Here is a 57,671-nt window from a genome sequence, read left to right on the forward strand (position 1 = left end):
AGAAAATCTAATATTTCATGAAAGGAGAAAATATGCGCTTAAATTATAAATTGTGGCTGGAAGAAGATGAACGGATTTTTGGTGATGGCCCCTGTCAAATTTTAGAACTGATTGATCAGCTTGGTTCATTAAGACAGGCGGCAGCTAAAATAAATATGTCCTACAGTCAGGCCTGGAAACTGATTAGAAAATTGGAAAAAAGGCTAGGCTTTAAGTTATTGGATAAAAAAGTGGGGGGCAGCAGTGGTGGAGGCTCAGAATTGACTGTAAAGGGAAGAATTCTAACTAAAAAGTTTTCTGCATTTCGAAAAGAGGCTAGCCAGAGCCTTTCAGAATTAGAAGAGAAATATTTTAACCAGGAATTTAAGCAGCGATTGAAATAATATCTAAATTAATTGAATTTTTATGATATAATATAATCGTTATATGAGGTTAAACATAACGGATAGGAGTGATTTAATGTTAAACAGGAAAAAGAAAAAAAGAACTTTAAAAATAGGTCTATTAATTTTGAGTCTGAGTATCTTTTTGCTTTTAGTTCCAACTGTAAAAATAGATGCAGCCCGTAATTTTACTGATATGATAGGTCGGGAAATAACTGTTCCGGAAGAAGTAAATAGAGTTGTCACGACATATAAGTCGGCAACACAGTTTGTGCTTGCCTTAAATGCAGGAGATAAACTTGTTGGTGTCTCTATCAAAACCGATAAACAGCCGTTATTTGTCAATCTGCAGCCAGAACTGGCAGACCTGCCACAGGTAGGTTCGAAACGAAATGGAATTAATTTAGAGACTACCATGAGTGTTGATCCAGATTTAGTTATTTTATATCCACATCGGGATGCAGTGGAAACGGCAGAAAAATTAGAAGAACAGGGTGTGACCGCTTTGGTTATCAATCCTGAGAGTCTGGAGCAAATTAGGGAAACAACTGAACTTTTAGGAGAAGTTTTAAATAAAGAAGAGAAGGCGGCAAAAGTACTGGCAGCCTATGATAAAATTGATAGTTTGACAGAAAGAACAGCCGCCCTGCCTGAAGCGGAAAAGAAAAAAATATATTTTGCCAATTCAGAGTTTACTGATTCTGTGGGAGCAGGAATGATGCAGACTGCCCTAATTGAAAATGCAGGTGGAATTAATCCAGCAGCTAAATTGAAATCAGGTTTTATCACAGTTTCTGCAGAAAATATTTTAGAATGGAATCCGGAGCTGATAATTGTTTCCCAGTTTTTTAATGGTGATTTAGAAAATCTGACTCAGGAAGATAAATATCAGAATGTAAAAGCTTTTAAAAATAATGTAATCTATCGAGTTCCTTCAAGATTAGAGCCCTGGGATTTTCCCTCACCCTCAACTTTTATTGCTCAGTTATGGCTGGCACAAAAAACCTATTCATCTGAATACCAGGATCTTAATTATCAAAAAGAAGTTAATGATTTTTATCAGACTCTATACGGAAAGAGTTTTGAAGAACTGGGAGGAGAATTTTAGTAAATGAGCGGAATAACTGCTGTTAAGAAAATAATAATAAGCGGGATACTTTTAATAACTCTAATTGTAATCTCAATGCTGATTGGTAATTATGAACTCGGCCTGAATGATCTGGGTTTAATTCTGTCTGATATATTTCAGGGAGATCTACAGGCAGTTGAAAATAATCCGGATTGGTCTGTTCTTTATTATATTCGCCTTCCCAGAATTTTAATCGTTGTACTGGTGGGGGCTGCTCTTTCAATCAGCGGAGCGGCCTACCAGAATATTTTTCGCAATCCGCTGGTTTCACCGGATATTCTCGGGGTTTCGGCAGGAGCAGGACTGGGAGTAGCACTTGGCCTCTTATACAGCAGTGGTTCAATGTTTTATGTTTATTTAATTGCTTTTATTACCGGTACAGCTGCAGTAGCATTAACTTACTGGCTCAGCCAGCTGGCAGATGGTAAAAATACAATGTTCATGGTTCTGGCTGGAATTGTTGTTTCCTCGCTTGCTAATGCTCTGATTTCACTTCTTAAATATCTGGCAGATCCAATGCAGAATCTACCGGGGATAGTTTTTTATCTGATGGGAGGTTTTTCCCGCAGCGGCTGGCAGGAGTTTTACTTACTCTTACCGGTGGTAATTGTTTCGCTGGCAATTATATTATTTTTGCGATGGCAGCTCAATATTTTTTCTCTGGGGGAAAAAGAAGCAGCAGCTCTTGGGGTTGATACTGAAAAAATAAAGTTAATAGTGATTATTTTCTCGACTATTATGGTTGCTGCAGCAACTGCAGCTGCCGGTCAGGTGAGCTGGATTGGTCTGGTAATTCCACATATAACAAGGTTTATAGTTGGCAGTAACTATAAGTATTATCTGCCAGCATCGGCTCTTTTAGGTGGATTTTCTCTGTTGTTGATGGATAATCTGGCAAGAACTATAAGTGGCGCAGAAATACCAATCAGTATTATTACTGCTTTAATTGGGGCTCCATTTTTTGCCTATTTATTAATTACTAAAAAAGAAAGTGGGTGGAGTTAATGTTACAAAGTAATAATTTGTCCTTTTCTTATGCAGATCAAAAAGTATTAAAAAACATTAATTTCCGGGCAGAAAAAGGAGAATTCATCTCAATTCTGGGAGCAAATGGTTCGGGGAAAACAACTTTTTTTCAGTGTATGCAGGGATTGTTAACTCCTGATGCAGGAAAAATACTACTCGACGGAGAAAATATAAAAAAGATGACTAAAAAAGAAATTTCCCAAAAAATAGCTGTTGTGCCTCAGGAAAGCAAAAATATATTTGACTACCAGGTTCTGGATATGGTTTTAATGGGAATTAATCCCTGGCTCTCTTTTGCTGAGCAGCCGGGAGCCGATGCCTATCAAAGAGCAGAAGATATTCTGGCTGAATTAGAAATACTTGAATTGAAAAATAAAAGCTTTAATAAAATTTCGGGGGGAGAAAGACAGCTTGTTTTAATAGCGAGAGCAATAATGCAGAAAAGTAGTATTTTCTTTTTAGATGAACCAAATTCTCATCTTGATTTTAAAAATACTCATCTAATTTTACAAATTATGAGAGAACTCAGTTCAAAGCATAAAACAGTGATTACAGCACTGCATGATCCAAATCTGGCCTACCAATATTCAGATCGGGTAATTATTATTAAAACAGGTAAAATAATTGCTGCTGGCCCGGTGGAAGAGGTTATGACAGCTGAAAATTTAAGCAGAGCTTATGAAATTGCAATTAATAAAGATAGTGCTGTTTTTTCACTAACCTTTCAGAAAAGCAGGGTTTTAAAACAGTAATCATAATTTTATTTAGAATATCCTTTAAATATTTATGAAATATCAGCGAGCAATTTAAACTCTTAATAGGAAGGGACGTGGCAGAAGTGGAAGATTTCTTCAAAAAAGTTTTTGACGAATTAGAGGGGAATAAAAAAATACTGACAGCAGTTTTAACAAATATTGATAGTGAGGAAATATCGCAAAATTTGCTGGGGGAAATGTTTTTGTTTGACGAGGATGGAATAATTGATTTTTCCTCTGAACAGCTGGAAAATGAGCTGGAGCAGTTTTTATTAAATCAAGATTTTAAAAAAGAAATTTTAGAATTAAGAGAAAATAAAAATTTAGATTCTCAGCTTAAATCAATCCATCTGGATCAGGATAACAGGCTGGAGATTTTTCTGGAGCCAGTAGTTGATCAGCCGCATCTGACAGTATTTGGGGCTGGACATATAGCTGAGCCACTGGTTAAAATTTGCAGCCTTCTGGATTTTACAATTACAGTTGTAGATGACCGGGAGGAATTTTTAAATTATGACAAATTTCCGACAGCTGACCAGCTGCTGCTTTTAGATTATGAAGATTATTTTGCCGATGCTAAAATTAAAGAAAATGATTATTTAGTAATTGTAACCAGGGGTCATCAGCATGATTATCAGGTTCTGAAAAATGTAATTAATTCTGAGGCAGCTTATCTGGGTATGATCGGCAGCTCCCGTAAAATAGAAACTGTTTATAATCAGCTGCGTGATGATGGAATAAAGGAATCAAAATTGGAAGCAGTTCATGCTCCAATAGGACTGGACATTGGCAGTGAAACACCGGCAGAGATAGCTGTGGCGATTGCGGCAGAGATCATTGCCGTCAGGAGGGATAAGTAGTGAAGAAAGATATCTTAAAAAAAATCATTAAACTAAAAAAAGAAAATCTTAAGTTGGCCAGAGCCTTTATTATCCAGGCTAAGAGTTCGTCCCCCCGTAATACAGGAACCGAAATGTTAATCACCGAGGAAGGTGAGACTTTCGGCAGTATTGGCGGCGGTCAGGACGAAAAAACAGTGATCGAAAAGGCCCTGGATTTAATTGAAAATGGGAAATCTGAAAAATTGAAACTTACTTTAACCCGGAAAGAAGCTGCTGAAATCGGATGGGTCTGTGGTGGACAGATAGATATTTTTATTCAGATAATTTCCTGATTAGTCTTTACAGGTGGTAAAATTCAAAGTTGACAATTTTACTAAAGATTGATATAATTTCTCATATAAAATGTCCATCTAAAATTTGATTAAGATATGGATATTCAATAAATACCGATTTGGATGGAGGCAAATTATGTACCCGAAAATTCTAATTATATCTTTTAAAATACCTACAGAAAAAATGGGAGAACAGTATGAACTGGAGGGAGTAGACTTTTCTCTGGTAACTCAGGACTATTCTGAAGCTTTGAGCATGGCAGGTGCTATACCTTTGATTATGCCCTATATTGAAGCAAGACGAGATGATGATCAATATATTAAGGAATTCCTGAATGAGGTTGATGGTGTTGTTTTACCTGGAGGAAGTGATATTGATCCGGCTTTATATAATTCTTATCCGCAAAAATATCTGGGCAATATCTCACCTGAACGTGACCGCTGGGAGCTCAAAATTCTGCAGATGGCAATGGAAATGAAAAAGCCAATTTTAGGAATCTGCCGTGGATTTCAGCTGATAAATATTCACTATGGTGGTTCTTTAAAGGTTGATGTCTGTGGAAACAATGCTGACAGTAAAATACCGCATATGGCGCTGATGGTTCCCAAATATTATAAAACTCACCAGGTTGATATTCAGGAAAATACCCGCCTGGCTGAAATTTTTGCTGGAGATGAAGTTGCTGTAAATTCCTATCACCATCAGGCGGTTGATAAAGTTGGTGATGGTTTAAAAGTATCTGCGGTGGCCCCGGATGGATTTGTAGAGGGAGTTGAAGATCCTGACTATCCTTATCTTGTTGGTGTCCAGTGGCATCCGGAGATGATGGCAGCCAGAGATCCAATTCAGTTAAAATTATTTAAAGACTTTGTTGATTATGTTGATCAGGCTAGAAAATAAGCAAATAATGAGATGAGTATTTTGAGGAGGAAGGATAATGAAAAATAAGATTTTAGTTTTATTATTAATTTCTTTATTTATGGTTTCAGTGTTTTCTGGTGTTCAGGCTCAGGAGACTGAGCAATTTGTAATGGCGATTGAGGATGAGGTAAGCAACCTTGACCCCGGAGAAACAACAATTTCTGTTAATGAGAGAGTAGCTTCCTTAATTTTTGATGGTCTGGTAGAATATGGAGAGTCAAATAGGATTGTACCTGGAATTGCAAGTGACTGGACAATTTCGGAAGATGAGATGGAATATACATTTGAATTAAGAGAAGGTGTAATGTTCCACAATGGTCAGGAATTAACTGCTGAAGATGTAGAGTATACCTATCAGCGTATTTTAGATCCCGAATATGGTTCTGGTTTAAGAGCTAAAATCGAATCTATTGAATCAATAGAAGTAATTGATGATTATACAATTAAGTTTACTTTAAGTGAACCTTATTCACCCTTTATTCTGGGAATGACCTTTGGTATTCTTCCTAAAGAATACGCTGAAGAAGTTGGAGACGAAGAATTAGGTAGAAATCCTATTGGTGCTGGTCCCTTTAAGTTAGAAGAATGGGATGCCGGTAATCAGATAGTTCTATCTGCTTTTGAGGATCACTGGAATAAGGTGCCTAATATTAAAGAATTAGTTATCAGATCAATTCCTGAATCTGCAACTCAGGCAATGGAACTGCGCAGTGGAGGTATTGATTTTGGTGTAAACCTTGATGTAGGTCAGCTGGATTCATTTACCGACAATCCTGATTATCAGGTTAAATCAGCTGCTGGTGCAGGTATTAACTTCTTAGGTTTCAATTTTGAGATGGAGCCAACTCAGGAGCGTAAATTTAGAGAAGCTGTAGTGCAGGCAGTACCATTTGATCAAATTATTCCTCAAGTTTTTGGTATCTTAGGGGAAAGAGCATATTCAATGCTGCCGCCAACAATCTGGCCGGAAGATCGAGAATATTTAAGAGAAAATGCAGTTGGTTTTGCTCCCGAAGCAGCAGCTCAAAAGTTTGAAGAATTGAAAACAGATGGGGTAATTCCAGAAGATTATACAGCTCAAATTTATGTCTCCAACAGCCGACCTAATCAGGTTAAGACTGCAGAAGCAATGGTTACCGCTTTAAATCAATCAGGTCTTAATGCAGAAGTTCAGGCAATGGAGTTTGGAACAATGTGGGATATGCTGGGTCGTGGAGAAATCGGTATGTTCTTCTTGCGCTTTGTCTCAGATCCCGATCCTGATTACTGGTTATATAGATTCTTTAAATCTCCTGAGGAAGGTGGAGCTTTAAATAGAGCTTTTTATTCTGATCAAGAGGTAGATCAGTGGTTAGAAGAAGCAAGATCGATCTCAAACCAGGAGAGACGAGAGGAACTATATAATAATGTTTTAAGAAAGGTTTTAATTGAAGATCTTGTATTCCATCCTCTTGCTCATTCAACTCAGATCTATGTAATGCAGGATAATGTAAGAGAACTTGAACCTGGTAATTCACTTTTAATTCCCCTGGTTACTCCAACAGCTAATGTTTATAAGGAATAGTTGAGGCGGATTAATTGAGAAAGTGTTTTACAGATATTAAAAGATAAATTATCTTAAACTACTATGCAGATAGTTCAAACTATCTGCATAGTCTTTTTAGAAAGAGGTGAACAAGTTGTTTGCTTATATAATTAAAAGATTGCTCTGGTTAATCCCGGTTGTGATCGGTGTTTCATTAATTTTATTTGGAATTATGCAGCTGGTACCTGGTAATCCAGCAGCTATCATGCTGGGAACAAATGCAACTCCGGCAGCCATAGAAGCTTTAAATGAAAAATTTGGTTTTAATGAACCTTTTCATGTCAGATATTTTTTAATGCTTAAAAATTTTATAACAGGGGAACTTGATTCAATTTATTATGGGGATCAAGTAATAAATATCATTGGCAGGAGAATGACTGCTACAATTGAACTAGGATTACTTTCACTGGTCATTGCAGTGTTAGTGGCAATCCCGACAGGGGTAATTGCTGCGGTGAAAAAGAATTCTTTATTTGATCTTTTAAGTATGTTTATTGCTACTATTGGTATTTCAGTTCCGGCCTTTTTTACAGGTATTATTTTTATTTACTTATTTTCAGTTTATTTTCCGTTTTTCCCTTCTTCGGGCTATGGAGGACGGATCTGGACTTTAAGTGGTCTGAGGCATTTGATTCTACCAGCTTTCGCTTTAAGTACAGTAATGATTGCCTCTACCAGCCGGATAACCAGATCTTCGATGCTTGATATAATGAAAGAAGACTATCTGGTCACAGCACGTTCCAAGGGAGTTGCTGAAAATGTTATTATCTTAAAACATGCCTTTCGCAATGCTCTGATTCCGATCATTACCAATATTGGTAATCAGCTGGCTATGATGTTTGGAGGAGCAATTTTAATCGAATCAGTTTTTGCCTGGCCGGGTGTAGGAAGGCTGGCAGTTAGTGCTGTTGAAGCCAGGGATCAGCCGTTAGTTTTTGGCTCAATTTTAATCCTGTCGATTCTATTTGTTCTGGTCAATCTGCTGGTTGATATTATTTATGTTTTTATTAATCCAAGGATCAGCTATAAATAGCAGTGAAATGAGGTGTTGAAATTTGAAAAAGAAAATTATTTTAATTATACTATTATTAATCCAAATATATATCAGTTTTCAAAACTGGGTGCTAGAGGAAAAAGTCTGGAGCAGTCTGGAATACAAATTTGCTACAGTTTTTTCTGCAATGTTAATTGTTTTCCTTTTGTTATTGTTATTTAAAGACAATATTTTTCTTAAATTTAAGGAAAATGCTCTTTATGCAAAAATGTTTAAAGAATTTAATAAGGGTTATGGAGGTAAAATTGCAGTTTTTATGCTGGCCTTGATTTTTTATGCGGCTTTTATGGCACCATTTATTGCCCCATATTCTCCGACTGAAATAGATTATGCTAATATGACCTATTCAGCACCTTCATTAGAGCACTGGTTTGGCACAGATGATTTTGGCAGAGATATGTTTTCGCGAGTTCTTTATGGGGCCAGAATTGCTCTGGGAGTTGGTTTTTCTGCTGTTTTAGTAAATGCCAGTCTTGGTGTCAGCCTGGGTTTAATTGCCGGTTATTATGGAGGCAAAGCAGATATGTTAATTATGCGGCTGGTAGAAATATGGAACTCAATTCCCTTTATTTTGCTGGCTTTAGCTATTATTTCAGCTCTGGGAACAGGAATTTTTAACATCATAATTGCTGTTGGGGTGACCGGTTTAATTAATTTTTCCCGCTTAACTCGTTCCATAGTTTTTCAAATTAAGGAAAAAGAATATGTAGCTTCAGCTAAGGCTCTGGGAGCAAGTGACCTCAGGATTTTATATAATCATATCTTACCAAATTCAATTTCATCATTAATAGTACTGGGAACTTTAAGAATTGGGATTTCCATTCTGGTTGTTGCTGGGTTGAGTTTTTTAGGACTCGGGATTCAGCCGCCAACTGCCGCCTGGGGAACCATGCTAAATCGAGGTCAGGAATATTTAATCCAGGCACCCTGGATGTCAATTTTTCCGGGGCTGGCAATTATTATTACAGTCTTGAGTTTTAACCTCCTCGGTGATGCCTTAAGAGATGCCCTTGATCCCAGACAGCTGGACTAACGTGCCCCTACCGTTTACGGAACCAATTTTTTCCAGAAAATGATTTGACTTTTAAAGGAGTAGATCGAATTTATGCAGCAGAGAGAAGAAAAGATAGTTAATAAGAAAAAGTTGACTGCAAGGTTAAATGATCCAAGTTTAAAAAGTGGAGTCAAAGATGCCCTGCCAATCATTTTGGGATATCTGCCGATTGGTATTGCTTATGGAATGCTGGCGGTAAATAAAGGGTTAACTCCCCTGCAGACTACAGCTATGTCAATTTTTGTATTTGCAGGTTCTGCCCAGCTGGTTTCAATTGAAATGATAGCTGCCGGGGCCGCGGTGGCCGCCATAGTTGTCATGACATTTCTGGTAAATTTACGCCATCTTTTGTTATCAGCTTCTTTAAGCCTTCATTTAAGAAATCTGCCACTTTATTATTATCCATTTTTAGGTTTTTTAATAACTGATGAGTCTTTTGCGGTTGCCATGAGTAAAATAGAGAGCCAGAAGAATAAGCAGCGATATTTTCTCGGCCTGGGTTTTACAGCTTATCTGGGCTGGGTGTTTAGCTCTGCTGTAGGGGCTTTTTTAACTGAATTTATTGATTTGGGTAGTGGAGGAGCACTTGATTTTGTTTTGCCGGCAATGTTTGTAGTTCTGCTGGTTATGCAGATCAGTTCCCGAAGTGAAATAATTGTTGCCGTTTTTTCCGCCTTTGCATCACTTTTCTTTGCTCTGACGATTAATGGCAGCTGGAATATCATTCTGGCTACAGTCCTGGCTGCTTTTTTAGGGGTGTATATCGATGGAAATAGTTAAGTTTATGCTGATGATTGTCGGGATGGTGATAGTAACCTTCATTCCCAGAGTACTGCCTCTGGCTCTGCTGGGTAAAAAAGAGCTGCCCGAAAAGGTTGTGCTCTGGCTGAGCTTTATTCCTGCGGCTGTACTGGCAGCCTTACTGGCGCCATCAATACTGCTTAAAAATGGAAGTCTTTATTTAAGTCTGGAAAATACTTCTCTAATTGCTTTTTTCCCGACGCTGCTGGTTGCATATAAGACAAAGAGCATATTTTATACTGTGAGTGGAGGCTTAATTTTCTATTTGTTAATATCATTTTTATTTTAAATTATCTTATATTACCAATCAAGATTGGATAATATCAGGCAGCTATAGCTAATGATTTATTGTGGATTTCATTTTAGTTCATTTACTTAGTCTCTGTTTTTTTTAAAAAAGAACATAAAACAATAGAATTCAAATTGGGGGAATTTAAAAATGGAAATTAAAGTTGATTTATTTAGTGATACGGGGACAAAGCCTTCTCAGGATATGAGAAGATTTATGGCTGAGGCAGAGGTCGGGGATGAGCAGCTGGGGGAAGATCCAAGTGTTAATCGTCTCTGCCGGATGACTGCAGAGATGCTGGGCAAAGATGATGCAATTTATTTACCTTCTGGCTTAATGGCAAATCAAATATCTTTTGCTGTCCATACGGATCAGGGAGATGAAATAATAATGGATCAGACAGCACATCCCATCCACTATGAGAGTGCTGCTCTGGCTGTTATTTCTGGAGCTTCAATTAGGCCGCTGGCTGGTGAGGGTGGAATTTTTACTGCCGAACAGGTTGAAAGCGCAATTAGAGAGAAGGATTATCACAGTCCCCAGACAAAAGTTATTTCTATTGAACAGACAACCAATTTAGGTGGAGGTCGAATCTGGCCCCTGCAGAGAATTAAAGAAATAGCAGAAGTTGCGGTAGAAAATGAGCTAAAAATGCATATGGACGGTGCCCGGATGTTAAATGCTGCCGTTGAGGCAGAAGTTGATCCGGCAGAATACGGACAGTATTTTGATTCGATCTGGATTGACTTAAGTAAGGGCCTGGGAGCTCCGGTTGGTTCAGTTCTGGCTGGTTCAGCAGAATTTATAGAAAAAGCTCGTTTCTGGAAACAGAGATTGGGTGGAGCCATGAGGCAGGCAGGAATTATTGCAGCTGGTGGTATTTTTGCCTTAGAGCACAATGTTGCCCGTCTAAAAGAAGATCACAAACATGCTAAAATGCTGGCAGAAACTATTGCTGATCAGGAAGGTTTAGAAATTAATCCCGATACTGTAGAAACTAATATAGTTCTCTTTTCTGTAGCAGAGGGAAAGACAGACTTATTTGCAGATGAACTGCTGAAAAAAGGAATTAGAGTTAGCAGACTGGAAGGTAAACTGCGTGCTGTTACTCACTTAGATTTAAGTTTAGAAGATATTCGCTATGCTGTAAAACATATAGAAAAGACAGCTCAAGAAATTTTTGCTTAAATTAAATTATAAAATAGGAAGGATTTTAGTACTCTGTCAAGAATATTTTAATATAAGCTAATTAATTAATTTATCAATAAACTTAACTTTATTAAATTTAAAAGAGGAGAGTGAGTCCAATGGAACAGGTGTATGAAAAAAAGCGTGAACAGCTTCTTAGTGATCTCAGTGATATGAGTGAAGTTGCAGAGGAAATGCTGCAGAATGTAATTAAAGCAATGGATGATTTGAATGTTGAGAAAGCTCACGAGATTATTGAAAGAGATGATGTGCTGGATAACTATTTAATTACTATAGAAGAGGAAGTTTCGCGCTTGTTAACCCTGGATCAACCCCTGGCAGCTGATACCTGGTTTAGTATTGCAATGATTAAAATTGCAAATGACTTAGAAAGAATAGGAGATCAGGCAACTAACATAGCTGAGATTTTACTTGAATTAAAACATGATGGAATTATGAAACCCTTAGTTATGATTCCAGAACTCGCTGATATTGTCACTGATATGCTGGATGTAGTATTAGAGTCATTTTCTACCAAAAATTCGGATCTTGCAGAAGCAGCCTGCCGAATGGACGAGAAAGCAGATAATCTTTATGAAGATATTTATTCCAAAGCTATTAAAATCATTAGCCAGAAAGAAGATAAGGAAAAAGTAAAGCAGATAGTTCAACACATCAATTTAGCTAAAGCATTAGAGCGGGTAGGAGATCACGCAACTAATATTGGTGAAGAAACTATCTTTATTGTAACCGGTAAAAGAGTTAAGTATTAAAAATATAATTTGATTTTAAGTATCGAGCCTCAAAATAATTGAAAATATTTTTGAAATCCAGTATAAATTAAGAAAACGGCCTATTTGAATAGGCCGTTTTTTTATGCATAAATCTATTTATTAAATTTAAAGTCAGCATTAGTAAAATAAAACTCCACCCGGTCCAATAGGTAAATTGAAGATAAACCAGATAACTAGTAAAATAGTCCAGCCGATCATAAAGGCAATTGAATAGGGAACCATCGTAGATATTAAAGTGCCGATTCCTATATCTTCATCATATTTTTTGGCAAAAGCGATAATGATTGCAAAATAGGGCATTAAAGGTGTAATGATATTTGTTGTAGAATCACCTATCCTGTAAGCCATCTGAGCAAATTCGGGTGAATAACCAAGCTGCATTAACATTGGTACAAATACCGGGGCCATGATTGCCCATTTAGCAGAGGCACTACCAATAAAGAGATTAATAAATCCAGCCACTACAATAAATAGGATAATTAATGGTAAACCGGTAAAATTAATTGACTGCAGAAATTCTGCCCCACCAATTGCCAGAATAGTTCCCAGCTTTGACCAGTTAAAGTAGGCTACAAACTGACCGGCTGCAAAAGCAAGAGTAATATATCCTCCCATTCCGGCCATGGTTGAATCTAAATACTGAGCAATATCATCACTATTTTTAATTGAACCGGTCTTTTTACCATAAGCCAGACCGGGAACAAAAAAGAAGATAGCAATTAAGGGTACCATACCGCCAACAAAGGGAGTTCCACCCATAATCAAATTACCTGCATCACTTCGCAAAATTCCATTTTGAGGAACAGTCATTAATAAAATAACTGCCAGAGTAACTCCCAGCCAGATCAAGGCTGATTTAATTCCGGCATTTTCTTCAGCCGTAATTTCTTCCAATTCTTCTTCGTGTTCACCTTCATATTCTCCAAAGCGGGGAGCAATAATTTTTTCAGTTACCCAGGTACCAATTATTGTAACTAAAAAGGTTGAAGCCACCATAAAATAATAATTTACTGTTGGTGGAATTGTATAACCTGAGTCAATAAGTTGAGCTGCTTCCTGAGAAAGTCCGGCCAGCAGTGGATCCAGAGTTGAAAGAAGTAAATTGGCACTAAAACCTCCAGAAACCCCGGCAAAAGCAGCAGCCAGACCAACAAGTGGATGCCTGCCTTTGGCAGCAAAGATTACCGCACCTAAAGGCACCAGTACAACATAACCAGCATCAGAAGCTATATTTGACATGATACCTGCAAAGATTACAACAGCTGTAATGTATTTATCTGGTGCACTCAAAACTGTTTTTTTCAGAACAGCAGAAATTAAACCTGACTTTTCTGCGATTCCAACACCTAACATTGCTACCAGTACTACACCCAGTGGAGCAAAACCGGTAAAATTACTAACTGCTTCAGTGAAAATCCTGCGGATACCAGATTTAGATAATAGGTTGACAGCTCTAATCGTTTCTCCTGTACCCGGATGGGTTACAGCTATTTCGAATAAACTGATAATCCAGGATAAGATTAATACAAATGCAGATAAAATAAAGAATAATATAACTGGATGTGGCAGTTTATTTCCTGTTCTTTCGATTCGATTTAAAAATCGATCGGTTAAACTAAGATTTTCTTTGTTATTTAACATAATTTCCTCCTCTATTTTCTGATTCTAAATCGTGAAAATTTAACACTTTAAGTAAATAAAGTGGGCAGATTTTTAAGCCACATTTTATAGTATATTAAATTTCTCAACTTATTTCAAATTTTTAAAACGATTTAGCAGCTGTCAGGTTATGATGAAGAAAAAATTAGTTTTTTAAAGCAGAATTTAAAATTGCTTCTTTAACTACTCGCGCAGCTAGAACGCCCACCTGGTTAATGTCAGCCTGAACCTGACTGGAGGCTAAAGTAAAAACACTGTCTCCATCTAAAAGTGTGTGCACAGGATAAATTGTGCGGCTCAGTCCGCTGTGAGCCATCATTGAAACCCGATTTGCTTCTGATTTATTTAAAACAGCATTAGTTGCTACCACAATTAAAGTTGTATTTTGTCGTAAAAAGCCAAGATTTATTTCCGGCTGCTTAATGATAGTTTCCTCAGTATTAACAAAATTACCCTCCTGATCCCGAGCTCCAGCAATAATTTTACCACTCTCAGGGTCTTTAAGATCACCAAAAGCGTTGACTACTGCCAGAGCTGAAACGATAAGCTCACCACTTTTGCGGGCAGCATGACCGAGTCCTGTCTTACTTGCATTTTCTATTCCCATCAGTTTTCCACAGGTGGATCCTGCTGCTGCACCGATACTTTCGGCTGTTTGAGCAGAGCTGCTGGCATTTTGACAGGCCTGATAGGCCATTTTTTGATCGGGAGAGTCATTACTTTTGTATTCTAGATCATAAATGACAGCTGCCGGGACAATGGGTACAACTCCACCTCCGGTTTGAAAACCGATATTTTTTTCTTTTAAATACTGCATAACTCCTCCTGCAGCATCAAGCCCATAGGCACTGCCTCCGGTTAAAAAGACAGCATTAGCTTTATCAACTGCAGCCCGGCTGTCAGTTAGAGCAAATTCTCTGCTTCCAGGTGCTCCACCACGGACATCTGCTCCAATTGTAAAATTTGCTTCAGCTAAAACCACTGTACAGCCTGTGCCTGCTTTCTGATCATCGGCATGACCAAGTTTTATTCCTTCAACAGCTGTTAAATCAGTATTCATATATTTTCCTCCTCCTGGGTTATTTAAAATTAAAGCACAAAATTTGTTTGAAATCCATTTAACTAATTATAGTATAACATCTTTAGAAAGGTTTTTTTAGGCTGCAGGAAATAAATGATTTTGTTTATCTGGAAATATCAGCTGCTAAAAATTTAAATTATAAAAGTTTGAAAAACTTTATTTTGTTAAGCAGGAAACTGTCACTTTATCGCAAATTATATATTATAAGAACAGAAATAATTTTCAAAAAAATTATGGAGGTGGAATTTGTGAAATTCAAAAAATTATCGATTGCTTTTTTAACTCTGATTTTAGTGATGACTTTATCTTTTACCATTCTGGGACAAGAGGCTGAACTGAGGATTTATCATGTAAATGATGTTCATTCCCGGGTAGAAGAAGATGATTATGCAGGTAGTATGGGTTATGCTAAAATGGCAACCTTAATTGATGAAGGTAGAAGAGAAAAAGCAAATGTGATGTTTCTGGATGCAGGGGATACTTTCCACGGGCAGACAATTGCTAATATAAATGAAGGAGAAGCTATCAGCCATATTTTAGATTTAATGGACCTGGATGCTTTAACCTTAGGAAACCATGATTTTAATTATGGTCAGGAGAGACTGGAAGAATTAGACTATATGAGTAATTTTCCATTTCTGGCTGCTAATTTGAGCAAAGAAGATGGAGAAGAAATTCCATATACTCAGGATTATATGATTAAAGAGTTTGATGGCTTAACAGTAGGTGTTTTTGGCCTGGTAACTCCAGAGACAGCTTATAAAACTCATCCTAAAAATGTTGAGGGTTTAGTATTTGGAAATCCAGTTACTGCTGCTGAAAATGCTGTCAGCGAATTAAGAGATCAGGTAGATGTAGTTGTTGCCCTATCTCACTTAGGAATTAGTGAAGGTAGTGAATATACAAGTACTATGGTTGCAGAAGAAGTTTCCGGTATTGATCTGATTGTTGACGGTCACAGTCATAATGTAATAGAAGAAGGCATGATGGTTAACGATACAATGATTGTGATGGCGGGAGAATATTCTAAATATCTTGGTTATGTAGATCTGACAGTCGAAAATGGTGAGGTTTCAAATATTAGTCCTAATTTAATTCCTAGAGAAGATACTATGGATGTTGAAAAAGATTATATGATTTCAAAAGTTGTAGAAAGAGTTAATAGAGCCAATGAGACAATTACCTCTCAGGTAGTTGGAAGAACTGCTGTCGAATTAAATGGAGCCAGAGGTAATGTTCGCACCGGTGAAACTAATCTTGGGAATTTAATAACTGATGCAATGCGGAGTAAATTAGATACTGATGCTGCCATTACTAATGGTGGAGGAATCAGAGCTTCTATTGATCAGGGTGAGATTACTCAGGGTGAAGTTATTACAGTACTGCCCTTTGGAAATACAACCATGGCTATAGAATTAAGTGGTGCTGACTTAAGAGCTGCTTTAGAACATGGTGTTTCCGAATACCCTGCAACTGAAGGGCTTTTCCCACAGGTTTCCGGAATTAAGTTTACCTTTGATGGTGATGCTGAACCTGGAAATAGAGTCCAGCAGGTCTGGGTTGGCGGAGAAAAACTTGATCCAGATGCAATGTATACTGTAACTACAAATGACTTTATGAAAGCTGGAGGAGACGGATATTCAATGTTTGCAGATGCTCCAATAGTTAAAGAAGCTGGAGGCTTGGAAGAAGTATTAATGGAATACATTGAAGCTAATGCTCCTGTAGCTCCAGAAACAGAAGGAAGAATAGTAGCTGAGTAAAATGCACTGGTACCGGGTACCACCCGATATAAGTCGAAAAGTGTCGAAAATATAAAAGCAAAACTACCCTCTATTGATTTTTCAGTAGAGGGTTTTTTTAACTTATATCATTAAAATAGTGGATCTACTTTACAATTATCAAAAAATTAGATAAAATCAAGCTGTAATTTAATCAATTGAAGTAATAAAATAACAAGAGGAGGTAATTATTATTAGTGGAGAAACAGTTGGTTTTTTGTCCATAATCCCACCCCTGCTGGCTATTTTGCTGGCAATGTATACCAGGGAAGTACTTATTTCTTTATTTGCTGGAGTCTGGTCTGCAGCCTTGATTATCAGCAGCTGGAATCCGATTTCGGCAACTTCATTATCTTTGCGCTGGATTGTTAATACAGTTAATGATCCCTGGAATGCTAAATTTTTGATTTTGATTATGCTGATGGGAGCAGGGGCAGCCTTGATTTACAAGTCAGGAAGTGTGCTAGCCCTGGAAAGCTGGATGGGTAATGCCGTCAGAACTTCAAGAGATTCTCAGATTTTAACCTGGATGATTGGAATGTTTATCTTTATCGATTCTTATACCAGTACAATTGTAACCGGAAATGCAACCCGGGATGTAAGTATCAAAAATAAAACATCCAGAGAAGCTCATTCCTATATCCTGGATTCCACAACTGCTCCGGTCACAACTTTTGGTCCAGTTTCTAACTGGATTGGTTATCAGGTCTCGATGATTGCTGCAGGTTTTACTGCTGCCGGAATAACAGCCGAGCAGATTGGAGTTACACCGTATGCAGTATTTTTACGCTCAATTCCCTGGAATTTCTACTGTCTTCTGGCCTTTTTTATGGTTGGCTTTGTCTCTATAACTCAGAGATATTATGGGCCAATGCTTGACGCAGAATGGCGGGCTCGTAAAGAAGGTAAGTTAATGAAGGATGGAGCAGAGGCTTTATCAGATATTAGTACTGATGTAGGTGAGCAGAGTCAGAGAAATCCAAAATTGATAAACTTCTTTTTACCGATTATTTCATTATTAGTTGTCAGTGTATTTTCTATGTGGTGGCTTGGTGAAGGCTATCAGGCCGGAGTTAGTATTGCTCAGGCTTTTCAGGAGACTGATATAGCACTGGCCCTGCTTTATGGTTCCTTTGCCTTTGTCTTTTTTGCCCTTGTTGGAGCTCTGACTTATAAAACGATGAGCTTAAGTGAAGCCAGTGATGCGATAATTGATGGTTTTAAAACTATGATTATTGCAGCTGCGATTATAATTTTAGCCTGGACTATTGGCTATGCGACTGATCAGGTCGGGACAGCAGACTATGTTGTAAATATTTTAATGAACATTGGTCTGCCCGGTAGAGCCCTGCCGATAATTATCTTTTTAGCAGCAATGTTTATTTCTTTTACTACCGGAACTTCCTGGGGTACAATGGCTATTTTAACACCGATTGCTGTTTCTACAGGTTATGAATTAGTAGGATTTAGTATTGTACCGGTGCTGATGGGAATCTTATTTGGAGGAGCTATTTTTGGAGATCATGTGTCTCCAATTTCTGACACCACTGTCATGTCTTCAATCTTTGCCGGTTCTGATCATATTGATCATGTAAGTTCACAGATTCCTTTTGCTTTAACAGCTGCTGGAGTTACAATTTTTACTTTAATCCTCTATGCTTTAGGAATTGATTCTGTAGTTATTCTATTAACTACAGCTTTTGTGCTGACCATAGTTTTAACAGTTTTCTTAAATAAATATGATGCAAAAAGAAAAGGTCTGCCTGAGGTAATGCCGAGTGTTGAAGAAATTAAAGCCGGGAGCACATCCGGTAGCAAAATGAAGATTTTTAATAAAATTGCTACTGCAGCTGCAGCTTTTTATCTAATCTATATGATCAGCATTTTCCTATTTGCAAATCTGGCATCGTAATTTACTCAGAAATTCGAATTGGAAAATAATTTAGTTGTAAAAATGAAATAACGTTATTTCCCCTGAGCCTTTTAAGTTGCTTTAACAGGCAGCTGAAATTCTCAGGGGATTTATTATTTAATAAGCAGTTAAAAACCAATTAAAAGATGTGAAATTAATCATTTGTCCCTAAATTCGATTTAAAAGTATTTTTCTGCTATAATAAGGAGTAGATTGCTTAGAGAAAAGAGCGACAAAATTTTAGTCTTTAATTTAAAATACAAAACTATAAAATTTTAAAAATATTTTTTTGAACTCAAGAATAATAAAGGAGTTACTGATAAATTAAATGGAAAAGAAAAAGCAGGATTTAAAGCAGAAAGATAATGAAGAAAAATTAGAAAACCCGAGAGATCAGTTTATGGTAATCTCAAAAGATGATATGCGAAAAAGAGGCTGGGAAGAACTTGATTTTATTATTGTCAGCGGTGATGCCTATGTGGATCACCCTTCTTTTGGTACAGCGATTATTGCCCGGGTCTTAGAAGATGCCGGTTTTAAAGTAGGAATAATTGCTCAACCTGACTGGAGATCAACAGCAGACTTTAAAAAGCTGGGTAAACCGAAGTTTGGATTTCTGGTAACTGCAGGTAATATGGATTCTATGGTTAACCATTATTCAGTTTCCAAACACCGCCGCAGTTATGATAATTATTCTCCAGGGGGAGAGAGTGGTCACCGTCCGGATCGGGCGACTATAGTTTACAGTAATCGTCTGCGGGAAGCCTATGGGGAGATTCCAATAATTATTGGTGGGATTGAGGCCAGTCTGCGCCGTTTCGCCTACTATGACTACTGGGATGACAGTGTTCGTCGCTCCCTTCTTTTTGACAGCAGAGCTGATCTTTTAGTTTATGGAATGGGAGAAAAACAGATTTTAAAAATTGCAGAAAATTTAGAAGCTGGACTGGAGATTAAATATATTAATTATCTGCCAGGCACAGCCTTTATTGCTGATGAGCTGGAATCTCTATATGATTATGAACTGCTTCCCTCCTATGAGGAAGTAAAAAGCAGTAAAAAGCAGTACGCTTATGCCTATAAAATTGAATATCTAGAACAGGATCCAATCAGAGGTCAGCAGCTGGTACAGCAGCATGGAAATCGTTATTTAGTTCAGAATCCACCTGTTGAGCCCTTAAGTCAGGAAGAACTGGATCATATATATACCCTGCCCTATCAGCGGGATTATCACCCTGTTTACGAAAGAGATGGAGGGGTTCCGGCGATTAAAGAAGTTAAATTTAGTCTTGTCAGTTCTCGCGGCTGTTTTGGTGCCTGTTCATTTTGTGCCATATCTTTTCATCAGGGTAAAATGATGACAGCCCGCAGTAAAGAATCACTGGTGGAAGAGGCTAAGCAGATAATTGCTCTGGATGATTTTAAAGGTTATATCCATGATGTGGGGGGACCAACTGCTAATTTTCGCAAGCCATCCTGTACAGATCAGCTTTCGCGGGGAATGTGTAAGGGCAAAGAATGTATGTTTCCTGATCCCTGCAGTAAGTTAGAGGTGGATCACGAAGAATACTTTGAGATTTTGAGAGAATTAAGGAAACTGCCGGAGGTAGAAAAGGTTTTTGTTCGCTCCGGTATCCGCTTTGATTATCTTTTAGAAGATGAGGGGAGCCGTAAATATTTAAAAGAACTGGCAGCTCATCATGTAAGTGGTCAGCTTAAAGTGGCACCAGAACATGTTTCAGATAAAGTTTTGGGCTATATGGGTAAGCCCGGAATAGAAGTTTTTGATAAATTTAGAAAGGCCTTTTATCAGGTTAATCAAGAAATTGGTTTAGAACAGTATTTAATTCCCTACTTTATTTCCAGCCATCCTGGAAGTAGGCTGGAAGATGCAGTAGAACTGGCAGAATATTTAAGAGATATTAATCATCATCCAGATCAGGTGCAGGATTTTTATCCAACTCCAGGAACAATGGCTACTGCAATGTATTACAGCGGCTATGATCCCCGGACAATGGAAGAAGTATATGTAGCTAAATCTGTCGAAGCTAAAAAAATGCAGAGGGCCTTACTGCAGTATCACAAAAAGGAAAATCAGCAAATAGTGCGTAAAGCTTTAAAGATGGCCGGACGTAAAGATTTAATTGGTTATGATAAAAAGTCACTTGTACCACCTACTCATTAGTAATTTTAAATAAACAAGCAGGAGGTATTTTAATGTCTACAGTAACCACAGATGATAAATACAGCTTATTATTAGATAACTTAAAGGAGCTTGAACCTTTTGTGATTGCCTTTTCGGGAGGAGTTGACAGCACCTTTTTAACTGCTGCAGCTCAAAAAGCCGGAGCCAAATTTGAAGCAGTAACGGTCAACACTCCCTTTGTACCGGATAGAGAAATCAGGGAAGTTGAAGAACTGGTGCAGGAATTAAATTTTGAACATCAGCAAATAGAAGTTGAGCTTGCAGAACTGGAAAAAGCAATAGAAAACACGGCTGAGCGCTGTTATCACTGCAAAAAGGTAATTTTTAATCAGATTATTGATTATGCTGCTGGTAAAACAGTGGTCGAGGGTTCTAATCTTGATGACACAGGTGATTATCGCCCGGGACGCAAGGCTTTACAGGAACTGGGAGTTAAAAGCCCACTGCTTGCAGCACAGCTGACAAAAAAAGAAATTAGAATGCTCTCAAAAGATCTAGGGCTGGTGACCTGGGATAAGCCTACATTATCCTGTCTGGCTACCCGGGTTTCTTATAACAATCCAATTACAGCAGAGAGACTTGAAAAAATCGAGATTGCAGAGGAACTGCTGCGGCGAAATGGATTTAAGCAGTTCAGGGTTCGAGACCACAACAATCTGGCCCGGATTGAATTATCAGAAGCTGACAGAGAAAAAATTCTGGACTTAAATTTAATGGATAAGCTGTCTGATAAATTACAGAAATTAGGATTTCAATATGTAACCCTGGATCTGTCGGCCTATAAAAGTGGAAGTATGAATAAAGAAATCCTGGAGGGAAAAGATGAATAAAGAAGATGTTACAGCAATCTTAGAAAAAGTTAAAAATGGAGAAGTGGAGGTAGATGCTGCCGCTGCTTTTTTAAAGGATCTGCCTTTTAAAGATCTTGGTTTTGCTAAAGTAGATAATCACCGCAGTCTGCGCAATGGTTATCCTGAGGTAATTTACTGCGAGGGGAAATCTTTAGCCGAAATTGAAGGTATAGTTAAAGAAATGTTGAAACACGAGAATAATATACTGGCCAGCAGAGCCAGCAAAGAAGTCTATGAGCGAATTAAAGAAATTGCACCTGAGGCGGTTTATCATGAGCGGCCGCAGATGATTTTTATAGAAAAACAGAAACTGGAGAAAACTAAGAGCAAAATTCTGGTTGTCAGTGGTGGTACTTCGGATATTCCGGTTGCAGAGGAAGCTGTAGTAACTGCTGAAGCACTGGGCAATTCTGTTGAACGCCTCTATGATGTTGGAGTAGCCGGGATTCACCGTCTGCTGGGCAATCTGGATAAATTTAATGAGGCTCAGGTAATTATAACAGTAGCTGGAATGGAAGGTGCTCTGGCCAGTGTAGTCGGCGGTTTAGTCGACAAACCAGTAATTGCTGTTCCAACCAGTGTTGGTTATGGAGCCAATTTTGGTGGAGTTTCTGCTCTACTGACCATGCTCAACAGCTGTGCCAGCGGAATTGGAGTGGTTAATATTGATAATGGATTTGGTGCTGCCTATCTGGCCAGTACAATTAACTTACAGATAGAAAAAGCAAGAGAGGAAGGATAAGATGGAAAATATATTATACTTTGATTTACTATCCGGAATCAGTGGAGATATGACAATTGCATCTTTACTTGATCTGGGAGTTGATCAGGATAGATTTTTAGAAGAATTAAAAAAGTTAAATCTTGCCGGTTATGAGATTGAGATTTCTACTGTCCAGAAAAATGGAATTACTGCCACTGATTTTAAAGTTGTTTTAGAGGATGAGACCCATCCTGATCATGTCTCGACTGGAAATGACAAAGCTGCTGAGGCGCATCATTCTGGACATCATGATGACCATGATCAGAGTCAAGACTCTCATGGACACCAGCATCAGGCTGGCTGTAATGGCTGCGGCAATCACGGTAACCATGGTGACCACGATCATGGCGCTGGTGAACATAAACACTCTCAGGCTGAACACGGCTGTGGAGATCATCAGCACCAGGCTCAAGATCAGCACCAGCATAACCATGATCACCGGCCTCAGGGAGCTGTTTTGCACAGCCACAGCAGTGACCATGTTCACCGCAATTTTAATGATATTCAGGAATTAATCAATCAGAGCCAGCTCAGCCAGAAAGTAAAAGCTTTGAGTATTGATATTTTTGCAAAAGTAGCAGAGGCTGAGGCAAAAGTCCATAATAAGTCAATTGCTGAGGTTCATTTTCACGAAGTAGGAGCAGTTGACTCAATAGTAGATATTGTAGGGACAGCTATTTTAGTTGAGCTGCTTAATCCCGATCACATTTATGCTTCGGCTGTACCTTTAGGCACCGGATTTGTGGATGCTGCCCACGGTAGAATTCCAATTCCGGCACCGGCAACAATTGAAATTTTAAAAGGTGTACTCGTTTATTCAACAGGAGTTAGGGGAGAACTGGTTACTCCTACCGGAGCTGCTATCATTAAAACTCTGGCTGAAGAATTTATTGAGATGCCGGAAGTTGAAATAGATAAAATCGCTTATGGTGCTGGCAAAAAGGATTTTGAAATTACAAATCTACTGCGGGTTTATCAGGCTAAAAAAAAAAGTAAAGAAAAGCTCTTAATTTTAGAAACAAATATTGATGATATGAGTGGAGAAATTTATTCTTATCTTTTTCCGAAACTGCTTGAGGCAGGCGCTAAGGATGTCTATCTCACAAATATTATGATGAAAAAGAATAGACCGGCTCAAAAATTGACTGTACTTACAGCTGCAGAGAAACAAAAAGAGCTGGAAGAGATTATTTTTAGAGAAACTACTACTCTAGGTATCAGAAATCAGGAAGTTAACCGCAGCTGTCTGGAACGCAGGTATTTTGATCTGAATTCTTCCCTGGGAAAGGTAACTATTAAGGCCGGTTATTATGAAGGGGAATTAATTAAATATTCTCCGGAATATGAAGAGTCTAAGAAAATCGCTGAGAAAGAAAATATGGGACTGCAGAAAGTTTATGATCTCTTAAAAAAAGAGGCAGCAGAAAAATTATTTGTTTAAAATTTTTGACTTAACAGAGAGGAGAGCTAAAATGATAAAATTTACTGCAATCGGAAAAGTTAAAAGTAAATTTAAAAAGCCGGCAGGTCCGGAAGAGATGAAAAATAATGAAAGTATTATTGAAATTGAAGCTCAATATAAAGATGGCCTTTATAAAATAGAGGATTACGAATATCTACAGATAGTTTATTATCTGCATCAGACAGAAGGTTATGATTTGATCTCCGAATGGCGGGTGGGACCCAGAAGAGGTGTTTTTTCTTCCCGGAGTCCCAGACGCCCCAATCCTATTGGAGTTACCACAGTTAAATTATTAAAAAAAGAAGATAATAAACTCTTTGTTTACGGACTGGATGCAGTTGATGGGACTCCGGTTTTAGATATCAAGGTTCATTCAGAATTAATGGATGAAACCTCTTCTCTGGCAACAGATCTTTAATTTTAGCTGCAGTTATTTAAAATTGAATATAATTTATTTCAACAAATTTTCAAATCATTTTCAGATGGCAATTTAAATAATTTAAACTAATTAGAAAAGTTGATTTCGGAGATTGATTTAAATAGAATGATCAGGATAGAAATTCCGGCAGTGATTATTACTGCCATCCCAGGCGTCTGATAACTGAGCTGGGCTCCGATAATTCCAATATAGGCCCAGACAACTACCAGTCCAAAGGCGATATTTTTGTATTTATCCAGAATTTTAACTGCAATTGTAAGCCCCAGCAGAATTCCAATAATTGCTGCGATATTGAGAAAATTTGCCGGCCAATCAGATTTAAAATAAACCAGAACGGCCATCAGGTTTGCAATAAAAGCTACTGTAACCCAGGCAGTATAAATACTGAATGGAAATTTAAGTCCCAGGTATTCAGTCAGAGAATAATTTTGATAATTATGCAGCCTTTTAAAAATCTGAAATAGTGATAAAGGTAAAATTAAAATAACCAGCATAGAAAGATAAAGCCTCTGATGATGCCACAGATAAAGCCAGCTCATATTGGCTAAAGAAGCTATAATAAAATAGGGGCCAGTTGAAAATCTCTTTATAATTTCACTTTTTCCTGTAAACTGATAAATAATAAAAATGGTTAAAAAAAGATAAATTATTCCCCAGATTGAAAAGGTAAATCCTGCCGGAGTAAAGGGATTTTGGTATAAATCAGATACTGCTCCACTGGAAATTCCATTAATCGGTAGATAATTTGCCAGAAAGTTAACAAAGATTGTGAGGAGTAAAAAGATCAGGTTAGCGATTTTAAGACCAGGTTTATTTTCTTGCATAAGCTCACCCCTTTGATTTTTATTCAGAATCAAGTTTGTTATACAAAACGGCAGCCGAAAAGGCTGTGATTGGAATTGTAATTATTAAACCAACTGTACCAGCCAGACCTCTAATGATTTCTGTAGCTACTAAGTCCATATTTATTAGTTCAACCCAACCCTCGCTGAAGTGATAAAAAAGAATAAATAGGGATAGGGAACTGCCAGCATAAGCTAAAATAAGAGTGTTGGACATAGTGCCAATAATATCTCTCCCTACCTGCAGACCTATTTTATATAATCTGCTGATAGATAACTTTTTGCTGTTTTTCCAGGTGGTTTCGGCAACTGAGGCAATAGACATTGCTACATCAGTTACAGCTCCCAGGCTGCCGATAATAATTCCTGCAAAAAGAATTCCCTCAGGATCAAAATTGAGTTCTGATCCTAATAGAAGCCGGGCCTCTTCACTGCTTAAACCACTCAGTTCAACCAGCTGCCCAAAAACATAAGCCAGGACTCCGGCACAAATGACGCCAGCTGCAGTCCCAATAATCGCAGCCAGTGATTTTATTCTAAAACCACCGATTATTCCCTGAATAATCACAATTAAAACCAGAGATGTTAAAACTGCTGTCTGAATCGGAGCCGCCCCTTCTGCAATCTGGGGAATCAAATAAAAGAAGATGATTCCCATGGTTAAAAGAAGAGCAGTGATAGTTCGAACCCCCTGCCTTTTGGCAATGATTAAAAGTAGAACCAGGGTAAGTGCTCCCAGATAAATTAATCCTCTTTCCCGCAGCAGATCCTGAAACTGCACATCAACAAGTTCTCCGTTTTCATAAAATGCCGCCAGAAGAATTCTATCTCCCTCTTCCAGCAGGTTTTCACCATAAATGCTGTTTCTCATAATATTATTTTCGATTTCTCTTATTTCGCCAGAATATGGCTCAGAAAAAATTTCAATTTGCAAATCCTGGCTGTATTTTATTCTGCCTTCCTTAAATCCCTCAGTTTCTACTTCCAGCACTTCTGCTTTTAAAGTTCCCTGTTCAAAATCGATGTTTTGATTAAATAAATCTTCATTTTCTGCTTGAGCAAAAATAAATGTATTATAAATGCTGACCAATAGACAGCCTAATAGAATTATTAAAACTATTCTTTTCATTTTCCAACCTCTCTCCAGTAAAAAAATTAAAAGTACTTAATATTTTAATACTTCTTTTTAAACCTGTTAAATCCTGCAAAGAGCTTATTAAATTAGTACATTATCATGTTAAAGAACAAAAGAAATAATTTTGAAAAAATTCACATAAAACTCTTGCCAAAGTGATTTTAAAGTAGTATAATCTAATTGAACCGACAGAGAGTGAGTAGCGGAGTTATTATTAGGTCGGTGGACTTATTTTCTGGAACAAAGTAGATGTGCAGCGAGTATGTTCCCTAACAAAATTATTAAGGGGGCATTACTAATGAAAACTATTTTTAAGCACAAGCGCACTCACAAGGATCTTGTTAAGGCTAATGAACAATCTGAAGCTGATCAGAAACATGACAGACTTAAAAATAACGCCTTGATGGATTATTACATGATGGGCGGTTATTAAAATCAAAGAGAAAAATTAAGATCCCGGGGCAGTTTTGCTCCGGGTTTTTATTTTTATATTAGCACTTTTTCATAATCTGAAATAACTTTCTGTATAGGATTAGCAGAATTCTTTGACTTCCTAAAATTGGACTGTTATAATTTTTGATGGAAGTGATTCCATATAGAAATATTAAATATATGAGGTGGAAATAAATATGAAAAGCGAAAAAGAAATTATGTTAGCGGGAGAGATGTATAATCCCCAGAATGAAGAGCTTATGGAAGAAAGAAAAAAGGCTAAAAATCTTTGTTATAAGTATAATAATCTGGCACCTAGTGCTGAAGAAAAAAAGAAGTTAATTCTACAAAAATTATTAAAAACAGAAAAGAATCCCTATATTGAACCTAATTTTTATTGTGATTATGGCTATAATATTACAGTTGGAGAAAATTTTTATGCTAATCATAACTGTGTATTTCTTGATGTTAATACAATTATCATCGGAGATAATGTAATGCTGGGGCCAGCAGTTCAACTTTATACTGCAACCCATCCGGTAGAAGAGAAGGAAAGGAATTCAGGCAGAGAACTCGGTTTTCCCATAGTAATCGGAGATAATGTCTGGATTGGTGGAGGAGTGATAGTCCAACCCGGTGTAACTATTGGTGACAATTCTGTAGTTGGTGCTGGAGCAGTTGTAACTAAAGATGTACCTGCAAATGTGTTTGTTGGTGGTAATCCGGCCAAAATCATTAAAGAGATTGATAATAGTTAATTATAGTGAGAAAGAATCTGAAAAAATTAATTAAATTGTTTGACTTTTTTAAATTCTATTGCTATAATTATTTTTGGAAGCGATTCCATTTTATTTTTAATTTAATTGGAAGCGGTTCCAATTATAATAAAATTTAGAGGGGGATTTATTAAATGAAATATTTACGATCAATTATTTCAGTTTTACTGGTAGTAGTAATGGTTTTTGGTCTCAGTGCGGTGGGTTTTGCTCAGGAGGTTGAGCTGGAGTTTTTTCAGAACAAGAGGGAAGCTGTAGAAACTTTTGACAGGTTAATTGAAAAGTTTGAAAAAGAAAATCCGGATATCAATATTGAGCAGAATCATGTTCCTGATGCAGAAACAGTTTTAAAATCAAGGTTAACCAGAAATAATATACCTGATATTATGGGTCTTGGTGGTAATTTTACTTATGGTCAGATAGCAGATGCCGGGATTCTGGAAAATTTTGATGATGCATCTTACTTAACAAGTACTCAGACAGCCTATAGAGAAATGCTGCAGGATTTACATGAAGGAAATTCCAATTACGGGATTCCATTTACAGCAAATGCAAATACAGTTTTATATAACAAAGACAAATTTGATGAATTAGGACTTGATATACCCCAGACCTGGGATGAATTTATTGAAACAGCTGAAACTATTCAGGAAAATGATGGAACACCTTTTTATCTGACATTTAAAGATGCCTGGACCATTATGGTTCCCTGGAATTCACTGGCTGCAAATTTACAGGGAGAAAACTTTATTCAAAGAAGAAAAGACAATGAAGTTACATTTAAAGAGAATTATAAAAAGGTGGCAGAAAGAATTTATGAATTGTTAGATTACGGTCAGGATGATGTTTTTGGTTTTGGTTATAGTCAGGGTAATCAGGCTTTTGCCAATGGTGAATCATTTATGTATATTCAGGGAGTCTGGGCCATAAATCCTATTTTAGAATCAAATCCTGATTTAAATTTAGGAGCCTTTGCCCTGTCTGCAGTTAATGATGCAGCTGAAAATATGCTGGTTTCTGGAGTGGATACTGTTCTAACAATGAACAAAAACACTGATCACCCGGAAGCAGCTGAAAAATTTATTAAATTCTTACTGGAAGAGGAAAATGCACAATTTTATATTGACCAGCAGATGACTTTCTCATCAGTGGAAAATGTTTTTCAAGAAGACCCAACAGTAGTTGACTTAAAGGAATATTTTGAAACCGGAAATATTGCTCCTTTCCCTGATCATTATTACCCTTCAGGAATGCAGGTTCCAAACCTGATTCAGGGTTTCTTACACGAAGGAAATGTAGAAGAATTTTTAGAAGAGCTTGATTCTGAATGGAATAAAGTACAGTCAAGATAAGACAAAGTTACTGGAATTAAATAAAGGAGCCTCTTCTCACAATTGAGAGGGGCTTCTAACTTTAAGTGGGAGGAAATAGTGATGAAAAAAACTTCATCTGCATTTTACTGGATGACAATTCCAGCTTTTATATTATTTTTTGTTTTTCATACACTTCCGGCTCTGCAGGGGATATTTTATAGTTTTACAGATTATGTAGGTTTTGGAGATTATAGTTTTGTTGGGTTTAAAAACTTCACTAATCTGTTCAGTGATGGTCGAGCACTTGATGCTTATATTTTCACCTTTAAATTTGCTATTGTTTCAACAATTTTAGTTAACATTTTAAGTCTTTTAATTGCCTTAGGTTTAAATTCGAAAATAAAGCTTAAAAATACCTTTAGAGCAATTTATTTCGTGCCCTATATGTTAAGTATTTTAGTTGTTGGTTATATATTTAATCATATTTTTACCTTTATTATACCGGAAATAGGACGTGGTCTGGGAATCGAGATACTGAGTAAAAATATTCTGGGAAATATGGATTTAGCCTGGATTGGAGTTGTGATTCTTGCTGTCTGGAATTCAAGCGGTTTTAATACTCTGCTTTATTTATCTGGTTTACAGACTGTTCCGGACGAATTATATGAAGTTGCTAAAATAGATGGTGCCGGAAAATGGGATCAATTTAAACATATTACTTTTCCTTTAATCGCTCCTTTCTTTACAATCAATATTGTAATTTCTATGCGGGGATTTTTAATGGTTTTTGATCACATAATGGCCTTAACTGAAGGTGGTCCTGGCCGGGCAACTGAATCGATAACTTTACTAATTTATAACGGTGGATTTATGGGCGGAGAATTTGCATATCAGACTGCTAATGCTGTAATCTTTTTATTAGTTGTCCTGGCTGTTTCGTTTTTTCAGATAAAAGTACTGCAAAAACGTGAGGTGAGTTATTAATGAAGGGAAAAACAAACTGGTGGGCAACTGGACTGTTGCTTTTAGGATCATTTATTATTATAATACCTTTATATATGGCATTTATAGTATCTCTAAAAAATCCGCAGCAGTTAGCAGAATCAATACTTGCAATCCCTGATTCATTTCAAATTTCTAATTATCTAAAAGCTATAGAAATGACTAATTATTTTCAGAGTCTAATGAATAGTGCTTATGTCACTATTCCAACGGTTATCGTAGTACTTGGGGTTAATTCGATGGTTTCCTATGCAATAGCCAGAAATATGGATAAAAAGTATTTTAAATTTCTATATTATTATTTTATTAGTGCTATGTTTATACCTTTTCCGCTAATTATGCTGCCGATTGTTAAGGAAATGGCAATGTTAAGCCTTGATAATCTTAGTGGACTTATATTATTATATATTGTATACGCGTTACCTTTAAATGTTTTTATCTATGTAGGTTACATAAAATCTTTACCCCGGAGTATAGAAGAAGCAGCAATTATAGATGGTGCTAATGTCTGGCAGATTTTCTGGAGAATTATTTTTCCGGTTTTAAAACCGATTAATGCTACAATAGCAATCCTGACTGCCTTAAAAGCCTGGAACGACTTTTTGTTACCACTGCTGATGATCAGTGATCGTTCTAATATGACATTACCTTTAGTTCAACATGTTTTTCAGTCACAGTTTAGCACCAACTATAGCTTAGCTTTTGCTTCCTATATACTTGCTTTACTTCCGATGCTTCTGGTCTATATTGTTGCTCAGAAGAAAATTATAAGTGGAGTTATGAGGGGATCAGTGAAAGGATAATTAATAATTATGGCAAAAGATAAAGTAAATATTTATGATGTGGCAGAAAAAGCCGGTGTTGGGATTGGAACTGTCTCTAGAGTTTTAAACAACAGCAGTAAAGTTAAGGATGAAACCAGAGATAAGGTTCTCAAGGTTATGAAAGAATTAAATTACAGGCCCAATAAAGTTGCTCAGAATCTGGCCAGTCAGAAAGCAAATGCAGTTGGCGTTATTGTGCCGACATTTATTGATCACTTCTTTGTTGAGGTATTAAAAGGTATTCAGGATGCTTTAGAAGAGGAAAAAATAGATTTAGTTTTATATAAAATAGATAAAGATCAGCAGATGATGGATAAAATTTTAGACATTGTTCACAGCAAAAAGGTTGATGGAATTGCAGCAGTGACGATGGATATTTGTGAACACGACTACCAGACTTTATTAAAAGAAGATATTCCGGTTGTTTTAGCTGATGAAGATAGCCCGGATTTTCATTCTATTCATTTAGATGATGTAAAAGGTGCGGAAATGGCTGTTGAGTATTTAATTGAGCAGGGACATCAAAATATTTCTTTTGTCAATGGCATTAAAGAAAGTCAGCATGGAATCAATCGTTTAAAAGGTGTAAAAAATATACTAGCAAAAAATAATCTCAGTTTAAATCCAGATCTGCTTAAGTTTGGAGATTTTCATACAGAAGATGGTTACCAGTCAATGCAGGAGATATTAGAACTGCCTGAGCCGAAATGGCCTTCCGCTGTGTTTGCTGCTTCTGATAATCAGGCAATTGGAGTTCTGCAGGCAATGGAAGAAAAATTTTTAACTGCTCCCGACGATATAGCGGTAGTTGGATATGATAATATCGAACTTGCTAAGTACTTAAAGTTAACAACTATCTGGCAGCCGATGTATCAGCTCGGGCACCTATCAATTGAAGTTTTATTAAAAGCAATTAATGGTGAATTAAATGAGATTTATCAGAAAGAGTTAGAGTTAAAATTAATTAAAAGAGAGACTGCTTAAGCAAGATTGTTTAAGCAAAAGAATTTAATTATATTTGATATTTTAAAAAAATTTAAGCAGAGAAAAGGTGTAATTATGAATAAACAAAAAAAGAAATATTTATTGATTGCGTTAATTTATATTGCTTTTATTTCCCTGGGGCTGCCGGATGGACTGCTGGGTGTTGCCTGGCCGGAAATGAGAAGTAGTTTTTCTCTGCCCCTTGATGCCCTGGGAATTATCTTAATTGGCTCAACTACAGGTTATTTGCTTTCCAGTTTTTTTAATGGCTTTTTTATCAAAAAGATTGGGGTGGCAGTTCTGCTGGCCCTCAGCTGTCTGGCAACCGGACTGGCTCTGATAGGATATACGCTGGCTCCATTCTGGTGGCTTTTGCCGCTGCTGGCTGTTCTGGCCGGGATGGGAGCGGGAGCAATTGATGCTGGCTTAAATACCTATGTTGAGAAACATTTTAACGAAGGTTTAATGCAGTGGCTTCATGCCAGTTTTGGGGTAGGAATTACAATGGGTCCGATTATTATGGCCAATGGGATTAAATATTCTAATAGCTGGAGAACTGGTTATCTGATTGTCGGTACGGCTCAGCTAATACTTGCTTTAGTCTTTGTTTTAACCCTTTCTCTCTGGAAAGATCCAAAAAATAAAAAGACTGCCGGGACTGATAAAAATAAAGAACAGGAGCAGGAAATGAAGTTGATCCAGACTTTAACCCATCTGCCTGCCTTAATGAGTATTCTCCTGTTTTTTATTTATACAGGAATAGAAATGGCAATTGGCCACTGGACCTACACTTTATTTACAGAATCCAGAGGTATCAGTACAGCTCTGGCTGGATTCTGGGTTAGTACTTACTGGGGCTCCTTTACAGTAGGCAGAATCTTAGCTGGATTTTTAGCCTACAAATTTTTGAGTCGAAAAATTGCTAAATATGCAGCTGCTCTGGGTTTACTGGGAAGTATCTTAGTTGCTGTCAATTTATCACAGTGGCTGTCACTGCTCGGGATTGCGATAACCGGAATTGCCATTGCCCCGATTTTTCCGGCTTTAATTTCCAGTACTTCCTATCGTGTTGGGAAGGAACATACAACAAATACAATTGGAATTCAGATTTCAGCTGCAGGACTGGGTGGAGCATTGCTTCCCGGACTGGCGGGGGTGCTGGCCCGTAATATTTCTCTGGAGATAATTCCTATTTTTATAACGATTTTATTTATTTTATTTTTAACAATCAATAATTTGATTAAAAAAGTAACAGATAAAGCTGCAGAAAAAGCAGCTTAAATAATTATAAGTGGAGGTTTAAAAATGAATAAAAAATGGTGGAAGGAAGCTGTGGTTTATCAGGTTTATCCCCGCAGTTTTAAAGACAGCAACAATGACGGAATTGGAGATTTAAGAGGTATTATTGAAAAAATAGATCATTTAGATCAGCTGGGAGTGGATGCAGTCTGGTTAAATCCAGTCTACAAATCTCCCAATGATGACAATGGTTATGATATTAGTGACTATCAGGCCATAATGGATGAATTTGGAACTGTGGAAGATTTAGAAGAGCTGATGGAACTGCTGCATCAGCGGAATATAAAATTAATTATGGATTTAGTTTTAAACCACAGCTCAGATGAGCATCAGTGGTTTAAAGAATCTCGTCAGAGTAAAGATAACCCTTATCGTGATTATTATATCTGGAGAGACGGCAAAAATGGTGGTCCACCAAACAACTGGAAGGCATTTTTCGGTGGTTCTGCCTGGAAATATGATCAGAAAACAGATCAATATTATCTCCACCTGTTTTCACCAAAACAGCCTGATTTAAATTGGGAAAATCCTAAAGTCAGGGAAGAAATTTATGAGATGATCAACTGGTGGCTGGAAAAAGGGGTAGATGGTTTTAGACTTGATGTAATTAATCTGATTTCTAAAGATCAGCGGTTCCCTGATGGGAAAAAAGAAGGGCTTGCTGGCCATGAATACTTTGCCAATGGTCCCCGGGTCCATGAGTTTATCAAAGAAATGGCTGCTAATACTTTTAATAAATATGAGGCAATGACAGTTGGAGAAACTCCTTTTGTTGATAAGGAAGAAGCGATAAAATTTGTGAAAGAGGAAAGAGAAGAATTTTCGATGGTTATTCCCTTTGAACATCTTGAATTTGACCGCAAAGAAGGCTGGGATAAAATTACAGACTGGGATCTGACAGAACTTAAAGATTTAATGAGTGAGTGGCAGTATAAGCTGCAGGAAAATAATGGCTGGACCAGCCTCTACTTCTGCAATCATGACCAGCCGAGAATTGTTTCTCGTTATGGTGATGATGGTAAATATCGCAAAGAGTCAGCCAAGATGCTGGGAACAATGCTTCATACTTTAAGAGGAACACCCTTTATTTATCAGGGAGAAGAAATTGGGATGACCAATATCAGTTTTGATTCTTTAACTGATTTTGATGATATTGAAACCAGAGGTTATATCAAAGAACTGCAGGAAAAGGATCAGCTGACACAAAAGGAAATATTAGAGATTGCCAATTATAGGACCCGGGATAATGCTCGTACTCCTATGCACTGGAATGACAGCAAATATGCCGGTTTTTCTGAATCCGAACCCTGGTTAAAAATGAACAGCAATTATCCGGAGATTAATGTAGAAAAAGATCTGAGTTCAGATGATTCGGTATTTAAATATTATCAAAAAATGATTTCTCTGCGCAAAAAATATCCGGTTTTTGCCTATGGTAAATATGATATTTTATTAGAAGCTGATCAAAACATTTATGCCTATCAGCGTCAGGGAGAGCAAAATAATCTGCTTGTGCTTTTAAACTTCAGTGAAAATGATGCTGACTATGATTTAAATGATCAGCTGGAGATCAAGCAGGCAGAATTAATTTTAAATAACTATCAAAAAGAAGCTGATTTTGAGCTGAAGAGCAGTTTAAGACCCTATGAAGCCAGAGTTTATCTTTATTAAGATTTAAACAAAATTACCGAATTTAGCCAGGAAAGCCTCACTCATGTTAATAGGCGGGGAGTCTGTCAACGGTTCAAGAAATATAGAGAATTAAAGTTTTAAAGTTTAATCTGCTTGACAAAAATCATAAATATGGATATCATTAATGTAAGAATTGTCACACAACTCCGAGTGCATTTAAGCTAAAACTTTTAGGTAATGCTTGCTGCACCGATAGGGTCTAAAGGGAAACGTTTAGGCCTCCCGGATGGAAAGGAGTGATCAAATGGATTGCATTAGTGTTAATCCACCTTAAAACTTCCGGTGTCTGCCGGAAGTTTATTTTTTTGAGCATACTTTTTAACAGATCTGGCTTAAAGTTTAATTAAAATCAGAAAATAGAAAGAAGAGATTGATCATAATGCATCATAATGCATGAGGGGGATTAATATGTCAATTAAAAAGATTATTTTTACAATATTTATTTTTACACTGGTTTTCAGTTCAGCTGCAGCCGGCCAGGAAGTTTTAACAATGGCTACCACCACCAGTACTGAAAACTCAGGCTTACTGGATCAATTACTGCCGCCTTTTGAAGAAAAATTTGATGTGCGGGTGGATGTTGTAGCAGTCGGAACCGGGGCGGCTATAGAACTGGGGCGGAATGGAGATGCAGATATAATTTTTGTTCACGCCAGAGAGGCAGAAAATGAATTTGTAGCAAATGGCTATGGAGTGAACAGAAGAGATGTGATGTATAATGATTTTGTAATTTTAGGACCACCTGCTGATCCAGCCGGAATTAGAGAAACAGAAACTGCAGTCGAAGCTTTCCAGAAGATTGAGTCAAAAGGAGCAGAGTTTGTTTCCCGGGGTGATGATTCAGGTACAAATAAAAAAGAATTATCTCTCTGGGATAATGCCGGAATTACACCCGATGGAAGCTGGTATTTAGAAAGTGGTCAGGGAATGGGCCCCAGTATAAATATGGCAAATGAACGTCAGGCCTATATTCTGGCTGATCGGGGAACATATTTAGCTTATAGTGGAGATATTGAGCTGGAAATAGTTAATAGTGGAGATCCGGCTTTGTTTAATCCTTATGGGATTATCCCAATTAATCCTGCCTATCACAGCCATGTTAACTATCAACTGGCCATGGCTTTAACTGGATATCTAACTTCACAGCAGGGTCAAAACATGATTAATAATTATCAGCGTTATGATGAGCAGCTATTTTACCCATCTGCAATAGAAGCAGAAAATCTGAAAGAATAATTTTTAAAAAAGATTAGATTGATAGTTGGCTGCAGAGCTGATTTTATTCTGCAGCTGACTGTTTAAATTGTATTTTACAGGAGGAAAAATGTGGACTATTATACTGATGCAATATTTAGGGCTTTTGAGTTAATCATAACTTTAGATTCCGAAGTTATTCAGGTGGTAACAACTTCTCTTAAAATTTCTCTATCTTCAACTTTTATTGCTTCAATTATTTCTATCCCTCTGGCAGTACTAATTGCCCGCAATAAATTTAAAACAAAAAAGTTTATTAATATTATTTTAAATACACTTTTAAGCCTGCCCACAGTTGTAGTCGGGATTTTTGTATATTCACTTATTTCCCGACGGGGAATTATGGGAGAATTAGATCTACTTTTTACTCCAACAGGAATTATATTTGGTCAGGTGCTTTTAATCATACCTTTGATTACTGCCTTGATCAGAAATGTAATTTTTTCAATGGATGAAAAACTATACAAAACGGCTGTGTCAATGGGAGCCAGCCGCAGACAAAAGTTTAAACTTTTGATTTTAGAGGCTAGATATGGAATTATAGGGGCTGTAATAGCAGGTTTTGGCAGAGTGCTGGGTGAGATTGGAGTTTCAATGATGATTGGAGGTAATATTAAGGGAGTTACCCGGACTATTACCACAGCAATGTCACTTGAAACCAACAAAGGTCGTTTTGCTTTTGCTTTAGCTTTAGGTATCATACTCCTGTCATTATCATTTTTAATAAATTTAGTCACTTATTATCTGCAGGAGGGGAAAAATTATGCAAGACGATAAAATTATTGAATTAAAAAATATTAAAAAAATATGTGGAGACAGGAAAATTTTAGATATTGATAATTTTGTAGTCTTAAAAAATAAATTTAACTTTATAATTGGTGGTAATGGAAGTGGAAAGACAACTCTTTTAAATATTTTAAGTCTGGTTGATCAGGATTACAGTGGTCAGCTTTATTATAAAGACCAGAAAATTAATAAAGAAGAACAGAATTTAAAACTGAGGCGTAAATTTTCTGTAATCTGGCAGGATCCATATTTATATCGAGGTAATGTGTATTATAACATTGCTCTTCCCTTAAAGCTTCGTGACTGCAGCCCAAAATTAATAGATAGGAAAGTTAAAGAAATAGCTAAAAAGCTTGAAATTGAAAACCTACTGCATCAGTCTGCTCATACTCTTTCGGGTGGAGAAAGACAGAAAACTTCAATTGCCAGAGCTTTAATTACTGAGCCAGAAGTTTTATTTGTAGATGAAGCGACAACAAACCTTGATGAAGAAAGCATCCATTTTTTTAACTCTCATTTTGCTGATTTAGTAACAGATGAGATGACAGTTGTCATGGTCAGCCATGATCGAAGACAGATCAAAATATTAGCTGACTACATCACTCTGCTGCACCAGGGAAAAGTGGAAACAAGTAAAGCAGTTGACAATTTTAACTTTCAAATATTTGGTGCAGGAATTGAAGCCCCAATAGCAGAAATAGTATAGTAGAGAGGTGAAGGACGATGAGAAAGATTCTACTTAAAAATGCGAAGGTAGTTGATGATAAAGGTATCAGAAAATCTGATCTTTTAATTGAAGGTGAAAAAATAGCTGCAGAAGAAAAACGAGGTTTTTTTAAAGAAGAGGAATCAAAAGGTGAATTTAAAGTTATAGATCTGGAAGGAAAATATATCTTTCCGGGGATTATTGATGCCCATACCCACTATTTGCTGTACTCCCGAGGAACTGTAACTGCAGATGATTTTTATCAGGGAAGTGTAGCAGCAGCAGCCGGTGGAGTTACAACAGTAATTGATTATATTGATTTTCCCGGAGACGGAAATTTTAAACGCTCGGTCGCTGAGCGAAAAGAAGAGGCCCGAGATTCAATAATAGATTATAATTTTCATCAGGTTGTACAGGATTTTAACAAAAAAATTTCCCAAAACTTAGCTGATTTAAAAGAGTTAGGGCTGGCAAGTATCAAACTTTTTACAACTTATAAAGATGTCGGTTATATGATAGAACGGGATCAGTGGTCCGAACTTTTTAAGCGGCTCAAAGAACTCAAAATTCTGCCTCAGGTTCATGCAGAAGATGACTCTCTGATTCAGGATTTAAAAGAAGTTTACAGCAAACGAAATTTAATAGCTCCAGAGTTCCATCCAGCTATTAGACCGGGGATTGCAGAAGCTTTAGCTGTTAAAGATATGGGAGGGGAGGCCCTGAAAGCAGATATGCCGCTGTATATAGTCCATTTATCATCGGCAGAAGGTTTAGAAGCGGTTAGAGAGTTAAGATCCAGAAAAGCACAAATTTATGCGGAAACTACTCCTCATTATTTACTGCTTGATAACTCATATTTAAAGAGAGAAGAGGCTCAGTTTTATTTTATGACCCCACCGCTGAGAAATAAATATGATAATCAAAAATTGTGGCAGGGACTCAGCACAGGTGAGTTTCAGGTAGTGGCAACTGATCACTGTGCTTTTAGCAGGGCACAAAAAATGCAGTCTGATTCCAGCCTGGAAATCCTGCCCGGAATTCCCGGAACCGAAACAATGCTGCCTCTGCTTTATAGTTCAGGAGTCAGAAATAATAGGATAACAATTAGAGAACTGGTAGAGATGATCTCGGTCAATCCGGCTAAAATATTCGGTCTTTATCCAGAAAAGGGTTCCCTGGAGTTGGGGACCGATGCTGATCTGACCATTTTTGATCCAAATTTAGAAAAAAAATTAACTGCAGAAAACTTACATTCTGCAGCCGGATACAGTCCTTATAATGATTTTACAGTTAAAGGTTATCCGGTCATGACTTTTAGACGCGGAAAGTTAATCTTTGATGATAAACTGAGAGCAGAAAAAGGAAGTGGTAAATTTATTTTTTCCCACAATTCAAGTCTTCTGTAGTCTCAGAATTATTAATCCGAATTTGATTCATTTTAACTGATAATTTACAGAGCCCCTCATTAATTAACTGTTCTTCCAGTAAAACATCATCTGGCACCTGTAAGGGAACTTCTGTAAAATCCCAGATTGCTTTGATTCCGGCCGCTGTCAGGCGGTCGGCTATTTTTTGAGCAGCACCCCCGGGAACTGTTAAAGCTGCCACATTGATCTTATTATTTTCCATAAATTCTTCCAGATTATTAATACTCTGAATTTCGATGTCATTGATTACCAGACCAATTAATTTAGGGTTTTTATCAAAAATTGAAACCAGTTGATATCCTCGTTCTCTATATCCTTTATTGTAAGCTAATGCCTGGCCCAGATGACCCGCCCCAATGATGATGATTTTTTTCTTATAATTAAATCCCATAATAATACTTAACTGCTGAAATAGACAGAAAACATCATAACCATAACTTTTACGACCAAAAGTACCAAAATAACTTAAGTCTTTGCGAATCAAAGAACTGCTGAACCCTGTTAGTTCTGCCAGTTCTTCAGATGATATATATTCTTTAGTAGAATCCTGCAGTCTTTTTAGATGTTGATAATATACCGGCAGTCGGCTGATTATTATGTCCGGAATAGAATTAATTTCTTTCCCCATTTTTTAACCTCCAGTGATATTGTTAAAAAAATAACATACTCTAATTTCATTTTATATTAATTAGCAAATGTTTTCAACTGTTATTAGTATTTTTTTCCTAATCTAAATCAATAAGCAGTATATTTAGAGGCAGGAAATATTTACTTTTTGTCGAATGATATATAGTAAGACATATATCAGAATTTTCTGGGATAATAAAATTCAATTTCATTAATTGGAACTAAAAGGAGTGTGTAGAATGGAAAAATATAAAATTGATATTTCTAATTTAGATTACAATTTTGATGAAAAAGAACTGGATTTTAAAACAACAAAAGAACTTTCAGCAATTGATGAAGAAATAATCGGTCAAAATAGAGCTGCTGACTCTCTCGATTTTGGAATGAGAGTTGGTAAAAAAGGGTATAATATTTTTATGGCAGGAGAATCAGGAACTGGAAAATCAACTTATGCTGAAAATATGACAGAAGAAAAAGCGGCTGAAATGGAACAGCCAAAAGATATATTATATGTCTTTAATTTTTCTGAGCCGGAAAAACCGCGAGTAATGCGGGTACAGGCTGGAATGGGTAAAGACTTAAAAGATGATATGGAAAAAATTGTAGAGGAACTGCAGGAAGAGATCCCCCGGGCCTTTGAAGGGGAAGAATATGAGCAGGAGAGAAAAGAGATTTTAAATCAATATCAGCCTAAATCAAATAAGGTGATGCAGGAATTTGAAGAATCTGCCCGGGAGAGAGGCTTTATGGTGCAGAACTCCTCTCAGGGTATGGTGCCTGTTCCGATTGATGAGAATGGTGATCCGATCTCACGCGATGATTTTCAGGATATGGATGAAGAGAAGAAGAAAAAGATTCGCAGTGAGAGCCAGGAAATACAGAACGAAATTTCTCAGGTAATGAGGAAGATTCGCTCTATTAAAGAGGAAGCTCAGGATGAACTGGCTGCCCTGGAAAAAAAGATAGGGATTTCCGTTGTCCAGCCAATCATCTGTCATCTGCAGGATAAATATGAGGACAGTCAGGAAATAGTTGATTATTTAGAAGAGGTTCAGGAAGACATTGTAGATAATATTGACAAATTCCGGAATAATGAGCAGCAGCCGCAGAATCCATTAATGGCAATGCAGCAGCAGGATGATGGGAATTTCTTTATTCGCTATCAAATAAATCTTTTTGTAAATAACAGTAAAACTGAAGGGGCTCCGGTGATTTACGAAAAAAATCCCACTTATTATAATCTTTTTGGTAAGATCGAAGGTAAGAGCCAGTTTGGTACAATTACTACCAATTTTACAATGATTAAGAGTGGTTCCCTGCATAAAGCAGATGGTGGGTTTTTAATAGTTCAGGCTAAAGATCTGCTGACAAATCCATTCTGCTGGGAAACTTTAAAACGAGCTCTGATTAACCAGGAGATTACAGTTGAGAATATAGGGGAACAGTACAGAAGGATACCGATTATTACTCTCAAACCGGAGGAAGTTGAGCTTGATCTGAAGGTAATTATGATTGGCTCACCTTATATTTATTATCTGCTCTATAATTTTGATGAAGAGTTTTCCGAGTTATTCAAAATTAAGGCTGATTTTGATACAGAGATGGAAAGAAACAAGGGAAATATAAATAAATTCGCTGATTTTGTCTCTTCGGTAATTAATAGAGAAGGTTTAAAAGAATTTAGTGCAGGAGCGGTAGCAGCAATGATTGATTTCAGCTCCCGACTGACAGAAGATCGAGAAAAACTTTCAACTAAATTTAACGAAATTATAGAAATTCTAATTGAATCAGATGTCTGGTCTGAGAGCTTTGATGAAGATGTTGTCAGTGCCAGTTCTGTTAAAAAAGCGATTGATGAAAAAGAAAGACGCTCCAACTTACTGGAAGAAAAAATTCAGGAGCAGATTGACCGTGATCATCTCCTACTTGATGTCAGTGGTGAAGAAATAGGACAGATTAATGGACTTTCGGTTTATCAGGCAGGTAACTATACATTTGGTCGCCCGGCACGAATCACAGCCCGCAGTTATTTAGGTAAAGAAGGAGTAATTAATATTGAGCGGGAGGCGAAGATGAGCGGCCGGATTCACAGTAAGGGTGTCATGATTTTAACCGGTTATTTAGGTGGTAAATATGCCCACGATGCTCCTTTAAGTTTAACAGCTTCTATTGCCTTTGAGCAGAGTTATGGTGGAGTTGATGGAGATAGTGCTACCTGTGCTGAAGTAGTAGCTTTACTTTCATCACTGGCTGAGATTCCTGTTCGTCAGGATATTGCAATTACAGGTTCGATGAATCAAAAAGGTGTTGTACAGCCGATTGGTGGAGTAAATGAAAAGATAGAAGGATTCTTTAAGGTCTGTCAGGCCAAAGGTCTTACCGGAGAACAGGGTGTAATTATTCCCCGCCGCAACCTGGATAATTTAATGCTGGATCAGGAAGTACTTGATGCAGTAGAAGAGGGCAAATTTAACCTTTACAGTATTGAAGAAATTGATCAGGCATTAGAGATTATGTTAAAACAGGATGCAGAAGAAATTCACTCTGCAGTTAAAGAAAAATTAGAAGAATTTGCCGAACTTGAAGCCGAAAATTATACAGATATTGATACTGAAGCTGAGGAAGCGGATACAAAAACTGATGAAGATGAAGAATAAATAAGTTAATTATAATTTATCTCAATCAGGAGAAAATGTAACAGGGAAAAATGTAATCAATTTTCTTTAAGTTCAGCCTCAATTAAGATAAATTATAAGCAGAGGTGAAAAAAATGAAGAAATTAATAAAAAATGCGAATATAATTCTCGAAAATAAAGTTATAAATAATGGTTCTCTAGTTTTGAATGAAGAAAGTGCAGAGATAGAAAAGGTCGCTTCCTATAAGCTGGAAGCTGAAGCAGAAATGGAAGTTATTGATGCTGAAGGTGGTTATCTGGCTCCAGGAATGATTGATACTCACATCCATGGTGGAGGTGGATTTGATACCATGGATGCTTCACCTGAAGCTCTAAATAAAATCAGTGAAATTTTAGCTGCACATGGGATAACTTCTTTTCTGCCAACTACGATGACGATGGCTGCAGCTGATATTCATGCTGCCCTGGAGAATATTCGTCAGGCCAAGCAAAATGGTACCAGCGGGGCCCGGGTTCTGGGAACCCATGTTGAAGGCCCATTTATCAGTCCTGAGTACATTGGAGCCCAGAATAGTGAAGAACTGGCTGCTCCTGAGCCAGAGCTTTTAAGAGATTATTATGATGTAGTAGAAATTGTAACTCTGGCACCTGAGGTAGAGGGGGCTTTAGAGTTAATTAAGGAGCTGCATCAGAATAATATTACAGCTTCGGCCGGTCATTCAGCAGCGGGTTATCAAGATTTCCAGCAGGCCTATCAGGCCGGAATGGATCATTTTACCCACTTATATAATGCGATGACAGGACTGCATCACAGAAAGCCGGGACTTGTTGGAGCTGCTTTTGATTCTGAGGCTACAGTTGAGTTGATAGTTGATCTAATTCATCATCATCAGGCAGTTGATCGTTTTACCATTCAGGCTAAAGGTATTGATAAGGTAATTTTAGTATCTGATGGAATGGAGGCCACCGGTCTTAAAGAAGGCGAATATGAATTGGGTGGTCAGAAAGTTATAGTTAAGAATGGGGCTGCCAGACTTGAATCTGGTGTACTTGCAGGCAGTGTTTTAACCTTGGATCAGGCGGTTAGAAATTTAATGGAAGTAACAGAATTATCTCTGCCGGAAATATTTAAAATGGTGACTCTAAATCCAGCCCGCAAGTTGAATTTAGACCATAAGCTGGGCAGACTAAAACCGGGCTATCAGGCAGATCTGGTGCTTTTTGATCAAAATTTTCAGGTTCAGAAGACATTTATCAGAGCTAAAGAAATAACCGTTTAAATTTAAGAATAACCGAGTTTGAAAGAGTTAATCTTATCTAAAGACAAATTAAAACTAAAATTACTGGATTTTCTTTTTTGACCTTCTCTGACTTTAGTTTTATAATATAAGTAGAAAATAAAGATGAAAAAATAATATTAACTAAATTCGGAGGTGGTTTTATGTTTGATTTAGTCCCATTTAGGAACCGCAGTCGGAGTGATGTCACTGAAAGAGATGAGGATCCATTTAACAACCTGGTGTCTGATTTCTTTGGTGATGTGATGGATTTTGCCGGACGCAGCTTTAGAGCTGATATTAAAGAAAGTGATGACGAATATACCATTGAAGCTGAAATGCCAGGTATGAAAAAGGAAGATATTAATCTTGAAATTAATGATGATTATCTAACAATTTCTGCCGAACATCAGGAAGAAAAAGAAGAAAAGAAAGAAGACTATATCCGTCGTGAGAGAAGACAGGGTAGATATGCTCGCAGTTTCTATCTTGAAAACGTAAATCAGGATGAGATTAAGGCAGAATATGAGGATGGAGTCTTAAAAGTTCATCTGCCAAAAGAAGAAAAAACTCCTGTTAAAAAACGTACAATTGATATCGAATAAATTTTAATAGTATCTATTTCCCCGACCATCCGGTCGGGTTATTTTTTTTGGAGGAAAAGTCAGTTAATTGAAGAATTAATAATAGTAGAGTATAATATAGTTATAGTTTAGAAATAAATCAAATAGAGTTTTTATAATTTAATTTTTGGGACTGCTTAATCTAAAACTTTTTTCAATTAAAATTTTAGGAGGAGCTAAATTGAGTTTTCCACAGCTGGATATTTATTTAAATAATATATCAGAAAATGCGAAAAAATTAAGACAGGAACTGGAATTAGAAAACATTAAATTAACAGCGGTAGTCAAAGGTTTTGCCGGAGATTTGAGGATTTTCAAAGCCTATCAGGAGTCCGGAATCCAGAGTATAGCTGATTCCCGGATTGAAAATATAAAAAAATTTAGAGAAGCTGGATATCGGGATGAGGTATTGATGCTTAGAATTCCAATGCTTTCAGAAATCAAGGAGATTGTTCCCTATATTGATGCTTCTTTAGTCACTGAAGCAAAAACAGCAGAACTGATTTCTAAAGCAGCAGAAGCAGCTGCAAAGGTGATTGATTTAATAATTATGGTGGATATTGGTGACCGACGGGAGGGAATTTTAGCTGATAATTTAGAGGGGCTGGCTCAAAAAATTGAATCCCTGCCCGGAGTTAGACTTAAAGGCATCGGAACTAATCTCGGCTGTTTTGCCGGAATAATCCCCGATCAAAAAAACACTCAGCATCTTATTAATTTAAAAAAGAAATTAGAAGCTAAGCTGGGTCGGGAGCTTGAAATCCTCTCGGCAGGTAACACTGCAACTATCAGGCTCTTAAAAGATCAACAGCTGGCCCGGGAGATCAGTAATTTAAGAGTTGGTGAGGCAATTTTACTGGGCACTGATATTATCAATCAAAGTCTAATAGACGACTATCATCATTATAATTTCCGGCTGCAGGCAGAGATTGTTGAGCTCAAAGAAAAGCCTTCAAATCCGGAGGGAGAAATGGCATTTGAGGGTCAGGGCAGAGGCCAGATTATTGAAGATAAAGGTCTGCGGAGGCGGGCGATTCTGGCAGTCGGCAAACAGGATATAGACTATCACGGACTTTATCCGGAACTGGAGGGAGTAGAGGTTCTTGGAGCCAGCAGTGATCATTTAATAACCGATGTCACAGATGCTGCCGGGGATCTGGAAGTTGGAGATATTTTAACTTTTAAAATTAACTATAGTGCTATGCTGAGAGCAATGACTTCTCAATATGTGACTAAAAATTATATAGAGTAGTTCTGGAGGGATATTTTTGGACTTTTATCTGATAATTTTCTTTTTATTTACAGGTATTTTACTGGGCTTTAAACTGGATGAGAAAAATCATTTTGTTAAATTTGCAGATTCGATTACAAAAGTGGGGCTGGTGTTTCTTCTGCTGGCCATGGGTGCCGGCCTGGGCAGTAATAATCAGATTGTACTTCAACTTGGAGAAATTGGCTTTCAGGCCTTTGTTTTTGCAGCAGTCAGTATTATTTTTAGTCTGCTGGCTGTAATAATTTTTGTAAAGATTTTTAACTTGAATAATTTGCTTTTAGGGGCTGGCCCGGAAACAGAAGCAGAAATTGAAAATCCTGAAACTGAGAATACTCAGAAAGCCGACAATACAATGAGTATTTTAATTTTTGCTTCAGTTATAATTGGTATTTTAATAGGTTTCTTTCTGCTTAATGGACAGGAATTAGTCTGGCTGGATTCGCTGACTAATTATTCTCTGGTAGTACTGCTTTTTGGGGTTGGAATTGATATTGGCGCCAGCCGCGAAATTATTAAAGATTTAAAAATTATGGGTTGGAAGTTAATTCTGATTCCTATTTTAATAGCTTTTGGCTCCATTCTGGGAACAGTTTTAACCGGTGGGATTTTTGGTTTTGCAGCCGGAGAATCAGCTGCAGTAGGAGCAGGTTTTGGCTGGTACAGTCTCTCCGGGGTTTTAATTTCTAAATTACATAGTGCAGAATTGGGTTCACTTGCTTTTTTAACTAATGTTTTTCGTGAACTGCTGACAGTAATGATCCTGCCTTTAGTTGCAAAGTATTTTGGTAATCTGGCAGTGATTGCTCCCGGGGGTGCAACTACTATGGATGTTACCCTACCTCTGGTTAAAGAGGCTGGAGGGGAGGCAGTGGTAATTCCTGCTTTTGTCAGTGGAGCTGTACTTTCTACACTGGTACCTGTTTTAGTACCCTTATTCTTAAATATTTAGAACGTTAATTTTAAGCTTGTAATTTAAGCAGGAAATATCTTAAAATTTTAATCATTAATTGTTTAAGGAAAGCCAATAGAAAATAAACAAGTGATAAACTAGAAAGGAATGAGTATTATGAGTAAGAAAGAAGAAAGACTTAAAGAAATGAACCAGGCCCTGAAGGCCTTAATTGAACCGGAGGGAGACTGGCTTGCCAATCTGGCTAATAGTTCAGCTTTATTATTTGATTTAATGGATGATCTTAACTGGGCAGGATTTTATATCTGGAAAAACGATCAGCTGGTTTTAGGTCCTTTTCAGGGCAAAACAGCCTGTGTGAGGATAGATGAGGATAAAGGAGTCTGTGGAACAGCTTACTCACAGCGCAAGATAATGCTGGTGGAAGATGTAACAGAATTTCCGGGACATATTGCCTGTGATCCTGATTCCCGTTCCGAAATTGTGCTGCCTGTAATTGTCGGAGGAGAAGTAATTGCAGTTTTAGATATAGACAGTCCTCAAAAGGCACGTTTTGATGAACTGGACCGCAAATATTTAAAAGAATTTGTTGATATTTTAGTTGACGAAACTAACTTTTTACCACTGATGGAAAAGTTTTAAATAATCACAAATAAAGGCATTTGTCTGTCTCAAATCAACTTTGATTAAGAAAAGAAATTGAGAGCAGAAAATATAGGAGGTAATCTTTTGTTTAAAGATAAAGATGTTTTTCTTTTTGATCTGGATGGTACTTTATTAAGTATTGAAGCTGAAGAATTTTTAAAATATTATTTTGGTGCTCTTTCTGCTGATTTTGAAGACTTATGTGCTGACCAGAAAGAGTTTGTTAAACTTTTAATGGCTTCTACCGAAAAAATGATCAGAAATGACGGCAGCCGCAGTAATCAGGAAGCTTTTATGGAAGCTTTTATGGAAAAAATGGAGATTAAAAACCAGGCCGAGGCTGAAAAAATAAAAGAACGTTTTGATCAATTTTATCAGACTAAATTTACTGCCCTGGATAAGTATTTTGAGCTTGATCGGGAAACCCCGGCAGAGATTATTAAGCATTTAAAAAATCAGGGCAAAAAATTGGTGCTGGCAACAAATCCACTTTTCCCAAAAGAGGCTGTAGCAGCCAGGTTGAGCTGGATTGGAATTGAGGCTGAGGATTTTGAACTTTTAACCCACTATGAAAATATGAGCTATGCCAAACCAAATCCAAATTATTACCGTGAGATTTTAGAAAAAATAGATGCAGAGCCTGATAACTGTCTGATGATCGGTAATGATTTAAAAGAAGATGCAGTGGCTTCTGAACTGGGGATAAAAACCTTAATTATTTCTGACAAACTAATAGAAAGAGAAGACAGTGACTATCCTGTGGCCTGGCAGGGGAGTTTAAAAGAGTTTAAGGAATTGATAAAAGAAGAAATATAATTTTTGGAGAAAGCAATTCAGTCTTTAAGGTGGTGTTAATAAATGATAAAAATTCCATCTGAATTTCAAAAAATAGTAGGCCAGGCCGGATCTGTTAGAATATTTTTTGAAGCCTTAAAAGAAGCAACTGCTGACGGAATTATTTCAAGAATGTTTGTAACTGGCGTTAGCCCCATAGCTTTAGATAGTATGACAAGTGGTTTTAACATTGAATCAAATTTAACTACAGATCCAAACTTTAATCAGGCATTTGGTTTTACAGCAGAAGAAATCAAACCATTATTATCAGAGATTATTCCCAAATCTCAGAGAGATCATATTTTATCCAGATTGCATGAATATTATAATGGGTATTTATTTAGTAAATATGCAGATAAGCTGGAAATGAACAGATGGGTAAAATAACTGGGGAATTTAATCTTAAAAGTGATTTTAGCCGTAAAGACTTTCTTTCATTATTATTTTATCTCGGTTTTTTAACAATTGATCGAGAAGAAGATGGCTTTATTTACTTTAGAGTTCCTAATTATGCTGTTAAAGAAATATATTTTGATTATTTTACAAGTCTTTTAGATGAAAATTCTTCTTTTGATTCAATTGAAATTGAAGCAGCAGCGGTTGAGATATTAAAAAATGGTAAAATTAATAATTTTATCGAGAAAATAGAGAATGCACTTGCTTCTTTATCAAATAGAGATTATATTAGTTTTGATGAAAAATATATTAAGAAAAAAGACTTTGATTCAGAGGGTAAAAAACTGATTCAAGAAAAATTAGAAGAAGCTAAAAATCAGCATCTCAGTTATTCTAAAGCTGAAGAATTTAAAGATCGAAAAGACCTAAAGAAGTGGGCGATTATTTTTGTAGGGAACAAAGCTACAATCGAAGAACTATAATTTCAAAAAGGCTCCAGCTGGATAATTAATCCTGCTGGAGCCTCTATTTTAGCATAATTTTTCTAAAACTAATCAATTAAGCCAGCTGTTAATTATTTTTCAACAACAAGCTCTTCGGTTTGGCTTAACTCATATTCCTGATCATAAACTTTGATTGTTAAGTCTTTACCTGCTTTCAGTGAGAAGACAGATTCATTCTGGCTGACCTCAACTTTAATTCTGCGGCCTCTAAAGTTAATCATAAAGTTAAATCCACTCCAGGCTGCTGGTAAGAATGGTCTAAATTCTACCTGACCGTCTTTAACTTTAAAGCCGGCAAAACCTTTAATAATTGACATCCAGGTTCCTGCCATACTTGTAATATGCAGACCATCATCAGTATCAGTATTGTAATTATCCAGGTCCAGTCGAGCCGTCCTTAGATATAATTGATAAGCTTTTTCTTCTCTTTCTAAATCAGCTGCCAGGAGAGAATAAATACAGGGGGAAAGTGAAGATTCATGTACTGTCCGCGGTTCGTAAAAATCATAGTGGCGGGCAATACTTTCCTGATCAAAGTCTTCTTTAAAGTAATAGATTCCCTGCATTACATCTGCCTGTTTAATATAGGGGGAACGTAAAATTCTATCCCAGGACCAATTTTTATGGAGAGGAATATCTTCTTCTTTAAGGTCAGAGACCAGTTTTTGTTCCTTATCCAGATAGCCATCCTGCTGAGCATAGATATCATACTCTTCCAGATAAGGATAGTACATTTTTTCGGTCATCTCCTGCCATAATTCCAGCTCAGAGTCTTCAATTTCCAGTTCAGAAATCCACTCTTTATATTTATCTGGATCATTTTCCTTAATATTTTCTAAATTTTCCAGGGTATAGTTGAGAGTCCAGACCGCTATCCGGTTGGTATACCAGTTATTATTAACATTGTTTTCATATTCGTTAGGACCGGTTACTCCCAGGATCATATATTTTTCCTTCCGCGGATTAAAGTGAGCTCTATCAGCCCAGAAGCGGGAGATTTGAGCCAGCACCGGAATACCATATTCTTTAATATAGTCCTGATCTCCAGTATAGTCAACATAATCTTTTATGGCATGGGCAATCGCTCCATTACGGTGGATTTCCTCAAAAGTGATTTCCCATTCGTTGTGGCATTCCTCTCCATTAATTGTTACCATTGGATAGAGAGCACCATCAACTCCCAGTTTATCTGCATTTTCCACAGCTTTTTCCAGGTGGCGGTATCTATATAATAATAGATTGCGAGCAACATCCTGACTGTGGGTAGACAGATAAAAAGGAAGGCAGTAAGCTTCTGTATCCCAGTAAGTCAAACCACCATATTTTTCGCCTGTAAATCCTTTGGGCCCAATATTTAGACGGGGATCATGGCCGGTATAAGTCTGATTTAAATGAAAGATATTAAAACGGATTCCCTGCTGTGCTTCCGGGTCACCTTCAATTTTAATATCACTTTCCTGCCAGATTTTAGCCCAGGCCTCTGTATGTTCAGTAAATAATTGATCATAACCCTGGAAGGCAGCTTCCGCAGCTTTTGATTTTGCTTTTTCACTAACCTGATCAGCCTCATAATCACGGCTGGTACAGACTGCTAGATATTTATTTAATTCTATTTTTTCGTCTGGAGCAGCTTCAAATATAATTTTATTTCCTACATAGTTTTCGTCTCCAGGTCCGGTTAATAACTTAACTTCCCGTTCTTCTTTATTTAATTTCCAGTTCATAGCTGTAGAAACAACAAAATCTGATTTTCTGGTTTTCATTGAAAGCATTGCTTTACCCGGTTTGTTTTCTTTTTTCAGCCCCTTCCAGAAAAATTCATCATAATTGGCATCTTCATTTTTAACATCACCATCTAGATAGGGAATTAATTCGATTTTTGCTGTCTGATCAAGTGCCTGTAGACTGTATTTTAGAGCAGCCAGTTCCTTATCCTGCTGACTCAAAAACCGAGTTTCTGTTACTTCAACCCGATTATCTTCCAGCTCCAGAGTAAAAGATCTCTCTAAATAAGCTTCTTTCATATTTAAAACCCTTTTAAAATTACTGAAATCAACCTCTGCCAGGTCAATTTTCTGTCCATCTATTTTTAAATCAATCCCAATAAAATTAGCAGCATTAGCAATTTTTGCAAAATACTCTGGATATCCATTTTTCCACCAGCCAACAATAGTTTTATCTGGATAGTAAACACCGGCAATATATGTTCCCTGCAGGCTGTCACCGCTGTAGCTTTCGGCAAAATTTCCGCGCAAACCCATATGACCATTACCCAGACTCATTACACTTTCTGTAACTCTGTTGTAATTTTTATCAAAACTATTTTCAATAACTTTCCATTCATCAACTTCAAAATATTTTTTCAAAATCTCCACCTGCCTTTCAGCTAAATTATATCAGAAATGCCAGGTTAATGAAAGAGCTTCCATTTTATAAAAAGAGCGGTATTGGAAGTATATTTATCTGAGATTTTTGCCTGAAATTTGATTTAAATTATTTCTATATGTCCTCTTACTTTTAATTATTATCAATTTGTTATATGATAGGATTGATAATTGATAATAATTACTATATATGGATATTTTGGGGGTTGAATAATGGAAGACTTTTGTGAAATTAATTATTAATATAGATAAGGATCCAGCTAAAAAGCCGAACCCTTAATTTTGATCTGGATATTTTTAATCTGAATTAAATTAAATCTGCTTCCTGCAGTAATTCTTCTAAAGCCTGTTTGATCGGGGTTGCAGGGCGTCCCAGTAGTTTTTCGAAATCATTACTTTTTACATTAAGTGCTCCCTCTCTAATTCCGCGTTGGATAGCAGCTAACATCGGTAGAGAAGATTCGGGCATTCCACTTTTTTTCATTATCTGTTTATATTCTTCATCATTCACTCTTTTAATTGGAATTTCCTGGCCGATTACTTCTTCTGCGGCTGATACCAGTTCTGCCTGAGTAAGGGGTTGAGCGGAAAGCTCATAAACAGTATTTTCATGGCCTGATTCTGATAATACTTTAGCTGCAGCTTCTGCATAATCTTTTTGCAGGGCCCAGCCAACCTTTCCATCTTTAGCAGCGGTTACCCAGGGTTGACCTGAGATGGCTGCTTTAATACTGGGGAGTTCATTACGCAGATACCAGTTATTACGTAAAAAGGAATAGGGAATTCCTGTAGCTTTTATAGCTTTCTCAGTTTTTCTGTGGACAGGAGCCAGAAATAAAGAACTATTTTCGGCATCTGCCAGGCTGGTATAGGCAATAAAATCAACCCCAACTTCTGCTGCGGCCTGAACCGCATTTTGATGTTCCCTAATTCTTGTCTCGTTATCACCAGTGGTCGATATAATCAGGATTTTGTCTACATTTTTAAAGGCTGTGCTTAAAGTCTCGGGCTTCTCAAAATCTCCCTGGCGCACATCAACTCCTCTGTTTTTTAGATCTTCAGCTCTGGCTGGATCACGGACACTTACGGCCAGCTGTTCAGCCGGGACTGCTTCCATTAAAAAATTCATTACTTTAGAACCAAGTTTTCCAGTTGCACCGGTTACTAAGGTTTTCATAAACAATTCCTCCTTTATAATTTTAAATTAATGTATTTTAAGTTTTAGAACTTTCGGATTAAGTTTAATACTGAGTATTTTCTTAAAATGATCTTAATCTAAATAATATAATAACAAAAAAGATGGGAAAACAATGTTGTCATTTTACATTTAATAATTTTTTAAGTTTAAAATATACTTTGCTTTAAACTGTCGTTAATTTATTGTATGATATAAGATAAGCAAAGAATTATGATTAATTTTAAAAGTATCAATTATTATAAAACATGAAGTAGGAGGCTATAAAATGATTATTGATTTTTTGATTGATTTGTCACCCATAACCCAGGCTTTACTGGCAACATTATTTACCTGGTTTGTCACAGCTCTGGGGGCCGGAGTGGTTTTCTTTTTTAAAGATGTTGATCGGAGACTTCTTGATAGTATGCTCGGGTTTGCTGCTGGAATAATGATAGCAGCCAGTTTCTGGTCTTTACTTGCTCCTGCAATAGAAATTTCCGAAAATCAGGGAGTAGCAGGTTGGATTCCCGCTGTAATAGGTTTTTTAATGGGAGGAATATTTTTACGTCTGGTTGATATGGTTCTGCCTCATTTGCATCCCGCTTTAGCTAAAAGTGAACCTGAGGGAATTAAAACTAACTGGCAGAGGAGTGTTTTGTTGGTTCTAGCAGTTACTTTACATAATTTTCCGGAAGGACTGGCGGTCGGAGTAGCTTTTGGGGCAGCTGCAGCAGGTATCCCGTCTGCTACTATTGCTGGTGCTGTTGCACTGGCAGTGGGAATTGGACTGCAGAATTTTCCTGAAGGAGCAGCTGTATCTATTCCTTTAAAAAGAGAGGGCCTCTCTGCAAAAAAGAGTTTTATGTACGGTCAGTTTTCAGGAGCTGTTGAACCAGTAGCAGGAGTTTTAGGAGCTGCAGGTGTTTATTATATGAGACCTATACTTCCTTATGCTTTAGCTTTTGCTGCAGGCGCAATGATTTTTGTGGTAGGAGAAGAGTTAATACCAGAAGCTAACTCAGAAGGTAACAGTCATCTGGCTACCACAGGTTTGATGTTGGGGTTTGCAGTTATGATGTTTTTAGATGTTTCTCTGGGTTAATTTAAATGCTATTTTACTAATGAAACTAAGATATTTGTAGTAAAATCAAAATTATTTTCTTGACTTATTTAAAAAATTCAGTTATAATTAAAAAAATTCGAGATGAGAAGAGCCCAGATTAGTAGAGAAGAGTTAGAGATGAGATTAGCAGAGCAAATATGTAATTAACGGGCCAGATTTATATCTATTTATATAAATGTGGCTTTTTTGTTTTAGTAAAAGAATAATTTGAACTATAGTTCAAATTATAACTAAAAATCTCTTACTAATAACTACGGTCAGGCTTTTAACCAAGCTCTGGCCGTTTTCTGGTTTCAGGGCAGAAAACTGAAATAAGTTAAAGGAGGAGAGAGATGAAAGGCAAAAATGAATTTTTAGAATTAACAGCAGAATATAATCTGATTCCGATTTACGATGAGTTTATTGCAGATATTGAAACTCCAATCTCTTTATATAAAAAATTAGCTCTTGATGAAGATTATACCTATCTTTTAGAGAGCTCAGAAAATGACCGCTATTCTTTTATCGGCTTAAAGCCAGCGACTGTTCTTAAAAATTATGATAATTATTTAGAAGTGATTAAAGAGGGGAAAAAAGAAAAGTTAGAGGGTGAGAAGATAGTTCCTTATCTGCAGCAGCAGCTGGCTGAACTTAATGTTTATGAAAATGAAAAGCTGCCTCCGTTTTCTGGCGGTTTTGTCGGCTATTTTAACTATGAGATGATAGAAAAATGGGAGGATATTTATCATCTGGAGGCAGATAAAGGATTAAAGAAGGATAATACCCCCCTGAGTCTGCTGGTGATGAGTAAAATTATAATCGCCTATGATCATCTGCATAATACGGTCAAGATTATTAATAACCTTAAAATAGAATCAGACTTAAGCCGGAAGGAAAAAGAAGATATTTATCTGCAGGCTAAAGAGGAAATCAAAAAAATTAAAGCTGAAATTGAAAATAATAATTCAGAATTAAAGCCAGCAGCAGTTAATTTAGATTCAAAACAGGATAAAAAGTTAAAGTCAAATACTACAAAAAAAGAATATCAAAAGATGGTAAAAAAGGCGAAAGAACATATTAGGGCTGGAGATATTTTTCAAATTGTACTCTCCCAGAAATTTTCAATAAAAAATGATCTGCCTCCTTTTAAGATTTATAGGGCCTTAAGATCGGTTAATCCTTCTCCCTATTCTTTCTATCTTAATTTTCCCGAGATAAGAATCATTGGTTCTTCGCCTGAGGTACTGGTTAGAGTTAGAGATCAGAGAGTAATGACCAGACCGCTGGCTGGAACCAGACGCAGAGGCAAAGATAATAAAGAAGATCAGAAATTAAAAATGGATCTCTTAAATGACGAAAAAGAAAAGGCAGAACATACAATGCTTCTGGATCTGGGCCGCAATGATTTGAGCAGAATTGCAGCTCCCGGCAGTGTTGAGGTCACAGAATTAATGGAAGTTGAGTTTTATTCCCGGGTAATGCACATTGTTTCTCAGGTGGAAGCTGATCTGAAAGAAGGTCTGGACAGCCTGGATGTTTTAAAGGCGGTTTTTCCGGCCGGCACGGTTTCCGGTGCTCCTAAAATAAAGGCGATTGAACTGATTGATGGACTGGAAAAAGAAGCGCGTGGAGTGTATGCAGGTACAGTAGCATATTTGAGTTTTAATGGTAATTTAGACAGCTGTATCACAATCAGAACCTTTTCTTTAGTTGAGGGCAGGCTTAACCTACAGGTTGGTGCTGGAATTGTTGCTGATTCTGATCCGGTTAAAGAATATCAGGAGACACTTAACAAAGGGCGGGCTTTATTTGAGGCTCTAGAAGTGGTAAGAGAGGATGGTATCCGTGATTTTAGTAATTGATAATTATGATTCCTTTACCTATAATTTGGTGCATCTGCTGGAGGAGTTTGATCAGGTAAAGGTAATGCGTAATGATAAATTGAGTCTTGATGATGTGGAAATTATGGCACCTGATAAAATAATTATTTCCCCTGGTCCCGGCCGTCCGGATGATGCAGGGATTTCTAAGGAACTAATCGAATATTTTAAGGATAAAATTGATATTCTGGGTGTCTGTCTTGGTCATCAGTGTATTGGTGAGGTTTTTGGTTCCAGGGTAGTTGAGGCGGATAGAATTGTGCACGGCAAGGTGGCTGCAGTCAGAAAAGTTAGAGATGACAGTCTTTTTGCCGGGATTGACGATGGTTTTGCTGCTACCCGCTATCATTCATTGATAGTTGATCGGGAAAGTTTAGGTTCAGAACTTGAGGTGCTGGCAGAAAGTGATCAAGGTGAAATCATGGCCCTGAAACATAAAAACTATTCAGTTTATGGAGTCCAATTTCATCCGGAATCAATTCTGACTGAAGTTGGAAGAGAGCTGATCAAGAATTTTCTGGAGCTGTAATTTTGATTAAAGTCTTAGTAAATATATTTGAAATTCAATTGAAATTATTTTTAAAAAAGACTAGCTGAGATGAGTAGAAATTTTAGAGGAGGAGAGAGTATGTTTAACAAACATTTAGATAAAGTAGTGAGTGGAAAAGATTTAACTCTGGCAGAAATGGAAGAAGCAATGTCAATGGTAATGGAGGGTAAAACAACAGACAGTCAGCTGGCGGGATTCCTGGTTGGACTGCGGATGAAAGGTGAAACAATAGATGAGATAACCGGAGCGGCCAGTGTGATGAGAAATAAGGCAGCAGAGGTTAAAACTGAGGCCCGGAATTTGATCGACAGCTGTGGCACCGGAGGAGATGAAAAAGGAACTTTTAATATTTCTACAACTACTGCTCTTGTTATGGCAGCTGGTGGTTTAAATGTTGCCAAACACGGGAACCGTTCCGTTTCTTCAAAAAGCGGCAGTGCTGATCTGCTGGAAGCTCTGGGGGTAAAAATTGATTTAAGTCCTGAGGCAGCGGGGAAATGTCTGGATCAGATTGGGATTTCCTTTCTTTTTGCTCCCCATTTTCATCAGGCAATGAAATATGCGATTGGCCCGCGAAAAGAGCTCGGCTTAAGAACGATATTCAATATTTTAGGACCGCTGACCAATCCGGCAAAGGCTGATTATCAGGTGCTGGGAGTTTATAAAGAAGAATTGGTGATGCCTCTGGCCTATGTGCTCAAAAACTTAGGCTTAAAATCAGCAATGGTTGTCCACGGAGCCGGGGGAGTTGACGAGCTGTCTCTGGTTGGAGAAAATAAAACAGCGTATTTAAAAGATGGAGAAGTCAAAGAATATAATTTTAGCGCGGAAGATGCCGGCCTTGAGTCCGCACCTCTGGAGTCTATTTTAGGGGGAGTACCAGAAGAAAATAAGCAAATAACTCTGGATATTTTAAAAGGTAAAAAAGGTCCCAAAAGAGATGTTATTTTACTTAATTCAGCAGCAGCTTTCCTGGTAGAAAACAGGGTGGATAGTCTGCAGGAAGGTGTTAAAATGGCAGCCGAACTGATTGACAGCGGAAAAGCGATGCAGAAACTGGAAGAGCTTATTCAATGCAGCAATTCATCTGATAATAGTTCCAGGGCGGTGTCTTAATGATTTTAGATAAAATTGTAGAGCATAAAATAAAAGAAGTTGAAGAACTGAAACAGCAGAGAAATTCTTTGAAAGAAAGACTGGCAGCAGATAAAATTTCACTGCTGGCAGAAATCAAAAAAGCTTCCCCGAGTAAAGGTTTAATCCAGCCTGATTTTAACCCGGCCGCTCAGCTTGAGGCTTATGAGCAGGCAGGGGCGGCAGGGATTTCAATTCTAACTGACCATAAATTTTTTCAGGGCAGCAGTCAGATTTTAAAAGAAATGAGAAAGCTGACTGAACTGCCAATTTTGCGCAAAGAATTTATTATTGATCCTTTACAGATTTATGAGAGTTTTTTTCTCGGAGCTGATGTAATTCTTTTAATAGCTGCAATATTAGATGACCGGCAGCTGGAGAGTTTTCTGGCTCTGTCCAGAGAGTTAAATCTGGAGGCTGTAGTTGAGGTGCACAGCCAGGAAGAATTGAGTCGGGTTTTAAAAACCAAAGCAGAGATAATTGGAATCAATAATCGTGATTTAAATGATTTCAGTGTTGATCTGAAAACAACAGCTGATTTGAATGCTGAACTGGAGAAGCTGGGCCAGCGTGATAATCATTACCTGATTGCTGAAAGTGGAATTAAAACTAAAGCAGATATAGATTTTTTAAGAGAAATTGGAGTAGATGGAGTTCTGATTGGGGAGACTTTAATGAGAGCAGAATCTCCAGCAGCAAAAGTTAAGGAGCTGGGGCTAATCTAAAGACACAGGGCTCTCAGAAAGAAGATGATTTATTTAAATATTCGGAGGTGGATAATTTGTTAAAAAATAGAACTATGATCAAGCTCTGTGGAATGACCCGGAGAGAAGATATTGTATATGCAGTTAATATAGGTGTTGACGCCTTGGGCTTTATTCTGGCAAAAAGTCCTCGACAGATCAGTCTGGAAAAAGTGAGAGAACTGACTCATAATTTA

At 37.1% G+C, this 57,671-nt stretch carries 55 protein-coding genes and 1 riboswitch (1 of these 56 running past the window's edge); of the genes, 48 read left to right on the forward strand and 7 right to left on the reverse strand.

Translation table 11 applies throughout. The features are described 5' to 3' along the window. The first annotated feature begins 32 nt into the window (after window positions 1–32). The 14 genes from C7958_RS02400 (at window position 33) to phoU (ending at window position 12,133) form a co-directional block, all read left to right on the forward strand. On the forward strand, window positions 33–383 hold the full coding sequence (locus tag C7958_RS02400; protein ID WP_111571074.1) for a winged helix-turn-helix domain-containing protein: 351 nt from the start codon (window positions 33–35) through the stop codon (window positions 381–383). A 76-nt stretch (window positions 384–459) separates the two neighbouring features. Further along, window positions 460–1,491 (forward strand): ABC transporter substrate-binding protein, encoded by a 1,032-nt coding sequence (locus C7958_RS02405; RefSeq protein ID WP_111571075.1) that lies wholly within the window; start codon window positions 460–462, stop codon window positions 1,489–1,491. Between the two features lie 3 nt (window positions 1,492–1,494). Further along, window positions 1,495–2,517 carry a FecCD family ABC transporter permease gene (locus C7958_RS02410; RefSeq protein ID WP_111571076.1) on the forward strand — a complete coding sequence of 341 codons (1,023 nt, stop codon included), beginning with the start codon at window positions 1,495–1,497 and terminating at the stop codon, window positions 2,515–2,517. Then, the gene (locus C7958_RS02415; protein ID WP_111571077.1) at window positions 2,517–3,290 is read left to right on the forward strand and encodes an ABC transporter ATP-binding protein; all 774 of its coding nucleotides are present in this window, start codon (window positions 2,517–2,519) and stop codon (window positions 3,288–3,290) included. Before C7958_RS02410 ends, C7958_RS02415 begins: the two co-directional genes overlap by 1 nt. Before the next feature lie 77 nt (window positions 3,291–3,367). Next, complete coding sequence (locus tag C7958_RS02420; RefSeq protein ID WP_111571078.1) at window positions 3,368–4,153, forward strand: XdhC family protein; 786 nt, start codon at window positions 3,368–3,370, stop codon at window positions 4,151–4,153. Next, the gene (locus tag C7958_RS02425) at window positions 4,153–4,467 is read left to right on the forward strand and encodes an XdhC family protein (protein WP_111571079.1); all 315 of its coding nucleotides are present in this window, start codon (window positions 4,153–4,155) and stop codon (window positions 4,465–4,467) included. Before C7958_RS02420 ends, C7958_RS02425 begins: the two co-directional genes overlap by 1 nt. Before the next feature lie 136 nt (window positions 4,468–4,603). Beyond that, window positions 4,604–5,368, forward strand: coding sequence for a gamma-glutamyl-gamma-aminobutyrate hydrolase family protein (locus C7958_RS02430; RefSeq protein ID WP_111571080.1), 765 nt, complete (start codon window positions 4,604–4,606; stop codon window positions 5,366–5,368). A gap of 37 nt (window positions 5,369–5,405) precedes the next feature. Then, complete coding sequence (locus tag C7958_RS02435) at window positions 5,406–6,953, forward strand: ABC transporter substrate-binding protein (protein ID WP_111571081.1); 1,548 nt, start codon at window positions 5,406–5,408, stop codon at window positions 6,951–6,953. 106 nt (window positions 6,954–7,059) lie between these two features. Beyond that, window positions 7,060–8,007, forward strand: coding sequence for an ABC transporter permease (locus C7958_RS02440; RefSeq protein WP_243834222.1), 948 nt, complete (start codon window positions 7,060–7,062; stop codon window positions 8,005–8,007). A 22-nt stretch (window positions 8,008–8,029) separates the two neighbouring features. Further along, window positions 8,030–9,061 (forward strand): ABC transporter permease, encoded by a 1,032-nt coding sequence (locus tag C7958_RS02445; protein WP_111571083.1) that lies wholly within the window; start codon window positions 8,030–8,032, stop codon window positions 9,059–9,061. Between the two features lie 72 nt (window positions 9,062–9,133). Continuing rightward, window positions 9,134–9,862 carry an AzlC family ABC transporter permease gene (locus C7958_RS02450; protein WP_111571084.1) on the forward strand — a complete coding sequence of 243 codons (729 nt, stop codon included), beginning with the start codon at window positions 9,134–9,136 and terminating at the stop codon, window positions 9,860–9,862. Continuing rightward, window positions 9,849–10,172 carry an AzlD domain-containing protein gene (locus tag C7958_RS02455; RefSeq protein WP_111571085.1) on the forward strand — a complete coding sequence of 108 codons (324 nt, stop codon included), beginning with the start codon at window positions 9,849–9,851 and terminating at the stop codon, window positions 10,170–10,172. The genes C7958_RS02450 and C7958_RS02455 overlap by 14 nt, the downstream gene beginning before the upstream one ends. A 150-nt stretch (window positions 10,173–10,322) precedes the next feature. After that, window positions 10,323–11,360 carry a threonine aldolase family protein gene (locus C7958_RS02460; RefSeq protein WP_111571086.1) on the forward strand — a complete coding sequence of 346 codons (1,038 nt, stop codon included), beginning with the start codon at window positions 10,323–10,325 and terminating at the stop codon, window positions 11,358–11,360. Between the two features lie 119 nt (window positions 11,361–11,479). After that, window positions 11,480–12,133 carry a phosphate signaling complex protein PhoU gene (gene phoU, locus C7958_RS02465; RefSeq protein WP_111571087.1) on the forward strand — a complete coding sequence of 218 codons (654 nt, stop codon included), beginning with the start codon at window positions 11,480–11,482 and terminating at the stop codon, window positions 12,131–12,133. A gap of 138 nt (window positions 12,134–12,271) precedes the next feature. Here the strand turns inward: phoU and C7958_RS02470 are convergent, their stop codons facing one another. After that, the gene (locus C7958_RS02470) at window positions 12,272–13,795 is read right to left on the reverse strand and encodes an AbgT family transporter (RefSeq protein ID WP_111571088.1); all 1,524 of its coding nucleotides are present in this window, start codon (window positions 13,793–13,795) and stop codon (window positions 12,272–12,274) included. Window positions 13,796–13,958: 163 nt separating this feature from the next. After that, window positions 13,959–14,873 (reverse strand): P1 family peptidase, encoded by a 915-nt coding sequence (locus C7958_RS02475; protein WP_111571089.1) that lies wholly within the window; start codon window positions 14,871–14,873, stop codon window positions 13,959–13,961. 269 nt (window positions 14,874–15,142) lie between these two features. Here C7958_RS02475 and C7958_RS02480 point away from each other — a divergent pair, with 269 nt between their 5' ends. The 7 genes from C7958_RS02480 (at window position 15,143) to tsaA (ending at window position 24,287) form a co-directional block, all read left to right on the forward strand. Further along, a complete protein-coding gene (locus tag C7958_RS02480; RefSeq protein ID WP_111571090.1) occupies window positions 15,143–16,657 on the forward strand; it encodes a bifunctional metallophosphatase/5'-nucleotidase in 1,515 nt (504 codons plus the stop codon). Window positions 16,658–16,931: 274 nt separating this feature from the next. Then, window positions 16,932–18,587, forward strand: coding sequence for a Na+/H+ antiporter NhaC family protein (locus C7958_RS02485; protein ID WP_111571179.1), 1,656 nt, complete (start codon window positions 16,932–16,934; stop codon window positions 18,585–18,587). 328 nt (window positions 18,588–18,915) lie between these two features. After that, a complete protein-coding gene (locus C7958_RS02490) occupies window positions 18,916–20,772 on the forward strand; it encodes a YgiQ family radical SAM protein (RefSeq protein WP_111571091.1) in 1,857 nt (618 codons plus the stop codon). A gap of 32 nt (window positions 20,773–20,804) precedes the next feature. Further along, complete coding sequence (gene larE, locus C7958_RS02495) at window positions 20,805–21,623, forward strand: ATP-dependent sacrificial sulfur transferase LarE (protein ID WP_111571092.1); 819 nt, start codon at window positions 20,805–20,807, stop codon at window positions 21,621–21,623. Further along, window positions 21,616–22,386, forward strand: coding sequence for a nickel pincer cofactor biosynthesis protein LarB (larB, locus tag C7958_RS02500; RefSeq protein WP_111571093.1), 771 nt, complete (start codon window positions 21,616–21,618; stop codon window positions 22,384–22,386). The genes larE and larB overlap by 8 nt, the downstream gene beginning before the upstream one ends. A gap of 1 nt (window position 22,387) precedes the next feature. Next, window positions 22,388–23,848, forward strand: coding sequence for a nickel pincer cofactor biosynthesis protein LarC (gene larC, locus C7958_RS02505; RefSeq protein ID WP_111571094.1), 1,461 nt, complete (start codon window positions 22,388–22,390; stop codon window positions 23,846–23,848). Between the two features lie 31 nt (window positions 23,849–23,879). Further along, the gene (gene tsaA, locus C7958_RS02510; RefSeq protein ID WP_243834224.1) at window positions 23,880–24,287 is read left to right on the forward strand and encodes a tRNA (N6-threonylcarbamoyladenosine(37)-N6)-methyltransferase TrmO; all 408 of its coding nucleotides are present in this window, start codon (window positions 23,880–23,882) and stop codon (window positions 24,285–24,287) included. Window positions 24,288–24,373: 86 nt separating this feature from the next. On the opposite strand, the gene C7958_RS02515 is transcribed toward tsaA, so the two are convergent. Then, window positions 24,374–25,132, reverse strand: a complete 759-nt coding sequence (locus C7958_RS02515) for a hypothetical protein (protein WP_111571095.1) — start codon at window positions 25,130–25,132, stop codon at window positions 24,374–24,376. Between the two features lie 19 nt (window positions 25,133–25,151). Continuing rightward, window positions 25,152–26,279: a YibE/F family protein gene (locus C7958_RS02520; RefSeq protein ID WP_111571096.1), complete on the reverse strand. Its 1,128-nt coding sequence runs from the start codon at window positions 26,277–26,279 to the stop codon at window positions 25,152–25,154. A 304-nt stretch (window positions 26,280–26,583) separates the two neighbouring features. On the opposite strand from C7958_RS02520, the gene C7958_RS15865 reads away from it, so the two are divergent. From C7958_RS15865 to hydA, 12 genes are all read left to right on the forward strand, one after another. Next, on the forward strand, window positions 26,584–26,718 hold the full coding sequence (locus C7958_RS15865; protein ID WP_258394128.1) for a hypothetical protein: 135 nt from the start codon (window positions 26,584–26,586) through the stop codon (window positions 26,716–26,718). Between the two features lie 196 nt (window positions 26,719–26,914). Next, window positions 26,915–27,475, forward strand: a complete 561-nt coding sequence (locus C7958_RS02525; protein ID WP_111571097.1) for a sugar O-acetyltransferase — start codon at window positions 26,915–26,917, stop codon at window positions 27,473–27,475. A gap of 152 nt (window positions 27,476–27,627) precedes the next feature. Further along, window positions 27,628–28,845 (forward strand): ABC transporter substrate-binding protein, encoded by a 1,218-nt coding sequence (locus tag C7958_RS02530; RefSeq protein WP_111571098.1) that lies wholly within the window; start codon window positions 27,628–27,630, stop codon window positions 28,843–28,845. An 81-nt stretch (window positions 28,846–28,926) separates the two neighbouring features. Then, the gene (locus C7958_RS02535) at window positions 28,927–29,790 is read left to right on the forward strand and encodes a carbohydrate ABC transporter permease (protein ID WP_111571099.1); all 864 of its coding nucleotides are present in this window, start codon (window positions 28,927–28,929) and stop codon (window positions 29,788–29,790) included. Then, window positions 29,790–30,611 (forward strand): carbohydrate ABC transporter permease, encoded by an 822-nt coding sequence (locus C7958_RS02540; RefSeq protein WP_111571100.1) that lies wholly within the window; start codon window positions 29,790–29,792, stop codon window positions 30,609–30,611. Before C7958_RS02535 ends, C7958_RS02540 begins: the two co-directional genes overlap by 1 nt. 9 nt (window positions 30,612–30,620) lie before the next feature. Then, window positions 30,621–31,616: a LacI family DNA-binding transcriptional regulator gene (locus C7958_RS02545; RefSeq protein WP_111571101.1), complete on the forward strand. Its 996-nt coding sequence runs from the start codon at window positions 30,621–30,623 to the stop codon at window positions 31,614–31,616. Window positions 31,617–31,691: 75 nt separating this feature from the next. Further along, a complete protein-coding gene (locus C7958_RS02550) occupies window positions 31,692–32,897 on the forward strand; it encodes an MFS transporter (RefSeq protein WP_111571181.1) in 1,206 nt (401 codons plus the stop codon). Window positions 32,898–32,921: 24 nt separating this feature from the next. Continuing rightward, window positions 32,922–34,586 carry a glycoside hydrolase family 13 protein gene (locus C7958_RS02555; protein WP_111571102.1) on the forward strand — a complete coding sequence of 555 codons (1,665 nt, stop codon included), beginning with the start codon at window positions 32,922–32,924 and terminating at the stop codon, window positions 34,584–34,586. Between the two features lie 153 nt (window positions 34,587–34,739). Further along, window positions 34,740–34,860, forward strand: a riboswitch (molybdenum cofactor riboswitch). A gap of 155 nt (window positions 34,861–35,015) precedes the next feature. After that, the gene (locus C7958_RS02560; RefSeq protein ID WP_111571103.1) at window positions 35,016–35,843 is read left to right on the forward strand and encodes a substrate-binding domain-containing protein; all 828 of its coding nucleotides are present in this window, start codon (window positions 35,016–35,018) and stop codon (window positions 35,841–35,843) included. A gap of 90 nt (window positions 35,844–35,933) precedes the next feature. Then, window positions 35,934–36,638 (forward strand): ABC transporter permease, encoded by a 705-nt coding sequence (locus C7958_RS02565; protein WP_111571104.1) that lies wholly within the window; start codon window positions 35,934–35,936, stop codon window positions 36,636–36,638. Beyond that, window positions 36,625–37,353 carry an ABC transporter ATP-binding protein gene (locus tag C7958_RS02570; protein WP_111571105.1) on the forward strand — a complete coding sequence of 243 codons (729 nt, stop codon included), beginning with the start codon at window positions 36,625–36,627 and terminating at the stop codon, window positions 37,351–37,353. The genes C7958_RS02565 and C7958_RS02570 overlap by 14 nt, the downstream gene beginning before the upstream one ends. 17 nt (window positions 37,354–37,370) lie before the next feature. Beyond that, window positions 37,371–38,759 (forward strand): dihydropyrimidinase, encoded by a 1,389-nt coding sequence (hydA, locus tag C7958_RS02575; RefSeq protein WP_111571106.1) that lies wholly within the window; start codon window positions 37,371–37,373, stop codon window positions 38,757–38,759. Here the strand turns inward: hydA and C7958_RS02580 are convergent. Next, the gene (locus tag C7958_RS02580; RefSeq protein WP_111571107.1) at window positions 38,728–39,408 is read right to left on the reverse strand and encodes a redox-sensing transcriptional repressor Rex; all 681 of its coding nucleotides are present in this window, start codon (window positions 39,406–39,408) and stop codon (window positions 38,728–38,730) included. The genes hydA and C7958_RS02580 overlap by 32 nt on opposite strands. Before the next feature lie 238 nt (window positions 39,409–39,646). On the opposite strand from C7958_RS02580, the gene C7958_RS02585 reads away from it, so the two are divergent. The 9 genes from C7958_RS02585 to C7958_RS02625 all read left to right on the forward strand — a co-directional run bounded on the left by C7958_RS02585 (window position 39,647) and on the right by C7958_RS02625 (window position 48,483). Further along, entirely contained in the window at window positions 39,647–42,064 is a 2,418-nt protein-coding gene (locus C7958_RS02585) for a Lon protease family protein (RefSeq protein WP_111571108.1), read from the forward strand. A gap of 113 nt (window positions 42,065–42,177) precedes the next feature. Beyond that, on the forward strand, window positions 42,178–43,323 hold the full coding sequence (gene nagA, locus C7958_RS02590; RefSeq protein ID WP_111571109.1) for an N-acetylglucosamine-6-phosphate deacetylase: 1,146 nt from the start codon (window positions 42,178–42,180) through the stop codon (window positions 43,321–43,323). Window positions 43,324–43,484: 161 nt separating this feature from the next. Beyond that, a complete protein-coding gene (locus C7958_RS02595) occupies window positions 43,485–43,925 on the forward strand; it encodes an Hsp20/alpha crystallin family protein (RefSeq protein ID WP_111571110.1) in 441 nt (146 codons plus the stop codon). Between the two features lie 199 nt (window positions 43,926–44,124). Continuing rightward, a complete protein-coding gene (locus C7958_RS02600; RefSeq protein ID WP_111571111.1) occupies window positions 44,125–45,195 on the forward strand; it encodes an alanine/ornithine racemase family PLP-dependent enzyme in 1,071 nt (356 codons plus the stop codon). Between the two features lie 16 nt (window positions 45,196–45,211). Next, entirely contained in the window at window positions 45,212–46,165 is a 954-nt protein-coding gene (locus C7958_RS02605; protein ID WP_111571112.1) for a lysine exporter LysO family protein, read from the forward strand. A gap of 117 nt (window positions 46,166–46,282) precedes the next feature. Continuing rightward, window positions 46,283–46,768 carry a GAF domain-containing protein gene (locus C7958_RS02610; RefSeq protein ID WP_111571113.1) on the forward strand — a complete coding sequence of 162 codons (486 nt, stop codon included), beginning with the start codon at window positions 46,283–46,285 and terminating at the stop codon, window positions 46,766–46,768. Window positions 46,769–46,855: 87 nt separating this feature from the next. After that, a complete protein-coding gene (locus C7958_RS02615; protein WP_111571114.1) occupies window positions 46,856–47,587 on the forward strand; it encodes an HAD family hydrolase in 732 nt (243 codons plus the stop codon). A gap of 42 nt (window positions 47,588–47,629) precedes the next feature. Then, window positions 47,630–47,992: an AAA family ATPase gene (locus C7958_RS02620; RefSeq protein ID WP_111571115.1), complete on the forward strand. Its 363-nt coding sequence runs from the start codon at window positions 47,630–47,632 to the stop codon at window positions 47,990–47,992. Beyond that, window positions 47,980–48,483: a hypothetical protein gene (locus C7958_RS02625; RefSeq protein WP_111571116.1), complete on the forward strand. Its 504-nt coding sequence runs from the start codon at window positions 47,980–47,982 to the stop codon at window positions 48,481–48,483. The genes C7958_RS02620 and C7958_RS02625 overlap by 13 nt, the downstream gene beginning before the upstream one ends. A gap of 92 nt (window positions 48,484–48,575) precedes the next feature. On the opposite strand, the gene C7958_RS02630 is transcribed toward C7958_RS02625, so the two are convergent. Next, entirely contained in the window at window positions 48,576–50,870 is a 2,295-nt protein-coding gene (locus C7958_RS02630; protein ID WP_111571117.1) for a family 65 glycosyl hydrolase domain-containing protein, read from the reverse strand. 325 nt (window positions 50,871–51,195) lie between these two features. Beyond that, window positions 51,196–52,065, reverse strand: a complete 870-nt coding sequence (locus C7958_RS02635) for an SDR family oxidoreductase (protein WP_111571118.1) — start codon at window positions 52,063–52,065, stop codon at window positions 51,196–51,198. Between the two features lie 286 nt (window positions 52,066–52,351). On the opposite strand from C7958_RS02635, the gene C7958_RS02640 reads away from it, so the two are divergent. The 6 genes from C7958_RS02640 to C7958_RS02665 form a co-directional block, all read left to right on the forward strand. Beyond that, window positions 52,352–53,167, forward strand: coding sequence for a ZIP family metal transporter (locus C7958_RS02640; RefSeq protein WP_111571119.1), 816 nt, complete (start codon window positions 52,352–52,354; stop codon window positions 53,165–53,167). A gap of 353 nt (window positions 53,168–53,520) precedes the next feature. After that, on the forward strand, window positions 53,521–55,029 hold the full coding sequence (trpE, locus tag C7958_RS02645) for an anthranilate synthase component I (RefSeq protein WP_111571120.1): 1,509 nt from the start codon (window positions 53,521–53,523) through the stop codon (window positions 55,027–55,029). After that, window positions 55,013–55,576, forward strand: a complete 564-nt coding sequence (locus C7958_RS02650) for an anthranilate synthase component II (protein WP_111571121.1) — start codon at window positions 55,013–55,015, stop codon at window positions 55,574–55,576. Before trpE ends, C7958_RS02650 begins: the two co-directional genes overlap by 17 nt. Before the next feature lie 99 nt (window positions 55,577–55,675). Next, window positions 55,676–56,713: an anthranilate phosphoribosyltransferase gene (trpD, locus tag C7958_RS02655; protein WP_111571122.1), complete on the forward strand. Its 1,038-nt coding sequence runs from the start codon at window positions 55,676–55,678 to the stop codon at window positions 56,711–56,713. Further along, on the forward strand, window positions 56,713–57,456 hold the full coding sequence (gene trpC / locus C7958_RS02660; RefSeq protein WP_111571123.1) for an indole-3-glycerol phosphate synthase TrpC: 744 nt from the start codon (window positions 56,713–56,715) through the stop codon (window positions 57,454–57,456). The genes trpD and trpC overlap by 1 nt, the downstream gene beginning before the upstream one ends. Window positions 57,457–57,512: 56 nt before the next feature. Beyond that, on the forward strand, window positions 57,513–57,671 hold the 5' portion of the coding sequence (locus C7958_RS02665) for a phosphoribosylanthranilate isomerase (RefSeq protein WP_111571124.1). 501 nt of this gene lie beyond the right edge of the window; only the first 159 of its 660 coding nucleotides appear in the window; the start codon lies at window positions 57,513–57,515; the stop codon falls past the right edge of the window.

It is taken from the genome of Halanaerobium saccharolyticum, from assembly GCF_003259895.1.
Taxonomy (GTDB): Bacteria; Bacillota; Halanaerobiia; order Halanaerobiales; family Halanaerobiaceae; genus Halanaerobium; species Halanaerobium saccharolyticum_A.

Excerpts from the sequence above, each read along its gene's own strand:
- C7958_RS02400 (WP_111571074.1), top strand. The coding sequence starts at position 33 with ATGCGCTTAAATTATAAATTGTGGCTGGAAGAAGATGAACGGATTTTT.
- C7958_RS02405 (WP_111571075.1), top strand. The coding sequence starts at position 460 with ATGTTAAACAGGAAAAAGAAAAAAAGAACTTTAAAAATAGGTCTATTA.
- C7958_RS02410 (WP_111571076.1), top strand. The coding sequence starts at position 1,495 with ATGAGCGGAATAACTGCTGTTAAGAAAATAATAATAAGCGGGATACTT.
- C7958_RS02415 (WP_111571077.1), top strand. The coding sequence starts at position 2,517 with ATGTTACAAAGTAATAATTTGTCCTTTTCTTATGCAGATCAAAAAGTA.
- C7958_RS02430 (WP_111571080.1), top strand. The coding sequence starts at position 4,604 with ATGTACCCGAAAATTCTAATTATATCTTTTAAAATACCTACAGAAAAA.
- C7958_RS02435 (WP_111571081.1), top strand. The coding sequence starts at position 5,406 with ATGAAAAATAAGATTTTAGTTTTATTATTAATTTCTTTATTTATGGTT.
- C7958_RS02450 (WP_111571084.1), top strand. The coding sequence starts at position 9,134 with ATGCAGCAGAGAGAAGAAAAGATAGTTAATAAGAAAAAGTTGACTGCA.
- C7958_RS02455 (WP_111571085.1), top strand. The coding sequence starts at position 9,849 with ATGGAAATAGTTAAGTTTATGCTGATGATTGTCGGGATGGTGATAGTA.
- C7958_RS02460 (WP_111571086.1), top strand. The coding sequence starts at position 10,323 with ATGGAAATTAAAGTTGATTTATTTAGTGATACGGGGACAAAGCCTTCT.
- phoU (WP_111571087.1), top strand. The coding sequence starts at position 11,480 with ATGGAACAGGTGTATGAAAAAAAGCGTGAACAGCTTCTTAGTGATCTC.
- C7958_RS02470 (WP_111571088.1), bottom strand. The coding sequence starts at position 13,795 with ATGTTAAATAACAAAGAAAATCTTAGTTTAACCGATCGATTTTTAAAT.
- C7958_RS02475 (WP_111571089.1), bottom strand. The coding sequence starts at position 14,873 with ATGAATACTGATTTAACAGCTGTTGAAGGAATAAAACTTGGTCATGCC.
- C7958_RS02485 (WP_111571179.1), top strand. The coding sequence starts at position 16,932 with ATGTATACCAGGGAAGTACTTATTTCTTTATTTGCTGGAGTCTGGTCT.
- C7958_RS02490 (WP_111571091.1), top strand. The coding sequence starts at position 18,916 with ATGGAAAAGAAAAAGCAGGATTTAAAGCAGAAAGATAATGAAGAAAAA.
- larE (WP_111571092.1), top strand. The coding sequence starts at position 20,805 with ATGTCTACAGTAACCACAGATGATAAATACAGCTTATTATTAGATAAC.
- larB (WP_111571093.1), top strand. The coding sequence starts at position 21,616 with ATGAATAAAGAAGATGTTACAGCAATCTTAGAAAAAGTTAAAAATGGA.
- larC (WP_111571094.1), top strand. The coding sequence starts at position 22,388 with ATGGAAAATATATTATACTTTGATTTACTATCCGGAATCAGTGGAGAT.
- tsaA (WP_243834224.1), top strand. The coding sequence starts at position 23,880 with ATGATAAAATTTACTGCAATCGGAAAAGTTAAAAGTAAATTTAAAAAG.
- C7958_RS02515 (WP_111571095.1), bottom strand. The coding sequence starts at position 25,132 with ATGCAAGAAAATAAACCTGGTCTTAAAATCGCTAACCTGATCTTTTTA.
- C7958_RS02520 (WP_111571096.1), bottom strand. The coding sequence starts at position 26,279 with ATGAAAAGAATAGTTTTAATAATTCTATTAGGCTGTCTATTGGTCAGC.
- C7958_RS15865 (WP_258394128.1), top strand. The coding sequence starts at position 26,584 with ATGAAAACTATTTTTAAGCACAAGCGCACTCACAAGGATCTTGTTAAG.
- C7958_RS02525 (WP_111571097.1), top strand. The coding sequence starts at position 26,915 with ATGAAAAGCGAAAAAGAAATTATGTTAGCGGGAGAGATGTATAATCCC.
- C7958_RS02530 (WP_111571098.1), top strand. The coding sequence starts at position 27,628 with ATGAAATATTTACGATCAATTATTTCAGTTTTACTGGTAGTAGTAATG.
- C7958_RS02535 (WP_111571099.1), top strand. The coding sequence starts at position 28,927 with ATGAAAAAAACTTCATCTGCATTTTACTGGATGACAATTCCAGCTTTT.
- C7958_RS02540 (WP_111571100.1), top strand. The coding sequence starts at position 29,790 with ATGAAGGGAAAAACAAACTGGTGGGCAACTGGACTGTTGCTTTTAGGA.
- C7958_RS02545 (WP_111571101.1), top strand. The coding sequence starts at position 30,621 with ATGGCAAAAGATAAAGTAAATATTTATGATGTGGCAGAAAAAGCCGGT.
- C7958_RS02550 (WP_111571181.1), top strand. The coding sequence starts at position 31,692 with ATGAATAAACAAAAAAAGAAATATTTATTGATTGCGTTAATTTATATT.
- C7958_RS02555 (WP_111571102.1), top strand. The coding sequence starts at position 32,922 with ATGAATAAAAAATGGTGGAAGGAAGCTGTGGTTTATCAGGTTTATCCC.
- C7958_RS02560 (WP_111571103.1), top strand. The coding sequence starts at position 35,016 with ATGTCAATTAAAAAGATTATTTTTACAATATTTATTTTTACACTGGTT.
- C7958_RS02570 (WP_111571105.1), top strand. The coding sequence starts at position 36,625 with ATGCAAGACGATAAAATTATTGAATTAAAAAATATTAAAAAAATATGT.
- hydA (WP_111571106.1), top strand. The coding sequence starts at position 37,371 with ATGAGAAAGATTCTACTTAAAAATGCGAAGGTAGTTGATGATAAAGGT.
- C7958_RS02580 (WP_111571107.1), bottom strand. The coding sequence starts at position 39,408 with ATGGGGAAAGAAATTAATTCTATTCCGGACATAATAATCAGCCGACTG.
- C7958_RS02585 (WP_111571108.1), top strand. The coding sequence starts at position 39,647 with ATGGAAAAATATAAAATTGATATTTCTAATTTAGATTACAATTTTGAT.
- nagA (WP_111571109.1), top strand. The coding sequence starts at position 42,178 with ATGAAGAAATTAATAAAAAATGCGAATATAATTCTCGAAAATAAAGTT.
- C7958_RS02595 (WP_111571110.1), top strand. The coding sequence starts at position 43,485 with ATGTTTGATTTAGTCCCATTTAGGAACCGCAGTCGGAGTGATGTCACT.
- C7958_RS02610 (WP_111571113.1), top strand. The coding sequence starts at position 46,283 with ATGAGTAAGAAAGAAGAAAGACTTAAAGAAATGAACCAGGCCCTGAAG.
- C7958_RS02620 (WP_111571115.1), top strand. The coding sequence starts at position 47,630 with ATGATAAAAATTCCATCTGAATTTCAAAAAATAGTAGGCCAGGCCGGA.
- C7958_RS02625 (WP_111571116.1), top strand. The coding sequence starts at position 47,980 with ATGGGTAAAATAACTGGGGAATTTAATCTTAAAAGTGATTTTAGCCGT.
- C7958_RS02635 (WP_111571118.1), bottom strand. The coding sequence starts at position 52,065 with ATGAAAACCTTAGTAACCGGTGCAACTGGAAAACTTGGTTCTAAAGTA.
- C7958_RS02640 (WP_111571119.1), top strand. The coding sequence starts at position 52,352 with ATGATTATTGATTTTTTGATTGATTTGTCACCCATAACCCAGGCTTTA.
- trpE (WP_111571120.1), top strand. The coding sequence starts at position 53,521 with ATGAAAGGCAAAAATGAATTTTTAGAATTAACAGCAGAATATAATCTG.
- trpD (WP_111571122.1), top strand. The coding sequence starts at position 55,676 with ATGTTTAACAAACATTTAGATAAAGTAGTGAGTGGAAAAGATTTAACT.
- trpC (WP_111571123.1), top strand. The coding sequence starts at position 56,713 with ATGATTTTAGATAAAATTGTAGAGCATAAAATAAAAGAAGTTGAAGAA.